The following is a 44,048-nucleotide window of genomic DNA, read 5'->3' as shown; positions in this document are numbered from 1 at the left end:
TCAAAGTGGGCGATGAGGGGTTCGAACCCCCGACCCCCTCGGTGTAAACGAGGTGCTCTGAACCAGCTGAGCTAATCGCCCTATTTTACTAGGTTGCTATCGTTTGTGATTGCGAGTGCAAATATACGCTAGTTTTTGAGTTCTGCAAAGAAAATGGAATAAAAAATAGAACTTTTTTTAAAATAAATTATATCTGGCTGTTTATGAATTTGTTATTAAATTGATTTTTTTTAAGTTTTTTTATTCCATCAGGCTTTGTTTATCCTAAAGGCAATTCGGCAACAACAAAAGTGCTTCCGCCAACATAGATAAAGTCATTTTTTGAGGCATTTTTCTTCGCAGCGGCAAAAGCATGTGCTACGGACTCATAATTGTCTCCCAATAAATCGTACTTTTTAGCAGCCTCATTTAAAATTTCAGTGCTCAGACCTCTGGAGGAATTTGGGCTGCAGAAATAATAGTTTGCGTTTTTAGGAAAAAGAGGGAGGATCGAATCGAGGTCTTTGTCGTTTACAACTCCCAAAACGATATGCAAATTTTCAAAAATTTCTTTCTGAATCTGTTTCATTACAACCGCTAATCCATGTTTGTTGTGTGCTGTATCGCAGATGATTTTTGGATTTTCTCCCAATTGCTGCCATCTTCCCTGTAAACCGGTATTTTTTACCACTTGTAACAAGCCCTTTTTTAGGTTTTCATCCGAGACCTTAAATTCGTTTTGAGTATTTAAAATGGCAATGGTCTGCTGCACTGTTTTTTTATTGTGAAACTGATAATCGCCAATTAGATCAGAAGGAAAGACTTCTGTAACTAAATCGGAAGCAAAATAAATTGGAGCTTCATTTTCTTTGGCTTTGCTCACAAATACAGGCTGAGTTTCGGAGGTATATTCTCCAATGATAACCGGAACATGAGGTTTTATGATACCTGCTTTTTCGCCGGCAATTGCAGCAGGCGTATTTCCTAAAAACTGAGTATGATCTAAATCGATGTTTGTAATAACCGATAGCAGGGGTGTAATGATGTTGGTCGCATCAAGCCTTCCGCCAAGGCCAACTTCGATAATAGCAATATCTGTTTTTTCTGAGGCAAAATAATCGAAGGCCAATCCAACAGACATTTCAAAGAAACTCATATCATTGGCTTCAAAAAAGCTTTTGTGTTTGGCTACAAATTCGCAAACAAAATCTTCGGAAATTTCCTGACCGTTAATCTTAATTCGTTCTCTAAAATCTTTAAGATGTGGAGAAGTGTATAGTCCTACTTTGTATCCTGCCTCCTGTAAAACCGAAGCCAGCATGTGTGAGGTTGATCCTTTACCATTGGTTCCGGCAACGTGAATGCATTTTAGCTGATCTTGGGGATTGTCTAGATGTGCCGCCAGCAACTTAATATTGGTCAGATCTTCTTTGTATGCCGAAGCGCCCTGAAGCTGATACATTGGGAGTTGATTAAACATCCAGTTTGTGGTTTCCTGATAGTTCATTGAATTGAGATAAAATAGTTGCGAATTGAAATAATTTTCGTTTTTTTTAGTTTTATAAGAGAGCGAAAATTATCTTTATTGCAAATTTCAAATATTTTTTAGAATTAATTATTAAAAACAAGAATTAATATATGTTTAGTTTCATTCAATTACAAACAGATACCATTGCAAACGCATCTAACGTAGTTATCGAAAAAATCGCACCCAATACCGAAATCTCTGTTTTAGGATTTATCTTAAAAGGAGGTTTTTTTCTAATTCCAATTGCCATCTTATTGTTTTATACTTTTTATATCATAATAGAACGTTATTTATACATTAGCAAAGCTTCCAGAATCGATAGCCGTTTAATACAGGATGTTGGGGATAAACTAAACGCAGGTAATATCGAATTGGCCAGAACAATTGTGGAAAGAAGTGATACTGCAGCCGGAAATATTTTGAAAGAAGGTGTTTTGGTGATTGGAAGACCAATTGCTGAAATCGAATCTAATATGGACCGTGCGGCCGATATTGAAATTGGTGAAATGGAAAGACGTTTAGGACACCTGGGACTTATTGCCGGGATCGCTCCAACGCTTGGTTTTATTGGGACTATTTCGGGAGTAATTAAAATTTTCTATAGCATTTCGGTTACCGAAAACATTAGTATCGGAAATATTTCAGGAGGTTTATATGAGAAAATGATCAGTTCGGGTTCGGGATTAATTGTGGGGATTATCGCGTATAGTGCCTATCATTTGCTGAATGGGAAAATTGATGATTTTGCTTTAAAAATTCAGAAACAAATATTAGAATTTGTCAATATAATTCAAAGAGCATAAGCTATGTCTATTAAGCGAAAAAGAAGATTTCATGCCGAGGTGGCAACTTCATCATTAAGTGATATTATGTTTTTCCTGCTGTTGTTTTTTCTTATTATTTCAACGCTTGCAAATCCGAATGTTATTAAAATGACACTGCCGAAAGCGAAAGCAAATGAAAAAACAAACAAACAGCTCATCAGCTTGTCTGTTACCGAAGATAAAAAATTTTACATCGATAAAGTGCCGGTTGAATTTGATGCTTTGGAGACGACTTTAATGTCAAAAATGGGAGCAGACAAACAGCAAACTGTTGTAGTTCGAATTCCGTTTAATCTTCAGGTTCAGGATTTAGTCGATGTACTGCAGATTGGAGTGAAGAACAATTTGAAATTTGTAATTGCTACAAGCCCAAAGTAAGAGTATCAATTAGGGCGTGACCACAATAAAAAAATGGGCGATTCAGCATAACGTTGATGCGCCCATTTTTTTATTGCGGTCGGGCTATCCGCGCTACTTCGGTAGCTTGCTGCTATCCCTCACGCAAAAAAAGGAATACCATAATTTTGCCATTTCGGGATACAAAACCATCACATTAATAAAAAAAGAAAAGGAGGCCTTTTGTCATTTCGACCGAAGGGAGAAATCACACTAGTTGATCGACAAAGATTGGCTTTTGTTTGCGGAGTTTCTTGTGTGATTTCTCCCTTCGGTCGAAATGACAACTTTGTGACAAACCTTTGTCAGGCTGAGCGAAGTCGAAGCTCCGCTCCAATTGGCAAAGCCTTCGACTTCGCTCAAGCTGATAATCACTTTTAGTTAAAGCTAAGATCACATTTCACATTTTAAATTATCCATTTCACATCTTACATTTCACAACTAAATTCTTTGCGGAGTTTCTTGTGTGATTTCTCCCTTCGGTCGAAATGACAAACCAAGCGCAAAAATTAAATAAGCACAAAAAAAGGCTTTCTGAAAATAATCAGAAAGCCTTTTTTAATTCGTGTAAATCCGTGCAATTCGTATTTTAATTCAAACTAAAATTATAGATAATTTTTCCGTTTTGTTTTGCGGGTGCGTCGCTGTCAGCGTCCCATTTTGTATTCATTGCTGCAATTTTAGCCTGATCTAACAAACATCTTGCGGTATTGGTTGTTCCTTTAATTCCCGGAGTTGCGCTGATTGTTTTTCCGTTTTGATCCACTGTAATTTCAACAACAACTTTTCCTTCTTCATTACAAGTATATTTTGGTGCAGGTTTCGACAATGCTTTTCGGGTTCCTAAAGAGTAACCTGATCCGCCACCAGAGCCACCGCCGCTTCCCGGACCATAACCGCTTCCGGTGCCAATGCCATGTCCGGTTCCGTTGCCACCGCCAGTTCCTCCTCCGGAACCACCTGTTCCATAATAGCCATTAGAACTTAAACTCCCGTTTGCTTTTCCTTTGTTTCCTGCTGCTTTGTCATCGCCATCACCACCTTTGTTCGATCCCTTTAAAATACTGGACAAAGCATCGTTTGTCGAATTGGAAACTTTTGGTTTTTCAGGAATCGGTTTAGCTTCAGGTTTTACAACGGGGGTTGGTTTTTTAGATTTTTCTTTGGTTGGAATCACAACACTCTCGTCGGTTGTTGCGTTTTCCTGAGTTAGAATTGCTTCGTCAGGTGTTGCTTTTGCCGGAGTTTGTCTGGCTTCGTTTTTTACATGTAAAACTTCACTTTTATAATTGGCTCCCGAGCCTAAATCGCTGTCTCCAAAGTTTACCATAACGCCACCTCCGCCTCCACCACTGGCAAGTGCTACGTTGTTTTCGGGATTGTAAGGAGGCCAGAAACGTATGAAAAATAAAAGCAAAAGTAAAACAGCATAAATAGCTGTAGATATTAGTAGCGATTTCTTTTTATCTGAAGAACTCGTAAAATTCATTTTGATTCCGGGTTTTGTAATTGTATTAAATAAAAACGTTTAAAAGTACTAAAAATTGTTTACAATGAAAATGTGGTATAGAATTTAACCGAAAGGTTTACAAAGTTCGAAAAGCTGTTTTTTAATCTCGCAAAGTCGCAGAGTCGCAAAGAAAAAATTTAAAAAGCAAAACTTTGCGACTCTGCGACTTTGTGTAAAACCTTAGCGGTTGAACAAAAAAAAACGAGCCAAATAATTTAGCTCGTTTAGAATAAAAGTATAAAGAAAATTATACTAACTGTTTCAATGCAATTTCAAAAGCGGTTGCACTGATGTTTGTTTTGGATGAATTTAAAGTATGAGCTTTAACAATCGCATTTTTTATAATTTCTGAAGTATCGTTAAAGATATTCTCATCTGTCATTTGAACTTTTTTCTCCATGAAATAAGCAAAAACTCTTGCCATTCCACAGTTTGAAATGAAATCAGGAATCAAACTTACTTTGCGATCTACTTCTTCCATAATAGATCCGAAGAAAATTTCCTTGTCGGCAAAAGGAACGTTTGCTCCACACGAAATAACTTCTAATCCGTTTGCGATAAGGCTGTCGATTTGAGCTTGTGTTACCAGTCTTGAAGCGGCACAAGGTGTGAAAATTTCGGCACCGATAGTCCAGATTTTGGTATTGATTTCTTCAAATGGAATCATGTTGTCGGCAACCAATTTGTTTCCGTCTTTGTTTAAAAACAAAGTTCTGATTTCTTCAAATGAAAAACCTTCTTCTTTGATTAATCCTCCGTCACGGTCAATAATTCCGATTACTTTTGCGCCCATTTCAGCCAGATAGAAAGCGGCAGCCGAACCTACATTTCCAAATCCCTGTACAATTGCTTTTTTACCTTTGATGTCTCCACCGTAAATAGCATAAAAATGACGAGCTGCTTCGGCAACACCATAACCAGTGATCATGTCAGCCACGGTATATTTGCGGGTTACATCAGGAGAAAACTTAGGGTTTTCGATTACTTTAATTACACCTTGGCGCAATTGCCCGATTCTGTTAATTTTATCTGCTTCGGTTGGTTTGAAATGTCCGTTAAAAACACCTTCTTGCGGGTGCCATACCCCACATTCTTCAGTCATTGGAATTACTTCGTGAATTTCATCTACATTTAAATCTCCACCAGTTCCGTAGTAACTTTTTAATAAAGGAGAAACGGCTTTGTACCAACGTTGTAAAACGCCTTTTTTGCGTGGATCGTTCGGGTCAAAATTTATTCCGGATTTGGCACCTCCTATGGCAGGTCCCGAAACTGAAAATTTAACCTCCATGGTTTTAGCCAGGGATAAAACTTCATTCATATCTAAGCCTTTTCTCATTCTTGTTCCTCCACCCGCAGCTCCACCGCGTAGCGAATTGATAACAGTCCATCCTTCGGCTTCTGTTTCGGAATCTTTCCAGTTAAAAACAATTTCAGGTGCTTTATTTTCAAATTGCTGTAATAAATCTTTCATTTTGTTGAGATATGTTTAGTTTGCGTAAAAGTATAAAATAGAATAATGCGAATAATGTATCTCGCGTCAAATTTTATCAAACAAAAAAAAAGAAGGCCGAAAACAATGCGTTTCCAGCCTTCTAATTTTATAAATTTCACAAATTATATTCCTAACAAGTGTTTTTTCAGTGTTTCGTCAACAGGTTTGTCTGAAAGCCAGATTCCGAATAAAGCTTTTTTGAAATCAAATCCTGAGATTTTTCCTTTCAGATTTTCATTTTTGTAGACGTTGATGGTTTGATCAAGCGGATTGTAAGCCAAAACAAATACATCCTTTTCGGTGATCATATCACTTAAGTACGTTTTGAATTGTTCAATTCGAGGTCGCAATTCAGCAAGATTGCTTCCTGCCGATTTTTCAAATCCGGCATTCATCGCCTTGGTCAGTTTACCTGAAGAAACCATCGAAGAGGTAATTTCAATTCGGATCGCCATTTCGGTATCGCTGTCAATAATAAATTGAGGATCCTGACTTAGCTGCGATAAATATAAGGCCTGAACATAAACTTCCAACCACATTTTTGATCTGCCTCCAGCACCGTTAAGTTGTAAAGTTTTGCCTTGAAATTCAATTTTTCTTGGAACTGTAACGCCATTCACATCAAGCTGAGTCTGGGCAGAAACTGTCGAGAATTGTATACTAAAAAGGAATGTAAGTAAAAGTAAAATCTTTTTCATGTTCTATCGATATTATAATTTTTAGGCAAAAATAATGTTAATTTATCAATTATTAGGCGTTATTAAATATGTTTTTTTCGTTGTTATTTGGTTTTTTTCGTCCGTATGGGATTAGTAATCAAATTAGTAAGAGTTATTTTACGCGATTTAACAAATTTTAAGGATTGTTTAATCTTTTTAGAGCTAAAGTTTTACTAAAATTTTAGAAAAATGCTTTTTGAATGGGGACTTTTATTCTTGATTTTTAAAGAAATCATTGCAAAGTTGATGCGTGTTGCGCTAAATTTTTAAGATTATAACGAAAACGTTATCGTAATTGTTGTCGATCTATTAAATTTATATGCATGCATTGTTAAACTCGTATTTAAAAATTATCTTTGGAAGCCTTTTTACAGAAAAAAGGAATTCAAAAAAACAAAACAAAAAAATAACCATTGTCTTAATCTGATATCTTACATTGACTTAAGACGAGAAAAATAAAACAGAATAACTATGGATTTTAATCTTACCGAAGAACACTTAATGATTCAACAAGCTGCAAGAGATTTTGCTCAAAACGAATTGCTGCCAGGTGTTATCGAACGTGACGAAAAACAAATTTTTCCGACAGAGCAAATTAAAAAAATGGGGCAATTAGGATTCATGGGAATGATGGTTGATCCTAAATATGGCGGAAGCGGATTGGATGCGGTTTCTTATGTACTTGCTATGGAAGAGATTTCAAAAATTGATGCATCGGCTTCTGTAGTTATGTCTGTAAACAACTCACTAGTTTGTTGGGGACTGCAAGAATTTGGAACTGAAGAACAAAAACAAAAATATTTACCAGGTTTAGCATCAGGAGAGATTCACGGAGCGTTTTGCTTAAGTGAGCCTGAAGCGGGTAGTGATGCTACTTCGCAAAAAACAACTGCGATCGATATGGGAGACCATTATTTGGTAAACGGAACAAAAAACTGGATTACAAACGGTAATACAGCTTCTGTTTATTTGGTGATTGCACAAACTGATCCTGAGAAAAGACACAAGGGAATCAATGCTTTGATCATGACCAAAGATATGCCGGGCTTCTCTATTGGACCAAAAGAACAAAAAATGGGAATCCGTGGTTCTGATACACACTCTTTGATGTTTAGTGATGTAAAAGTTCCTAAAGAAAACAGAATTGGTGAAGATGGTTTCGGATTTAAATTTGCAATGAAAACACTTGCAGGTGGTCGTATCGGAATTGCTTCTCAGGCTCTAGGAATTGCTTCAGGAGCTTATGAACTGGCTTTGAAATATTCTAAAGAGCGTAAAGCTTTTGGAACTGAAATTTGCAACCATCAGGCAATTGCTTTTAAATTGGCAGATATGGCGGTTAATATCGAAGCAGCTCGTCATTTGTGTATGAAAGCGGCCTGGGATAAAGACCAACATAAAAATTATGACATTAGTGGTGCAATGGCAAAATTGTTTGCTTCACAAGTGGCGATGGATACAGCTGTTGAGGCGGTTCAGATTCATGGAGGTAATGGTTACGTAAAAGAGTACCATGTAGAGCGTTTGATGCGTGATGCAAAAATTACCCAGATTTACGAAGGAACTTCAGAAATTCAGAAAATTGTAATTTCGAGAGCTGTTATTGCAGGATAAATCTCTTAGAAGTATAGATATTAAAAAACCTTTCAGACTGCCCAATGTCTGGAAGGTTTTTTTGTTTGGATTTTAATTTCGTTATCTTTACAGAAACAAAGCTTTTTATGTACGAAGATTTAAAATATTGGTATTTACGCGATCATAAATTGTTTAGAACGTTGAGTTATTCGCAAATTAAACAATTGTGTATTATCACCGGTTTTAAAAAAGCATCCAAAGGAGAAATCATTTATTTTTCTACTTCCGATTTGCCGCGTATCTTTTTACTTAAAAAAGGAAATATTAAAATTGTGTCGATTGATGAAGAGGGCAACGAAACCATAAAAGATATCATTCAGAAGGGAGATTTGTTTGGAGAACTGACTTTGGAAACAGATGCGAAGAATGAAGAATATGCCAAAGTGCTTTCAGATGATGTTGCTATTTGTAGTTTTCTAATGTCAGATTTTGAAGATTTATTGTTACGAAATCCAACACTGGCACTTTCGTATACCAAATTTGTGGGGCTGAAAATGAAACGCATTAAAAACAGTTACGCCAATTTAATTTCTAAAGACGCAAAAACCAGATTGTACCAGTTTCTTAAAGACTGGGCAGAAAAGGAAGGAACTGCACAAGGAAATTCCGTAACGATCGAAAACTATTTAACACAAAATGATATTGCCCAAATCATTTGTACTTCAAGACAAACCGCAACGCAGTTGTTGAACGAAATGGAAACCAATAAGTTGTTGCAATACAATAGAAAAGAGATTGTCATTCTGGATATTACCAAAATCTAATTATTTTCGGCTAAGTGTAAATTAGCCGACATTTGCCTTTTTCATACTACCGTAATTTTACATTATTGAATTAAGATGTAAAATTAAAAATTATGAAAAAACTATTTTTTGTTGTTTTAGTAGCCTTAAGTACGGCTGCTACTGCGCAAAGTTCGCTTCCTACAATGGCGACTGATATTGCTCCTTTATTAATAGGAGAGAAAATCCCAAATACTACTTTAAAATCCTCAGAAGATGCAACGGTAAAAATTTCTGATTTACTTGGAAAGAAAAAGACAGTTTTGGTTTTCTATCGTGGCGGCTGGTGTCCTTATTGCAATATGCATTTGCAGGCATTGGCGGAGGCCGAGAAACAAATTCTCGATCTTGGATACCAAATTATTGCTATAAGCCCTGATGCCCCTGAGAATTTAAAAATTACGGAAGAAAAGGACAAAGTGAAATATACTTTGCTTTCAGATGCTGCAGGAGAATTTACCAAAGCAGTTGGAATTGCTTATGCAGCTCCTGAAAACTATAAATCAGTAATTAACGTACATTCTAAAGGGATCAATACGAGCTTCTTACCTGTTCCGTCTGTTTTTATTGTAAATCCGGATAGTGAGATTTTGTTCGAATATATTGCTCCTGATTTTAAGCATCGAATCTCGACTGAGCTACTTGTTTCAGTATTAAAAAACTTAAAATAATACAAGATGAAAAAACTACTATTTTTTGTATTGATTTTGTTTTCAGGTTTTTCATTTGCTCAGAATGATGCCAAAAGAATTAGTCAGTACAATTTAGAAAACAAAGTGGCCATTCAGGGTTACGATCCTGTGGGATATTTTAATCAGGGAAAAGCAATTAAGGGGAAGAAGGAGCTATCAGCTTCTTATCAGGGAGTAATTTATAAATTTTCTTCCAACGAGAACAAGCAGGAATTTTTAAAAAATCCATCAAAGTATGAACCACAATACGGGGGCTGGTGTGCCTATGCTTTAGGAAGTTCGGGAGAAAAGGTCGAAATAAACCCTGAAACGTTTAAAATTATTGATGGAAAACTCTATTTGTTTTACAATGCTTTTTTTAACAACACCCTGAAAAGCTGGAATAAAAATCAGACCAATTTGAAGGCGCAGGCAGATGATAACTGGAAAAAAATAAACAAGTAGAGTGATGACAAAATCAGAAAGAATAGCCTGGATTTTAAGAATTGTTGCAGCCGGGATTTTACTGCAAACCTTATTTTTTAAATTCAGCGGAGCAAAGGAAAGTATTTATATTTTTTCGACTTTAGGAATAGAACCTTATGGAAGAATTGGCTCAGGAATAGCCGAATTGGTTGTTGCCATTTTAATTTTAATTCCAAAAACAACATGGATCGGAGCTTTGGGTGGATGCGGGGTGATGGCCGGAGCTGTTTTTTCTCACTTATTTGTTTTAGGAATTGTAGTTCAGAATGATGGAGGTTTTCTCTTCTTGCTGGCGATTATTACATTATTATGTTGTTTAGGATTGCTTTATTTCAATAAAAACAAATTGTTTAATCTTCTAAATTTAAAATAGCCATGTTACTAAAATCAATACGACACAGTTTAGATGAACTCAATGATTTATTGAGTCAATTATCGGATACCGATTATGCAAAACCTTGTCCTGCTTTAAACAATTCAACAATTGGCGAGCACATACGACATATATTGGAGATGTTTAAAGGTCTGGAAAAGGGTTACGATTCAGGGATTATCAATTACGATAACCGCGAACGAAATATCCGAATTCAAACCGAAACCCAGTATGCACAAGAACTGATAGCGGAGATCAAAACACAACTGAAAAGCGAGAACAAAATTATCTATCTCGAACAGGTAATTGATGGGCTCTCGCTTAGAATTCAGAGTAATTATTACAGAGAGTTGCTTTATAATCTGGAGCATTGCATTCACCATCAGGCTTTGATTAAAGTGGCTGTTTTGCCGTTTAAAAATATTTTGATCGATGAGAATTTTGGGGTAGCGCGTTCCACTATTGAATACAGAAAACAATGTGTACAGTAAGTTTTGTCAATACTAACGGGGTTGTAATTATTACTTCCAATCGGGATGAAAAAGTAATTCGTCCCGAAGCCATCGTGCCAAAAAATTATTGTCAGAATGGGAAAACCATACTGTATCCAAAAGACCCAAAAGCAGGAGGAACCTGGTTTGCGGTGGATAAAAACGGAAGTATACTGGTTCTTTTGAATGGAGGAACCGAGAAACATCGCGTTTTATTTCCCTATCGAAAAAGCAGGGGACTGGTTGCTCTGGATATTATTTCCAGTGCATCGCCTAAGGATTTCTGGAATGAAATTAATCTGGAAGATATCGAGCCTTTTACGTTGGTTTTGTATCAGGGTGGAGCATTGTATGAATTAATTTGGGATGGTCTTGTCAAAATAAAGACTACATTAGAATCTTCTAAAAACCATATCTGGTCATCGGTTACCTTGTATCCTGAAGAAATTAGAAAGAGACGTTCCAACTGGTTTTTTGATTTTTTGAAAGACAAAGAGGAAATCTCTGCTGCGGATATGTTAGATTTTCATCGAAACACTCAAAATGATGATTCTGAAAACGGTTTGGTCATTAACAGAGAAAATGTTCTGAAAACGCTGAGTGTAACTCAGGTTGTAATTAAGCAGAACAAAGGTGCTATGAGGTATTATGATTTAATTAGAGCAGAAGACTTTTCGACTTCTTTTATAAGTATTTAAACCAGTAAAGATGAAATTATTTTTTCATAGAATAAGCAATTGGGAATATTGGCCTTTTAAGGTGCTTTACGTTCCTATTTATTTTCTTTGGGCCTATTATGCTTTCAAAGCCAGATCGGTATTTTTCTTTAATGCGTCCAATCCGAAGATAAAAAACGGTGGGTTTATAATGGAAAGTAAAAAACAAATATATGATCTGCTTCCTAAAGAATGTTATCCCAATACTATTTTGATCAGGGAGAGCACTGCTTTAGAAAAGATTGTCGATGCGATAATAGAAGGAAGAATGTATTTTCCATTAATCGCTAAACCTGATATTGGCTTGCGTGGCTCCGGTGTGAAAAAAATCAAGAATGTTTTTGAGTTGAGTGAATATGCCCGAAAAGCAAATTTTGACTTTTTATTGCAGGATCTCATTCCGTTTAAAAACGAAGTCGGGATTTTTTATGTACGTCATCCGCATCAAAAAGAGGGGAGAATTACAGGAATCGTTTCGAAAGAATTTTTAATTGTTACCGGTGACGGCGTTTCGACTATCGAAGATTTGATATGTAAAACACCAAGATTTCAATTGCAGCTTGAAGTTTTAAAGGAGGAATATGGCAAACAATTGCAGAAGATTTTACCACAGGGTGAAAGTATAAATTTAGTGCCTTTTGGAAATCACGCACGAGGGGCAAAATTCCTGGACGGAAGCGATTGGATTACACCACAACTGACGACGACGATTGATAAAATTGCTAAAAAGGTTCCCGAGTTTTATTTCGGACGTTTTGATATCATGTACAATACTTTTGAAGAACTAGAGCGCGGAGAGCAATTTCAGGTCGTAGAACTAAACGGAGCGGCAAGTGAGCCCACACACATTTACGATCCGAAACATTCGGTTTGGTTTGCCTGGAAAGAACTGGCGAGACACATTACGTATATGTACGAAATCAGTGCCGAGAACCATAAAAAAGGAGTTCCATATCTCGATTATAAAGTGGGCATTCGCGAATACAGACTGCATTTGGCGCAAAACAGTAAGATCGTAAATTTTTAAAAATGAAAAGAGTAAAAAATATCGCAATAGGGTTTTTGGTGAGTTTCATCGGATCAATTCCATTGGGGTATTTGAATGTAGTAGGTTTGGAGATTTACTCAAAATCGGGGCTCAATAATCTGGTTCTTTTTTTGTTTGGAGTCATTTTTGTCGAGACTTTTGTGATTTATTTCACTCTAATTTTTGCCAGACAACTCATTCGCAATAAAAAATTGATGAAGATGATTGATTTTTTTGCGATTGGATTTATGTTTGTCCTCGCTTTTCTATTCTATTCCGGTTTTCATAATCAGACCGCAGAATCTAATGATGTTTTACAGGAGTATTTAATGTACTCGCCATTTGTGATTGGAGTTGTTTTAAATTGTTTTAATTTTTTACAGCTGCCTTTCTGGACCAGTTGGAATCTATATTTGCTTAACGGGGAGTACATTACAATAGAAAGAAAGTTAAAATATTATTATATTGCAGGAACTTTGATTGGTATTTTTTTCGGGATGTTGAGTCTGATTGTAATTTTACAGGCTTTTTTTGTAAAAAACAATCCATTGTCAAAGTATGTAATGCCTGTATTTATTCCTTTTTTTTTCATAGTGTTGGGAAGTGTTCAGGTGTTTAAAGTGTATAAAAAATATTTTAAATCAACTGTTTTAGAAGTTTAATTGCTAAAGCACATTTAAATCATCCTTTATGAAAAAACGTTACTTTCTGCTGCTTCCGTTTGTTTTTTTAGCCTGTAAATCGAATCCTTCCGTAGCTACTACTGCTCCGGCAACCGATTCAAAACCTATTGAAGTTACTTATAAAGTCAAGGAATCTGAGGTTTCTGATTTCCTGAAAAAACTGTCTTCAGATGAGATGGAGGGCCGTGAAACCGGAACAAAAGGAATCGAGAAAGCAGCCGTTTTTTTAGAAGACTTCTTCAAACAAAACAAAGTGAAACCTTATTTTGTTTCCTACAGAGATACCCTCACCAATTTTAAAACACCGGCCTATAATATTGTTGGCGTTATAGAAGGAACAGATCCGGTGCTGAAAAAAGAATTCGTGGTTTTAAGTGCGCATTACGATCATATCGGACTGGAGAAAAAACAACAGCCGGATGTCGTTTTTAATGGTGCTAATGATGATGCGTCGGGAGTAACGGCAGTTGCAGAGTTGGCGAAGTATTTTAGCGAAACAAAATCGAACAAACGCAGTATTCTTTTTGTGTTTTTTGCAGGAGAAGAAAAAGGATTGTTAGGGTCTAAAAGTTTGGTGCAAAAACTTAAAAAGCAAAATTTTAATTTGTATACCCAATTGAATATCGAAATGATTGGTGTGCCAATGAAACGGGATTATCTGGCCTATATTACCGGTTTTGATAAAAGTAATATGGCCCAAAAAATAAACGAATATGCCGGTAAAAAAACAATCGGGTTCTTGCCTAAAGAAGCCGAATATAAATTGTTTTACAGATCGGATAACTTTTCTTTTTATGAGGCATTTAAAAAACCATGTCAGTCCATAAGTACTTTTGATTTTGAAAATTTTGACTTTTATCACCATGTTTCAGATGAATTTAAGGTAATGGATATTCCGCATATGACTTCTTTTATTCAGGAATTTTTGCCGGCAGTTACTAAAATTACCATTACACCAACGGAAGAAATTACAATGAATAATTAATCTGTCGTTTTATTCGATTTGCTTATTTTTGCTTTATGAAAAATATTATTGTTACCGGAACCAGTCGTGGAATTGGTTACGAATTAGCATTGCAGTTTGCCAATGCAGGTCATCAGGTTCTGGCGATTTCCAGAAAAATACCTACTACACTTTTAGAACATCAAAATATTAGCTGTCTGTCTGTTGATTTGGCAGATGAAACGGCTTTGGCAGAAGTAGATCAGTTTCTTTCTTCTTCCTGGAAAAGGGTCGATGCAGTGGTACATAATGCCGGTGCGTTGTTGTTAAAACCTTTTGCCGAAACCACCCAGGCTGATTTTGAAAGTATTTACAAAGTGAATGTTTTTGCTGTTGCTAACTTAACGCGTATTTGTCTTCCTTATCTTCAAAGCGGTAGCCATGTGGTAACCATTAGTTCTATTGGAGGGGTAAGAGGAAGTCTGAAATTTGCAGGTCTGGCAGCTTATAGTTCCAGTAAAGGAGCTGTAATTACTTTGACTGAATTATTGGCGGAAGAATACAAAGAAAGAGGGATTTCATTTAATGTACTGGCTCTGGGTTCTGTTCAGACAGAAATGTTAAACGAAGCTTTCCCGGGTTATCAGGCGCCAATTTCTGCCGAAGGAATGGCAACCTACATCAATGATTTTACACTCAACGGAAATAAATATTTCAACGGGAAGGTACTGGAAGTTTCATCGACCAATCCGTAATTTTAAATTCCAAATTAAAGAAAACTTCTAACTTTTTACAAATAACATTTAACTTAAAGTGAGCGAAACTTTAGCTAAATACATACCGGAGCATGCCGTAAAGCCTGTTTTTGATTTGATTGTTGCCAATCAGGTTCATCTGAAAATCGTCAATGAGCGTCAGACGCGTCATGGTGATTACAGAAGAGGGCCAAGCGGTAAGCATGAAATTACGGTGAATGCGAGTTTGAACAAATATCGCTTTTTGATTACGCTCATTCATGAGATTTCGCATTTGGTTGCCTTTGAGAAATTTGGAAGAAATATAAAACCGCATGGGAATGAATGGAAGTTCACTTTTCAAAGGATGATGGTTCCTTTTATTCGTCCCGAAATTTTCCCGGGTTCATTATTGCCTCTGTTAGCAAGGCATTTTAAAAACCCTTCGGCAAGTAGTGATACCGATACCACTTTGTCTTTGGCCTTAAAACAATACGATGCCGCTAACGATAAGAGCTATATTTTCGAAATTCCCTACGGAAGTGTATTCAGGATTAAAAACGGTAAAGTATTCAAGAAATTGGCCGTTAGAACCAAGCGTTTTGAATGTATTGAAATTAGCTCGGGAAAAACCTATCTGTTTAATCCAAATGCAGAAGTGGAGTTAATGCATTAAAAAGGAAATTCCAAATTTCAAATTCCAAACTCCAATTTCTCTGGGAAACTCGATAAAAAAATTCCAAATTCCAACTGCATCAGTATTGGAATTTGGAATTTATTTTTTTTGGAATTTTAAAGTCTTATCCTTTCAAATAAGCCTCTCTTACTTTTTTAAACAGATTTGAAGAGTAAACAAATTTTACAATCGCTTCGTTATCGGTTCTGAAGATTTCTTCTTTGGTCCCTTGCCAGGCTTTTAAGCCCTTTTTTAGGAATACGATATTTTCACCAATTTCCATTACCGAGTTCATATCGTGGGTGTTGATTACCGTAGTAATGTTGTATTCTTCGGTGATTTCTTTAATCAGATTATCAATCAGAGTAGAGGTATTCGGATCTAAACCTGAATTGGGTTCGTCACAAAATAAATACTTTGGATTGTTTACAATCGCGCGGGCAATTGCCACACGCTTTTGCATTCCTCCCGAAATTTCAGAAGGTAATTTTTTATGCGCATCAATTAAGTTTACTCTTTCCAGTACAAAATCAACACGTTCTTTGATTTTAGCCTTATTGTCGTTGGTAAACATTTTTAACGGGAACGCAACATTCTCTTCAACGGTCATCGAATCAAACAAAGCACTTCCCTGAAAAACCATTCCGATTTCCGTTCTTAACTCTCTTTTTTCATCCGGATCCAGTTCTGAATACACACGGCCATCAAAGGAAATAGTTCCTTTATCGGGAGTGTGAATTCCTAACAGACTTTTTAATAAAACGGTCTTTCCGGATCCACTTTGCCCAATAATCAGGTTGGTTTTTCCAGTTTCAAAAACTGTCGAAACACCTTTCAGAACCTTGCTGTCGCCAAATGATTTTTCTAAATTTTTTACTTCTATCATGATCCTAGTAACAATTGTGTTAGTATATAATTAAAAAGAATGATTGAAACCGAAGTCCAAACAAACGATACTGTACTGGCTTTACCTACTTCAAGAGCCCCGCCTTTCATGTAATAACCGTGAAAAGAAGGTATGGTAGCCAACAGCATGGCAAATATTAAAGTTTTAATAAATGCATAAGTGATGTGAAAAGGAATGAATTCCATTTGCGCACCAATGATAAAGTCATTACTGGTGGTAAAACCTCCGTAAACACCTGCAAGCCATCCTCCAAAAATTCCTAAAAACATACTGATTCCAATAACAAAAGGATACAATAGTAAAGCAATAATTTTAGGGAAAACCAGATAGTTAAGAGAGTTTACACCCATAACTTCCAGCGCATCGATTTGTTCTGTAACACGCATAGTACCGATACTTGAGGTAATAAACGATCCCATTTTTCCAGCCATAATTACCGAAATAAAAGTAGGAGCAAACTCCAGAATCACGGATTGACGTGTAGCAAAACCAATTAAATATTTTGGGATTAACGGATTAGTTAAGTTTAAAGCGGTTTGAATCGCGACAACACCTCCAACAAAGAAAGAGATAAAGCAAACGATACCTAAAGAGTCAATAATTAAATCATCAATTTCTTTAAAAATTAATTGTCGCATAACAGGCCATTTGGTCTGTTTATTGAAAATCTCTTTCAGCATTAAAAAATATCTCCCAATTTGGGATAAGTAACGAATTAGCATCATAGTTTTACAAATATTGGCTAAGGTAAAAAGAAGTTATGAGTTTTGGGGTATGAGTTAAGTCTTTTCGGTTGTTTTCCGGATCAAATTAACTTTTCTTTCATTTTTTGAAAGCGATAATTTCTAATAAATTTAGCTTGTTCAGGGGTAACCAGTAGTGGCGTTTTGGCTTTTTTTGCTTTCCAGAATCCTCGGATATAATCGAAAAAGAGGAACGGTTTTTTCTTCATCAGGGCCAGTTTAGCCGATGCAATTGCCGTAATCCAAAAGCCGTATCCTAAAGTAAAAAAAGCTTCACCTTGTTTGTATCGGGCAGTTTTGTTGTAATTTGCTCCGGTTGGTTTAAGATGTTTTACATGTAAAGAAGCGTCGGTAACAATCTTCCATCCGTAATATTTACAAAGTAATTCGTCTACAGTATCCCAGCCCATAGCAGGTTTTAGACCTCCAATTTGCTCAAAAGCAGCTTTGCGATACGCCTTTAATGCGCCGCGAATATGATCTTTGTCGGTAAGATTTTCGAGAACCCAGTCACCATTTTTTTCAATGTAACAAAAACCTCCTGCCATTCCAATTTTTGAATCCGATTGAAAATGGGCGATAATTGTTTCGAAGTAATTGACAGGAAAAATGAGATCACCATCTATTTTTACCATAATATCATATTCGGAATCCAAAGTTTCAAAACCCTTTTGAAAAGCCTGAATCACTTTGCTTCCGGGCATATGAATCGCATCTGACGTTTTATTTACAATAGAAATAAAAGGATGGTCTTTTGCAAAACCCAATACAATTTCTTCTGTCCTATCCGTTGAGTTGTCATTTACCACTACAATTTTTGAAGGTAAAACAGTTTGTGAAACCAAAGACTGTAAGGTCAGGCCAATTAAATCTTGTTCGTTGTGAGCCGGAATGACGATATAATACTTCATAATTTTCAATTTAAATTCCAAATTCCAATCAAAACTGTTTAATTGGAATTTGGAATTTTTTTATTGGAATTTGACTTTAGGCTTTTATTTTTTCCGCTACAACAATATAATATCTTGGCGTAAAATATCTTAGTAAAGGTCTGAATCCAAACTTTTTTACCGGATGTGTAAATTTTTGACGGTCGGTTATTTTCCAGCCTGTTTTTTCTAAAAGCCAGTCCAGTTGCCAGTCTTCAAATTCATGGTAATGTCTGTCCCACATATCGGTCTTAGAACGATATGCCGATGAAAACCATAAACGCAACGGGATTGATATTAACAACTTGTCACATTTTACGTTTTGTAAAATCGTGTAAGGATTTAGTAAGTGTTCGAAGATTTCAAATGCGGTAAAAACAGAATATTCTTCCGTTTGTAAAGCCGTTTGATCGTTGTCTAAATCTTCGCCTTTTGTATTTTTTACAGTATAACCATTTTCTTCCATTATCTTAGAGAATGGATTTGATACACCAAAATCAAAAATGGTTTCTGATGTTTTAACGTGTTTTTGTAAAAACTCTAAAGTAAGTTTGAATCTTTTATTCGGAAACGTTTTTTCGTACATAGTCGCTGCGAGGAACGAAACAATCTCTCGTTCTTGATTTATAATTAGGGCACAAATATACTAAAAAAGTCCGCATCTTATAATGCGGACTTTTTTAGTATGCAGTCTCAGTCTCAGTATTCGGTCTCAGTGTTCAGTTGACTGTGAACTGCGACTAATATCTAATATCTAATATCTGTAAACAAATGCATTGATGTTCATTCCTGCTCCGACAGAGGCAAAAATAACAACATCTCCTTTGTTTATTTCATGGTTTTCCAGTTTACCCTGAATCAATAAGTCGTAAAGGGTCGGTACTGTAGCAACACTGGAGTTTCCTAAGTCATGAATGCACATTGGCATAACGTTTTCAGGAGGTGTTTTGTCGTATAGTTTATAGAATCGGGCAATAATGGCCTCGTCCATTTTTTCATTGGCCTGGTGAATCAGGATTTTTTTGACTTCGTCAATAGCGATTCCGCTTTTGTCTAAACAGCTTTTCATAGCGCATGGCACCTGACTTAAAGCGAATTCGTAAATTTTACGCCCGTACATTTTGATGTATTTAATGTCCGGATCTAAATCTGGGTTGTATGATTTTCCAAAGTACAGATAGTTGGCTTCATCATTGGCAAAAGTGGCACTCTCGTACGATAGTAACCCGGCTTCATCCTCAGAAGCTTCTAAAATTGAAGCACCTGCACCATCAGAGTAAATCATCGAGTCGCGATCGTGATCGTCAACCACTCTCGAAAGGGTTTCGGCACCAATGACTAAAACTCTTTTTGCCATACCCGATTTTATAAAAGCGTTTGCCTGCAGCACACCTTCAATCCATCCCGGGCACCCAAAAAGAATATCGTAGGCTACACATTTCGGGTTTTTAATGCCTAATTTGTTTTTGACACGTGTCGCTAAACTCGGTAAAATATCCGTTTGGTGTGTTCCAGATTTTACATCACCAAAGTTATGCGCAAAAATAATGTAATCTAAAGTTTCACGATCGATCTTAGCATTTTCAAGCGCTCTTTCGGCAGCAAAAAAAGCAAGATCTGATGAGGTATGATGGTCTTCGGCGTAGCGGCGATTTTCGATTCCGGTAATGCCTTTAAATTTTTTTATTACAACTTCGTTAGGGTAACCAAAAGGAGTTCCGTCTTCATTTAAAAAAACATGATCGCCAAAGTCAGTATTGCTTACTTCTTTATTAGGAATGTAACTTCCTATACCTATTATTTTTATTTTCATTATTCCTTTATTGTCCGGTAAATTTATTGCTAAAGTATAAATAAAATCATGATAACTATCATAAAAAATACTATGCACGCATATAATTGTGGAATAATAATTTTTTGTGACATATATTGTTTATTTTCTAATGATTATTTAATTTTTCCGAGATTTCAAACGATTGAAATAAAAGCAGGGAAAAAGTTTTTTTAGTTTCAGGTTTCAAGTTTTCGTTGGGATGTAAGACTTTAAATATGAAACCAAAATAAAACCCGACAGGTTCTTAAAACCTGTCGGGCTTGAATATTTAAAAGAAAACTTAATTTTTAGTTTTCCATGTATGCTTCAATAGGAGCACAGCTACACACTAAGTTTCTGTCACCGTATGCATCGTCTACACGACGAACTGATGGCCAGAATTTATTGTCAGCGATATATTCTAATGGGTAAGCTGCTTTTTCTCTTGAATAAGGGAAATCCCAAGCGTCATTAGTTAACATTGCTAATGTATGAGGTGCATTTTTTAATACATTGTTTTTGTCCTCTGCTGTTGAAGCTTCGATCTCTTTTCTGATTGAGATAAGCGCATCACAAAAACGATCTAACTCTGCTAAATCTTCAGATTCTGTAGGCTCAATCATTAAAGTTCCGGCAACCGGGAAAGAAACGGTAGGAGCGTGGAAACCATAATCCATTAAACGCTTCGCGATATCACCTACTTCAATTCCGTTTTCTTTAAACGAACGGCAATCTAAGATCATTTCGTGAGCAGCTCTTCCGCATTCTCCTGTATAAAGAATTGGGTAGTGTCCTTCGAAACGTGTTTTCATGTAGTTCGCGTTCAGAATAGCATGCTCTGTAGCACTTTTTAATCCTTCAGCCCCCATCATTGTGATGTAACCGTAAGAAATTAAACATACTAAAGCTGATCCGTAAGGTGCAGATGAAATGGCTGTAATAGCTTGTTCACCACCTACTTTAAGGATTGGGTTTGTTGGTAAAAATGGAACTAGTTTTTCGTTCACACAAATTGGTCCAACTCCAGGTCCACCACCACCGTGAGGAATAGCGAATGTTTTGTGTAAGTTTAAGTGACAAACGTCAGCACCAATTGTAGCCGGGTTAGTTAAACCTACCTGAGCATTCATATTAGCACCATCCATATATACTAATCCGCCATTGTCGTGGATTAATTTAGTAATTTCAATGATTGAAGATTCGAAAACTCCGTGAGTAGAAGGATACGTTACCATTAAACAAGAAAGATCATCTTTGTGCTCAATCGCTTTTTCTCTTAAATCTTCTACATCAATATTTCCTTCCGGAGTAGTTTTGGTCACAATGATTTTCATTCCGGCCATAGCTGCAGAAGCAGGATTGGTTCCGTGAGCTGATGAAGGAATCAAACATACATTACGGTGACTATCACCTCTTGATAAATGGTAAGCACGGATAGCCATTAAACCGGCATATTCTCCCTGAGCTCCTGAATTAGGCTGCAATGTTGTTCCGGCAAATCCGGTAATTACATTTAATTGCTGCTCTAATTTTTTAAGCATGGTGATATAACCTTCCGCTTGTTCTACTGGTGCAAAAGGGTGGATGCTGTTCCAGTTTGGCATTGACAACGGTAACATTTCTGAAGCAGCGTTTAATTTCATGGTACAAGAACCTAATGAAATCATAGAATGATTTAAGGATAAATCTTTACGCTCTAACTTTTTGATGTAACGCATTAACTGACTTTCTGAATGATGATTGTTGAATACATCATGTGTTAAGAAAGGTGATGTTCTTTCTAATGAAGCCGGTAATTGACTAGCTTCAGTTAATTCAGAAACAGTAAAAGTTTCTTTTCCTAAAGCTTCAGCAAAAATGGCAATAATTTGGTTGATGTCAGCAATTGAAGTTGTTTCGTTTAACGAAATAGAAATCGTGTCGGCATCAACATAGAAGAAGTTTACTTCGTTTTTCTCCGCTACAGCTTTTACTTTTTGAGCGTCGGCTTTTACCGAAATCGTATCAAAGTAAGCGGTGTTGGTTTGGAAAACTCCTAATTTATTTAAAGCTTCAGCAGTAGTAACCGCCGATGCGTGAACTTTGTTTGCAATGTATTGTAATCCTTTTGGTCCGTGGTAAACAGCATACATTCCGGCCATAACTGCTAATAAAACCTGAGCGGTACAAATATTAGAAGTCGCTTTTTCACGTTTAATGTGCTGCTCGCGAGTTCCTAAAGCCATACGCAAAGCACGGTTTCCGTTTACATCAATAGATACTCCGATGATACGACCCGGCATAGATCGTTTGTATTCTTCTTTAGTTGCGAAAAAAGCAGCGTGAGGACCACCATAACCCATTGGTACACCAAAACGTTGTGAAGTTCCAACTACTACAGCTGCACCCATTTCTCCCGGAGAAGTAAGGGCTGCTAATGATAAAATATCAGCAGCAAAGGCCACTTTGATTTCGTTTTCTTTTGCTTTAGCAACAAAAGCACTGTAGTCGTTTACCTGACCATATTTTCCAGGGTATTGTAAAATAGCTCCGAAGAATTCATTTGAGAAATCAAATGTTTCGTGGTTTCCAACTACTAATTCAATTCCGATAGGAGTTGAACGCGTTTGCAGGATAGATAAAGTTTGTGGTAAAATTTCTTCAGAAACGAAGAATTTGTTTGTATTGTTTTTCTTCTGGTCGCGTGTACGAACGTCAAATAATAACGCCATAGCTTCTGCGGCAGCAGTTCCTTCGTCTAATAAAGAAGCATTTGCGATTTCCATTCCGGTTAATTCAATAACGGTAGTCTGGAAATTTAAAATGGCTTCTAAACGGCCCTGAGCAATCTCAGCCTGATAAGGAGTATAAGCAGTGTACCATCCTGGATTCTCAAAAATATTTCTTTGAATTGGAGCCGGAACGATAGTTGGGTGATAACCCAAACCGATATAAGATTTGAATACCTTATTTTTCTTTCCTAATTGCTGAATATGGTTTGCGAATTCGTACTCCGTCATCGCAGGATCTAAGTTTAAGGGTGCTTTTAGACGAATGTCATCCGGAAGGGTTTCATAAACAAGTTGTTCGATCGATTCAACTCCAATAGTCTGTAACATGTGTTGAAGATCTGTTTCTCTTGGACCAATGTGTCTTAAAGCAAAAGCATCTGTTTTCATATAGTAGTAAAAGTGTTGTTTTTTAGTCGCGCAAAATTAAGTATTAATAATAATTTATTGCACATTTTTAACTTCATTTTTTATGAAATTTTCAACCAAAGAGTTGATTTGTTAATAAATGATTAGATTTGAAGTATGAAATTTTTGAAACTCATATTAGATTTCTACCTGAACAGCAGTATTCATGTGGCTTTGTCGTGTTATGCGCTGGTACAAATCACGTTTCATGTGTTTCATATTCAGTACGATAACGCAATGGCAATGTTTGCTTTTTTTGGAACAATTGTGGGATATAATTTTGTTAAATACGACGCATTGGTTCGTGTTAAAAGAAAATTGATCGGGAATCAACTGAAAATTATTGCTGTTTTGAGTTTTATTTCACTGTTTTTAGTGGGCTATTATTTTTTTCATCTGAAACGAATTACTCAAATTGTTTCGGTAGTGATTTTTTTTATTACAGCGCTTTATACACTTCCGTTTTTTCCGAATCGAAGAAATGCGCGAAACTGGGCAGGAGTTAAAATTTATATAGTAGCAATTTGCTGGGTAGGTACCACATTGGTTTTGCCTTTAATAAATGCCGGGATTCCTTTTAGCAGTGATTTTTTTATAAAATGCATTCAGCGGTTTGTTTTGGTTTTTGTTCTGGTACTGGTTTTTGAAATTATTGATTTAGCCAATGACGATCCGCATTTACAGACTGTTCCGCAAACGATCGGGGTAAAGCGAACCAAAGTTTTAGGACTTTTATTACTGATTCCGTTTTGGGTTCTGGAAGTTTTTGTTTCTACTTTTAATTATCATGATGTTTTAATCAATCTGATCATGGTGCTCATGCTCATGTTGTTTATTGCGTTTGCAAATCCGACGCGCTCTAAATATTATACTTCTTTTTGGGTCGAAAGCGTTCCGGTTTTTTGGTGGCTGATGATACTGTTGTTTTAAAAGTAGTTTCTTATAAAATAAAAAAACCGATGCGTAAACATCAGTTTCTTTAGAAGCGAAATAAAATATTACTTCGTTTTTTGTTCTGCGAGGGCCTTATTTAAGTCGGCTTTGGCTTCGGCTAGTTTCTTTCTTTTTTTCTCAATTTTTTCTTTGCTTTCCTGCTCTTTTATGGCTTTGTTGAGGTCTTCAGTTCTTTCTTTTACCTTTTGCTGCTTTTCTTTGACTTTTTTGTCAAGGTCATTGTTGACTGTTTTTACCGTGCAGTTTTTTTTGGTTTTAGAGATGGCATCTTCAATTCCCTTTATTTGATTTTGATTGCCGGCTTTTTTGGCAGCAACTAATTTTGTGTTTAATTCACATAGTTTTCGCTCACAGCCTTTTAATGTTGTACAATTACTTTGTGAAAATCCAATGAAAGAAATAGCAAAAAAAGCGACGGATAGTATTTTTGTTTTTAAAGTCATACGTTTAGTTTTAGATTGTTTACGGATTTTAGAAAATCGTGTTAGACTATAAAAGTAAGAAATTTAAAGTTGTTTTTCAGAAACTATTTTCAGCGTTTTATTTCTTTCCAATAGGAAATTGGTAAGATGTTTTTTCAAAAAGAAATAATCAAACAGTTTTCCGAACAGTCCAAAAGGAGTTTCATATTGTAGTTTATCTGTCATAATGGTGAAGTCATTTTCTTTTTCAAAAAGATGTTCGTGTTTGAAAGATTTAAACTTTCCTTCCTCCATTTCATCAACAAAGTAATCGTAGAATTGCATCTCAGTTATTCTGCTTTTATGGGTAAGGTAAAAACCAAAATGTTTGCCACGCCAGGTAACCGTTTCGTTTAAATTGATTAATCCGGTGGTAACGCCGGCAATTGCTTTTTCTTTTGATGGACTTGCAGACTGTTGATGGATATCAATATTTCGTGCAGCATCAAAAACTGTTTTTTGTGGTGCTTTTATTCGGGTTGTAAGGTTTAGGGTTGTCATTTGTTGTATCAATTGTTTAGTCCCTACGGGACATTTTTTTGGTCGGATATGGTAAGTTACCGATATGTAATCTCTCCGAGATTAGCTGATTCGTAAAGTCTCTGCGAGACTTTTTTTAGGTTGCTACACTGTGTCAGCACTATATTGCTCCTAAAAAAGTAGCTTCACGGATTTAAGTTTGACGATTAGTTTCCCTTTTTTTAGAATGTAATTGTATGAGCTAATTAATCTCGGAGAGATTACATATTGGTAAAAAGATGTCTACCTCGTAGGAGTGTCCCGTAGGGACTATACCTTTAACATAAAGTGTTTGTCATAGCTTTTCCCGGTTTCGGCATGTGAATATTTACGATAAAAGATTTTGAAAAGCGGTATCAATATTTTCAAACTTAAACGTAAAACCTTTTTCTAAAAGTCGTTTCGGGACTACATTTCGGCTCTTTAAAACCAATTCGGTTTCTGTTCGAATAATAAACGATCCAATTTCCAGAAAGAAGGTATTGAGTGGAATTCCAAAAGGAAAACCAACTGCTTTTTGTAGCTTCTTCATAAAATCAATATTGGGTATAGGACTTGGCGATACAATATTTATGACGCCGGCTATTTCTTTTTCAATTATGAAATCAATTGCATTCGCAAAATCATCTTCGTGAATCCAGCTTACAAATTGGTTTCCTTTTCCTTGTTTTCCTCCAAAACCAATTTTCGCCAAAGCTTTTAGCGGAATAAAAGCACCGCCTTTTTTGCCTAGAACGATTGACGTTCTTAAAGCTGTTTTTATCGTATTTGGAGTTTCAGTTTTAAAAAAGGCTTTCTCCCAGGAAAGAGCGACATTTATCGAAAAATTATTTCCTATTTCGCCCTCTTCTTCGTCCATTTGTTTGTCCAGAGAAAATCGGTAAATGGTCGCAGTAGAGGAGTTCAGCCAGTGTTTCGGAGGATTTTTGCATTTTAAAACAGCTTCGTTTAAAATTCTGGTGCTTTCGATTCGGGATAGTAAAATCTCTTTTTTATTTTTTTGAGTATAACGACAATCAACAGATTTTCCGGCAAGATTGATTAATACCGTTGCCTGTTCCAGTTCATTTTCCCAGCCCGAAAAAGTTTTGGCATCCCAGTTTACATATTTGATTCCATCGATGATTTGAGATTTTCCGCGGGTTAGGATAACGATTTCTTCAAATTTGTTTTTGAAATGACGGACTAAAACCTGACCCAGAAATCCTGTTCCGGCTGCAATTATGAGTTTATTCATGGTTTTGTTTTTTTAGTGGCGAACTACACGAATTATTCTTTGCGAAAAGAATCAGCTGAAAAACAATTCGTAAAAATTCAGGAAACGTACAGATTAGTTCAAAATTAATAATAAGGCAATTATTCGATACAATATCCAGGTGAGGCAGAGATATTTTGGAAGTTTTAAAATTTTAATTCTTCTGAAATGCTCTTTAAACATGATAAAAACGGTTATGCCAAACCAAGCCATTACGATAAGCTCAGGAACATTTATAAACTGATTTGCAATTAAAATGGGTAACAAAATGAGAGACCCCATTAAAGAAACGGTCATTAAATTGCCTGCATAATTGAGCATCGTCTTTTGGTCTGATTTTAGCATAAAGATACTTTGAAATACAATTTGTCCGAAGGCTAAAACGAACTCTCTCCAGATAGAGGTTTGCGGCAGAACTGAAATCAAACTGGAATAACTAAACAATACGAATGTTGTTACGGTTAAGGCAAATCCGATAAAGAGAAAACGATATTTGTAATTGTAATCGGGGGTGCATTGTAATTTGTTTTCTTCCTTTATTTCTCCCGGAATTATCACTTTTCTGTTGTAGGAAACAAAAGAATAGAGTTTTCTCAGTATGAAATGAACAGGTTTTGTTTTTCCTATTTTTTCAATCCACGGAAATGAATATCCTATAACCTTCAGTAAACTGTCGACACCGTAAAGTACTGTTTTGGTTGTATTATCAATTAACGCAATTTCATTTGGTGCACGTTCGAGATCTACAAAATTTTGTTCTTCTTCCGATAACTGACAATATGATTTTCTTCCGTTTTGATCTAACATACCGCTTTTTACAAAGCCGGTAGTATACAAGCTGCAAAGGGGACAATCTTCGTCGTAAAGCAGGGTTTGGTTTTCCAGCGTTTTCATAATTATAGTTTGTTTTAAACTTTCAGAAAAAAATGAAAGTTTTGATTAAATTTTTTTGTTTGAAGGTTACTTCATAATTTTTAGGACTAGTCGCCCTAACCAGTTTTCATTGAATTCCGTCATTTTGTCTAACATATTATCTGCTTTTAAAACAAAATCATACAACTTAGTGGTTTGATCTACAAAGTGTTTTTCTTCTGCAGACTCATTTGCATCGATTGTCGAAACTTCTTTTAAAATTTTAAGAGCAGGTTTGATTTCTCTTTTGCTTCTTTCTCTCGAAATTTTAACGGCTAGTTCGTCCAGATCTTTTTCTGCAGTAAAAAATTCTCTTCTTTCTCCGGCTTTGTATTCTTTGTAAACAATTCCCCAATCCATTAAAGCTCTTAGGTTCATGCTTGCATTTCCTCGTGAAATTTGCAATTCGTCCATGATGTCTTCCATAGAAACAGCTTCGTTCGAAACCATTAATAAAGCATGGATTTGTGCCATGGTTTTATTAATTCCCCATTGAGAGCCTAATGCTCCCCAGGTTTGTACAAACTTATTTTTTGCTTCTTTGAATTCCATGAAACAAATGTAAGTAAAAGTTTTTAAACTTTCAAAAATAAATGAAAGTTTGTTTGATGAGGTTTTTTTAAGAATAATCTTATGTCTGATTTTTTGGTGTTTTATGACAGAGAATTCTCATTTTATAACATTTTTTCGCTCCCATCTTCATATCTAAAATAGATTTGATATAGAAAATTAATGAAAAAATATTTTCTAAGTCATTCATTATCAGCTGATGAATTGAATTTGTAACGGTGGAGCAGAACCCACTTAAAAAACGAACTGTTTCGCACAGTTAAAACGCGAAGGCGGATCTGAAAAGCCTTATGAGTAGGACAAAAACTATTATTATGCAAGCAATACCTGTAAAAGTAAAAAATGTGAAAGTCTACCCTTACATTGATTGGAATGGTGGAGGGATTGGACCTGTTATTCTTCCTGTTATCGAAGGAGCCAGCGGAACTTACGCGGTTGGAACACTTGGAAGATCTGTATTCTACAATCTTGATTTAGCCCCTGAAAAATCTAGTATTGGTATACATCAGAGATATTTAGCAACTGGAGAGACTGAAGATGGTACTCCATTTACAACTCCATGGATGTATAGCACAAGCACAACTGGTGACATAGAGTTCGGAAGAACAATAACAATAGGGGTAAGAGAATCTGAAGCTATTAACGTTGGAAGTATACCTCCTTATATTGTATTAGGACCACTTACAAACATTACAGTAACTCAGATACTTCCTTCTCCAGCAATTGGAGAGAGAATATTAATTGAAAATGGTTCAGGTAATATTATTGCGACCAGAACTGGTACTCCACATGAAATGGGAGTTGATGTAATCGAAGGTAACCGTTTAGGAAGATTAAGAGCAGGATTGAAAAACATCATGATTACCGGAAAAAACAAAGATGGTCAAACCGTGACTATTGGACATCTGACTTGTTTGGATCCAAATGAACCGGCTCTTTTTTTACAACAATTTGGACCTAGTGAGCATTAAAAAAAATTAATCCTCAAACGAAACAAATAACAACTAAAAAACAACAGCTATGGGAGTAATCATGCCTTACGGTGTCGCCATTAGAGAAGCTTTAGTCTCTAATGATCTGGCCAAGATGGAAGCTATTGCCAAACAAGCGAAGCAAACAATAAAAGATCAGGGTGATCTGACTGTTGCTTTACTGGACTTGTTAGACGCGATAGATTCTTTAAAGAAGAAGAAATAACCTGACTTGTACAGAAAAACAAGGGTGGAGCTGAAAAACCTAAAGAGTAGGAACAACTATAAAACAAAATATTATGGCAACAGTACTTTACGGAGTAGGAATCAGAGAAGCGATTGCTTCGAATGATTTGGAAAAAATGGTTGCGGTAGCTGAACAAGCTAAGAAAACCATAAGAGACCAAAAAGATTTACATGTAGCATTGGTAGAATTGCTTGATGCAATTGATGCTCTGAAAAAGAAAAGGTAATCTAAAAAAGACGGTTTATCAAGTTTTACTTCTTAAACCGTCTTTTTAAATAATTGTTAAACTGTAAATAAAACTAATACCGATTGTATATTCAATATAGTCCAATTGCATTGCACTATTTTCATATTACATCGGCATTATATCAGAAAGCATTGAACTAAAAATATAAGTAAAATTGATATAAGATGGATACGATTAAGACTTCAACACGATACAGAGTAAGAGATGATTATGAAACAGCTACTCCGGTTCATGTAGTATGGGAAATTACTTTAGCATGTAATTTGAAATGCTCGCATTGCGGATCAAGAGCTGGAAAAGTAAGACCGGGCGAATTAACTACGGAACAATGTTTTGGTGTTATTGATAGTCTTAAACGTCTTGGTACAAGAGAAATTTCCATTATAGGCGGGGAAGCTTTTTTAAGAAAAGACTGGATTGAGATCATCGAAAGAATCCATCAAAGCGGAATCGAGTGTTCGATGCAGTCGGGCGCCTATAACCTAAACGAAGAAAGAATCATTAGTGCTAAAAAAGCAGGAATAAATAATATTGGTGTTTCCATTGATGGAATGCCGGATACTCATAATAAAATAAGAGGAAGAAGAGATTCTTTTGAACATGCCGTTAATTGCCTGGCACTCCTTAAAAAACACAATATCACTTCGAGTGTCAATACCGTAATTACAAAGAGAAGCAAAAATGAGATGAATGAGCTTTTGGATGTTTTGATTGAAAATAATGTAAAAAACTGGCAGATCCAACTTGCTGTTGCTATGGGGAATGCCGTAGATCATTCAGAAGAATTGATTGTTCAGCCTTATGAATTAATTGATTTTTACGACGACCTCATCGTCATCTACAGAAAAGCCTTGGCACATAATATTTTAATACAGGCCGGAAATAACATTGGTTATTTTGGACCGTATGAACACATCTGGAGACAGGGCAATGAAAAATATTATACAGGATGTTCGGCTGGACATACAGGAATAGGGATTGAGGCAGACGGTAAAATAAAAGGCTGCCCATCATTACCAACAAGTGCCTATACGGGAGGAAATGTAAAAGATATGGCGCTGGAAGACATCTGGAAATATAGCGAAGAAATGGTTTTCTCCAGATATAGAAATAAAGAAGAATTATGGGGTGGCTGTAAAGGCTGCTATTATGAATCTTCCTGTCTGGCAGGCTGCACCTGGACAAGCCATGTACTGTTTGGCAAGAGAGGAAACAATCCTTTTTGCCATCATCGTGCTTTAGAATTAAAGAAGAAAGGCCTTAAAGAACGAATAAGAAAAATACAGGAAGCACCAGGCGAATCTTTCGATATGGGACTTTTTGAAATTATAGTGGAAGACGAAAACGGAGTAATCGTAGAAATACAATCCCCAACTAGTGAAGCTCCGATTCAGGTAACTGGTCCTATTGCCAGAGTACCAAGAATTCCGAAAGCACTGAAATTATGCAATGGATGTGATAATTATGTTTATGAAGAAGAAGAGGTATGCAGTTTTTGCAATAGTGATGTGAAAAAAGTAAACGAGGAATATGCCGCCAAAATGGAAGCCGCAAAACGCTCGCTGGAAAAACTGGAATTCCTAATGATGAAATAAAATGGAACAGTTAAAAAATATTCAATCCGAAATTGAGCAGTACTCGTATCCTATTGAAGAAGGTTTAAGTCTGTCGGAAATTACCATTAAGTACGGTTTTAATTCGTACCGGTACGGATCATCCAGTTTTTTAGAGGACCTTTTTGATCCCATCTCCATCACAGACAAAACCGTATTTTATGATTTAGGTTCTGGTTACGGGAATATTATTTTATACGGTGCGATACAATATCCAAATGTTCAATTTAAAGGAATAGAAATTCTTGAAGAGCGAAATAAAGTTTGTGTTGATTTAATCAAAAAAGAAGGAATCACCAATGCTACGGCCATTTCCGGCGATCTCTTAAAGGCTGATATTTCTGATGGGAATGTTTTTTATCTGTACAATCCTCTTCATGATTTTCAATACGCCGAATTATTAGACAAACTCTATCAGATTTCTTTGAAGAAAGACATTGTCGTAATTGCAGAATCCCATTGTAGATCTTTTGACGAAGCCGATTGGCTGGAACAATATCACCTTAAAGATATTGATGTCATCAGAAAAATTAAATATTACCGCTCTAAACCTGCTTATTAAAACCCACCAAACTATAATAGAAATCAAATCAATTACTAATTTAAATCAAAAGTGTTATGGCTAGTTTAAGTTCAATTATTCTTCCGGTTCTTGAAGGGATGGAGGAATCACATTTAAAAGATCAATTATTAAAATTTCTGCCAAATCAGGAGGAATCATTTTCAAAAATTGAAAAAAGTTTTAATCAGCTGACTTCAAAAGTTCAGGATAAAGATCGTTTACAGCGTTTTTTTCACAGCTGGAGCCAAACCAATAACAGCGCAATGACCGTTGCCGGAATTAGCAACCGTATGACCATGCTGGTTCATAAAAATCAACCTATTGGAGACGAAAAAGCATTATTGCAGTCGATCACCAGTTTAAACCGAATTGTTGATGAAGACCTGGCCGTTGTGGGCAGAATTTTGCATTCGCAAATGTTTTACACCATGGCCACTACAATTTGTACTGATGATGACTGGCTTTCACGCCGTTATTTAAATGAAAGTGCCAGTGATTTTAAAAAATGGAAAGATCAAAACTCCTTGCGAAACAAAGACATCATGATTGCTTTGCTGACTACTTTGATCCATGAAATTTATACACACGGAGAAGTAGAATTGATCTTGCCAAAATTCCAATCCTGGCTGATTAATGATTACGGATACACCGAAGAAGAATGCGATAAAACACTGGCATGGATAAGTGTACATTGCGGACCAACGGAGAAAAATCATTTCTTTTTTGCGGTTAGTTCTATTTTTTACTACGCCAAAGCAATGAACATTAATCTGGAATCGTATGATCTCGAAACAATTTTTAACGACTATTTAGCTAAAAAGTCGGCAGTGATGGAAGATCTGATGGAAGTTGAAGAATTGAGTTTTTAAAAATCCACGTCCCAATACTACTTATTACAAAAAAATAAACTTCAACGCCGTATGTCAAAAATTAAGCTGCAACAAAATCAGGCTGATAAACAGGAAAAATGGAATCAGTTGTTTTTTGAATATTTTCAAAAAGGGAACATTTTACACAGAGATTCATTTGCCAATTCCTCGGTAGTCCTTCATCCGGAATACAATGGAGAAATGGATCGCTTGTGTGCTGTTTTAAGCAAAGCCTCTAAAGCAATTGTTTTAAATTATTTTGAAGACAGCCGAGTTCGGAATTATTATCAACTGGATAATGACCTTGAAGGGATATTGAAAAAAAGTAATAGCCAGACCTATAATCAGGGCTTTTATCGCCCTGATTTTTTATATGATACAAACGATCAGCCTAAGATTTGTGAAATAGGGGCGCGGTATCCGCTAAACGGCTGGATGATTAGTTATTATTCGCAATTGATACACAATCGTACCAATTCGCATCATGAAAAAGCACATACCAGCGGTACCGATTTAGAAAATCTTATCGACGATCTTTCCCAGCAGTTTGCTCCCCATCGAAAAGTAGCGCTCATTCACGATGATGAAAAAGGCAGTGATATTTTTAATGCCCAAAGAGAATTAGCGAAATTGGACATTGAACTAATTTCTGCAAAACCTCAGGACCTCATCATTTCAAACAATTCAATAACGGTAAACGGAGTAGCAGTTTCACAATTTATACTGGAAATGGATCGGGAAGAACTAAAAAAAATCAGTCCCGACGTACTGGATAAATTAATCGAAGAAAACAGTTATTTCAACGACATTCGAACTTTAATTCTAATTCATGACAAAAGAGTTCTGGCCGTAATGTACGATGCCCAGATCATGCAGGATTATTTGAGTGAGGAAGACTACAGCTTTTTGAAAAATTACCTCATCCCGAGTTTTGTGATTACAGATCCTGCCGGCTGTGATGCCTTTACAGACACAGAGCAAAACCTGATTTTAAAACTAAATAGCGGAGGAAGAGGAATTGGAGCTTATGTGAAAAGCGACTGTACCCACGAAAACTGGAATACAATTGTTCGCGAAAATTGGGACAAATACCTGATTCAGCATTTTGTAGATCAGAAAGAATTTAACGATACCGAAAACAATCGCCAGATCTATTTAGTAGGGATGTTGTTGTGTAAAGACGACAAAACTTACGGGTCCGGCATTTTTAGAGGATCTGATGAATCGGTTGTGAATGTACATCAGGGAAGAGCCTTAATTTATCCAATCGCTCAGTAGTAAAAGTATGAAACATACAGTTGTTATACCGCTTTACAATAAAGAGGCGTATGTCTATGATACGATTCGCTCTCTGGCTTTTCAGGATAAAAAAGCAGCGCAGGTTATCATAGTCGATGATTTTAGTACCGACCAGAGTCTTGTTAATCTCAAAGAAGCACTCTCCTTTTTTGCACCACAATTTTTGCAGACAAAGGTTCAGATCATTGAATTAAAAGAGAACAAAGGTCCCGGAAACGCAAGAAATATGGGAATCGAACTGGCAACAGGAGACCTGATTAGTTTTTTGGATGCCGATGATTGTTATGTTTCTTCCTGTTTAAGCGATGTCAGTGCGATTATGGAGAAGGAGAATATAGATGTTTTGGTTCTTGGAATTTTACTTGTTCCTTCTAATTATTATATGCCAAACATTAAATCCTTTGAAAAAGAATTGATTTCCCTTTCGAATGATTTGTTTGTAATGCCTGATCCCTTGCATACCGTGAGTTCTCCTGACTTTATTATGGGTGTGGGCAGCAACGTAGTAGTTCGAAAAAAACGGCTGACGAACATCCGTTACGAGGTTGATGTTTCTTTAAATGAAGGAATCGATTTTTGGTATCGCGTTTTAAAAAATACGCCTGCAGCTTCACGTGTTGGTTTATTGAATAAAACCTGTATCGAAGTACGAGAGGTCGACGGCAGTTTGTCCAGGATTAGTTATTTGACCTGGAAAGAATTAGAGATTCCCGTTTCAATACGACGGTTTCGGGAAAGTACCAATCGATACGATCAGCAATTAATGGGAATGCTGTCACAGCGCTGGTTGTCACATGCCATGAAACGGTTACCCTCCTGGAAAGAAAAAGGCTTGTTTCTCTTTCATCACGGCAGACTTCTGATAAAGAACAGCTATTATTTAAAAAAACGAACTAAATAAAAATGCCTCATGATGTCCCCAGTTTGTATTCCTGCCCAAATTGACCATGCTGTATTTCAAAATTATTTTGAATTGGCCAAACAGAATCCTTTATATATTGAATTCTATAAAGGAAACGACTTTGCAGCGGGAGCTCCCCTGTTAAGTAAAAAAGAGTTAATGCCGATTTTGAATACCAAATTTAATTTACAGGATGAAAAAACAGGCGTATATCTTGTTCGTTCAGGCGGAAGTACTCAAAAGCCTTTGGTTTTTCCGGTGGATATACAGGAAAATCACAATCAGCGTCTTGCATTGGCAGCAGCACTCACCAAAAACAACTTTTTTACGGCTGAAACAATTGCCCTGAACATTTTTGGTTATTCCGACATGTACCGCACCGCCGCTATTATGGACGATATTTTAGAGAAATGTCAGGCAACCACTTTAGCCTTAAGTGCACACGCCAGTTACGAAGACATGGAACAGGCGGCGCATCATTTTAAACCAAATTTTATATTTGGAACCCCTTCAAAACTATTGTGTTTTGCTCAGTTTTTACAGGAGAACAACAGAAAAATAGAAATCGAAAACTTATTTTATGCGGGGGAGTTTTTAAGACCTAACACACAAAAGTTTTTACAGGAGCAACTCGGATTTCAACAAGTTTATTCGATGTATGGCTCTGCCGAAACCGGAATTTGGGCCTGGTCGCATTGTACCAAAACTCCCTCTTTATTTTCGGTTATTAAAGGTATAATAGTTGAAATTATAAATCCCGATGAAAACGGATACGGCACACTTGCGATTACCAATACTTTCCGCAAAAGATTTCCGGTTTTCCGATATGCAATTGGCGACTTAGGCCGATGGGTGGAGCTGAAGGGAAAATCTTTTCTCGAACTGAAATCCAGAGAGGCCAAATCATTTATAGTTTGTGAGCAGCATTACGATTTAGACGAATTTCTTTTATTGACAACGGAGACGGATGCTTTTCAAATTCAACTGTCAACGAATGCCTTTTTTAAGGAAGTAGTTCGGATGTTAATCGTGCAAAATGTCTCGGAAGATAACAGACAGAATTTTGTCAGTGAAAAATGTGCCGCATTAAAAAAACTACTCAATTATGAGGAATCTTATATGGAAGTTGAAGTTCTACTGGTTACTGCAGCAGATTTGTACATCGATCCCAATACAACTAAAACACCTGTACTCTTAGATTTGAGATAATTTTTTAGGAATCACTTTCTTTCATTGGCTTCTAAAAAACAGTTCTATTCCATTGATTACGTGCTTTATGGATAAAAAAACCAGTCTCATGACATTTTTTTATTTAAGACTTGATAAGCATTGTAATTTTATTCGGCAAAATAAAAAAGGATGATTTTAGGAAGCTATTTACAACACAATCAGTAAGATACAATCGCTTTTGAAAAATCGGACTAAAGCAAAGAATAAAACAACAACAACCCCAAAAACTAATTACCATGAAAGATTTATCCTCTTCCACGTCAACCTGCGTGGACCCGATCCCAGATTCGAGATACCCGGTTTTGGAGCCTTTTTCAGGCCAGAAACCCAGACTTCCACAATTTTGGAAATGTACCTGTGTACTTCACCCTTTTAGCCCCATACAAAGTAACAGCACCCCTGCGGACCAAGCGAGTCCATTTTTTGAAATTTGTACAGCCACTGTTTATTACGCAGAAGGCCTTGGATTAAATGCTTTGCTGGTAGGCAGTTCCGGAAGAAGATGGTGGTACAGAGTTACCCCAACTCAAACGGAAGTATCTACAGACGGAGTTCGTTATAGTCCTATAAATCTGGGTTGGAGAATTCCAACTACAGATTGGTTTGGAAATGCAACCGATAAAGCTAAATGTTCAGGAACCAGCTACCTGAACTGGATGAAAGCACAGAAAGTAGACTGGTGGAAAATTCCGGTGGGCAATAGTAATCCGTCTCCTGCTACCTGGATGTGGTTTGACCATGGCACCAATTTACCGGTACGTCTTATGTTTGGACAAGGACCTGTTGCAAGGCCTGGTCTGGGAGATGTTAATCAACTGGCACTTTTTCAAATGTTTTCATTCACCTACTTTTCCAATTTTGACCGCTTACCAAGCAATCCGTTAAACAACCCTTTGGTACTTCCGGCGGTAGAAGGTTTTGCTTTTGGTAATCCGAACCGATACAACCTGTTTACCTGGAATACCAATTTTGGAATGAGCGTTTTTATGACACCAGTCAACTCAGCATTCAATCCGCTGCCTACAAGAGTTTTATACAATTGGAGAGATGCGGCACAATATAAGGTTTCATCCGACAGAAGTCAGAGTACATTGATGAAATATACGTACAATACTACCAACCCATTTACTGCCCAGCAAGCCCTTCTTACAGGACCTACCCCAGCTGGAATAACACCACCGCCAAACAGTGGTAACGGTTTTTTGATTAATTATGTTGGAAACAAAATAACAGAAGCTATTGGTTTTGCAAGATTTCCATTTCCGCAACAGCCGCCAAACTGGGTTCAGATTCCGGCAGTAAAAGGTAGCATTCAGGCGACTATTACTAGTAATCCTGTACTTTGTCCAAATAATAGAGTGACGGTTGTAGGAGTATTATTTCCGCCTTCAGGAAATAACTACCCAGATTCTACCTATCTGTGGACCTGGTACAGCCCCTTAGATTCAACCGGAAACAGCAGCCGTCCGATAACCTTTATGCAATCACAATCAGGTGTGGGTTTAGGAACCAGTCTTGCTCTGGCAGATTACTTTGATTATGAGGAATTTAAAACACCAATTCCGCCTTGCAATTTTGCAGTGCCGCCAGTCGATTTTACAGTAAAAGCAAAACCTGTTTCAGGTACAGACTCTTATCCGTGGCTTAACACAGGTGTTCGACTGAATGAGAAGAGAGTGGCAACTATCAAGTATGTGGATGGTCTGTGGACGGCAAATCCAAATATCAACAACGGTCAGTTATACAATTCAGCTGGAAACCCAACTTTTATTGAGGCCAAACCCGGGTATGCGCTTCCAGGTAAAAACGAAGGTGCTCTTGTAGGTAAAGTAGGAGATACCGTTTTCTTAATCGGACTGGGAGCAAGCACGCCACCCGGAGTTGTTGGAACATTGGAATTGTGCATCAACGATGATTTAAAAGGACTGTATGGCGCTGGTCTGACAGACAATAAAGGAGAGGTAAATGTGAAAATAAGCGTTGAAGCTCCGGGAACAAAAATAAAGTTGAATAAAAGTGGAGCAGAACCCACTAAAAAAAACGAGGCGGTCTCTGAAAAGCCATAAGAGTAAGAAAAATCTAAATCAAAAAGTTATGTCAAATTTATTAGCAGGTGCTTATTTAGCAAAAGGCACAATCGGAAATGTTGGAACACCAGGTGCTCCAGTTGCATCATTTAGTTTAGTTGTTGTACCGTCACAACATTCAGTTACAGGTACAGTAGTAATTACTCAGGCGGTAGCCGGTCCTGACAGCCATATCGTGGTTCAGGTAAAAGGTAAAATTTACCCAACAGGATTTGGTGAAGTGACTCAGGTAGTGAGTTTACAAGGACAATATGTTCAGTCTTTCCCTCCTCCGGCAATTGGAGCTTTTTTAGCTGATTTTGATGCTCATTTAGCTATAGATAATGCATGGAACGGAACAGGTGGATTCTCTTACTACGAGCACACTGTTACAAAAGCTCCGGTAAAAGCAGCAAAGAATCTGAAAGAGGAATTGGCTTAGGAATAAAATTTTCCCCAAACAATTCTATACAGGAATATTGAAAATCTGCAAAAAAAATTCCTGTCCTAACTAGATATAAGAGATCGCCTGCCTTAGGCGATCTTTTTTATTCCTTCAAAAGAGCTGCTTTTTTGAATAACCATACAAACCAAAAACAAAACAAAACAATGAAAAAAAAACAGATTATTATTGCCCTGCTGCTTGTTGCAATTGCAGCCAGTCTTGGGTTGTTTTTCTACTACAAGAACAACGACAAAGCGATGGATGGAGTTTATTCTACTAATGCAGCGCCTGATTCTTGTGAGTGTGAGACCAGCTGGTTTCCTCACGAGCAAACTCCTGCGCCAAAAGAAGGTGACGGCAGTCCATTTGATTCAGACAATACTACCAATTGTGATTTTCACCAATGGTCCTGGCAGAAATTTTTGTGGCTAACCAAGCCGTTGCCAAGCGGGAATCCTTTTTTCATAGATTCATTGGATATTGTAAGTCCGTTTATGGAGGATGTTGCACCAGAGCTGGGAATAAAACTAACCTTGAGTTCCATTAATCAGGCAGGTTTCAAAGGGGTACTGCTTTCCAATCCTAAATTTAATAAAGTTGCTGATACGGTATATTATTCGATTCACGTGAATAAACTGCTTAAAGACAAAATAATTTCGGCAGCCTCTTTAATCAACAATGGAAAATTGCCAGTTTCAAATTCAGAGACCTTTCCGGTTGGGGCTTTAGAACTAAAAGTTTCCTGGATCAGTATCGATGCCATTGTAAAAGAACAGCAAAAAGATTATTTTACAACTACTGCCGCCGTTAAAAACAGCAAAGGACAATACGTTAAAAAAACGATGGCCTTGTTAGGGATGCATGTGGTTGGTATTGTAAAAAATCATCCTGAATTTATTTGGGCCACTTTCGAACATAAGGATATGGCTCCTGTTTACGATAAGAAAAACAATTCGGTAACCTCAGCAACTGAAAAGTTATTTTATGAAAAAGGTACAGAAAAAGATATCAACGGCATCCGATGGTTACGAGGGGCCACTTCGCCGGTTCTTCCTAACAAAGCATTTATTCTTTATGAATATGGAGTGCCTAAGGATTTAAACACAGGCGACTTTATGGCAACAAGTCAAAAGGAGCCTGCTAATTTTAATAATATCGAGAATATCAATAAATGTGTGGACTCTAAATTGAAAGATGTTTTTAGAAATTATTTTTACAATGGTTCTATATGGCTTGATTTTGACGGAGTTTCTCCTGAAGATCAGGTAAAAATACTTGTAACAAAAAACATTTCAACCGCAACTCCGGGTGCATTAGCCAGAGGTTCTGTAAATCTGGCCAACATTACGATGGAAACGTATACGCAGACTTTTCAGGATGACATACATAAGATTAATAACAGTAATGTAATAAGCTGTTTTTATTGTCATCAGGCTGTCATTACCAAAATACGACCGGGCAAATCACCTTTGTTTTTAAGTCATTTGTTTCTAGATTATTTAGAAATTACAAAACCTACAGGTACTGCTAAGAATGCAAATGTTCTGGGTATCTCACGTGAGAGACGTATTCAGGAGATCGATGCAGCAAAAATGGATCAGCTTGAAGAATTTATTAAAGCTACGAAGTAATAGCTGATTTTATAGTAAAAAAAAGAGGAGGTTTCACCATTGTGAAATTTCCTCTTTTTGCTTTTAAGGAATAAAATAATAAACAGTGACTGAACCATACGAAAAGGAATGTTTTACTTTTCATAGAGATTGTTTGGTGTTAGTAGTGTAAAAAGTAATTCAAAAGTGTTTCTGCAAAGCAGCCTTAATTTTTTGTGGCAGAAAAAATCTCCTTTTTAGACAGTGAGTATTACGGTATGTGTATTTTTTGTTACACGAAACGACCATTTATTACATTTTAAAAGATGATTGTGTTAGTTGATTGTAATTTTGTCAAAAAAAAGTATGAAACGACACTACGATTTGCTGCTTTTTGCGGTCCTATTTCCAATCTTATTATTTTCCCAGCCCAATCATAACAAAAAAATAGTGGGCTATTATGCACAATGGGCTATTTATGGCAGAGATTTCAATGTCTCTAAGATAGACGCGAGTAAGTTGACCCATTTAAACTATTCTTTTTATGGTACAAGTTATGATCCTGCCCACCCGGAGAATACCAAATTGCAATGTTTGGATACCTATGCTGATTTTGAGCATATGGAAGGTGGAATTCCGTGGGATGCCCCGGTAAAAGGGAACTTTTATGACTTGAAGAAGTTAAAAGAAAAGTATCCTCATTTGAAAATTTTAATCTCTGTGGGAGGATGGACCAAAGGTCAGGATCTTTCTCCAATTGCAGCAAGTCCTGTGGCAAGAGCTGCTTTGGCTGCCGATATGGTAAAATTTATGACCACTTATCCGTTTATTGATGGATTTGATATTGACTGGGAATATCCGCTTTCCGGTGGTACAGATGGTACCGAGATTTTGAATGGTGCCACGGTTCCTCCTCAAAAATACCATCCTGACGACAACAAAAATTTAGTTTATTTATTAAAGGCAATGCGTCAGGCGATGCCCAATAAATTAATTACAATTGCGGCCGGGAACAACGTTCGAAATGTATCTAAACAATATCTTGGACCAAATAACAGAGCGCAATACGGAATGACAGAAGACATTTCGACCTATTGCGATTATATCACTTTTTTTGGTTATGATTTTGGAGGAAACTGGTTTGATAAAACCTGTTACAATGCGCCATTGTATGCTAGTGGCAACACAAACGATCCGCTTTATGGTGCAACACAGTCAGAATCATTAGATGAATTAACCACGCAATATTTGAACGTAGTTGGTATTCCTGCCAATAAATTAATCATGGGAATACCTTTTTACGGAAAAAAATTTGATCATGTAGCCAATGACGGAACCAATCCTAATTTACCCGGATTATTCGTTGACGCACCAAGAGATGTGCTTTCCGCCTGTAAAAATGCACAGCCTCCCCTCGGAACCTGGGATACAGGTGCACCATGTGAAAATTCAGGAAGTATTGAAATCTGCGATTTGGTAGGGAATGCCGTAACCACTCCGCATCCTTATCTTGATCCTAATACCATGATGGTTACGCCTACTGCAGCAGCTGCGGGCTGGGTGCGCTATTTTGATAACACCACCAAAGTTCCTTATTTATACAACTCAAAACTAAAACAGTTTATCTCTTATGAAGACAAACAGTCGATCGATTTGAAAGCCAAATATATCGCGTCTAAAAATTTAGCAGGAGGTATGGTTTGGGAATTGTCTCAGGATACCAGAGGAGCTGTTCCTAATGCATTACTGAGTCAGATAAATAATTCGTTTAATGTTGCTGTTGAAGGAACTCTGACCCTTAGTGGAGCTATAAAAATGGGTACAATTTTGGTTTCGGATGTCACCGTTCAGCTAAAAGATGATAATGATGCCGTTATTCAAACCGTTAAATCTTCCGATGGAAATTTTACTTTTAACAAAGTAGTTTCGGGAGCCAATTATTCGGTTACCGCTTTAAAAGTTTCCTATACTTTTACGCCGGTAAAACTAACAAATGTTATTGCAAACCAAACAGGTATTGTAGTACAAGGTACACAACCTCTTTATACTATTACCGGAACGGTACTAAATGGTACTACGGCAGTTTCCGGAGTAACCGTTACTGCAGCTTCGGCAACAGCTAATGTTACTGCGGTTTCAGATTCAAAAGGAGCTTATAGCATAAACAGTTTAACAGCAGGAGCAGATTATACCATTACGGCTGCCAAAACCGGAATGACATTTTCACCGGCTTCTACTTTATACAGTGTGTTAAGTGAAAATAAAGTTTTAAACTTTACTCAAAATGCCACTCCAACTAATAAAATATGCGGAACGGTTAAAAATGGTTCCGTGCCGGTTGCCGGCGCAAAAATTGAACTAAGTCTTCCCTGGACAGATAGTACACATCCTTATGCTACTTTTGTTGCTGTAACAGATGCCTCCGGGAAATATAGTTTTGATAATGCCATATTTTCGGGTTATACAACCATTGTAAGTTTAAAAATGAATGCCTGGGATAACAACTCCGTTGTTTATTACCCTACAGATCTGGCCAATTTGCCAATTCCGGCTTCGTCAAAAGAATATCACTTTAATTCAAGTGGTGTTGCTCCACAAGTGACCATTACGAGCCCTACTGCTGCAAATCTTGCAATAGTTCCGGGAGCAGCTGTGCAGCTTAAGGCCAATGCGAGTATGACTTTTGAGGATGGAAAAACTACATTGTCAACGGTTGTATTTAATGTAAATGGTATAAATATTACAGGAACGCCAACAACAGGTACAGAGTATGCGGCAACGTGGACACCGGCAACAGCTGATTTTAATAAAAATTACACTCTAAAAGCTACAGCTACAGCCTCTAATAGTACCACAGCCGAGAATAGTTTTCCGTTTTATTTGCAATGTTCAGGTACAGTATGTCCAAATGTATTGCCGGAAATTACCTGGATCACACCTGCATCTAATACCATCAATCAGGCTTCCGGTTTTCAGCCTGTTTTAATAAGTGTAAATGTTACCGATAGAGATGGAACAATTTCAAGTGTTGCCGTAAATGTAAACGGAACTTATTTTCCTATGATAAAAGGTTCCGGAGATACTTACAGCTATACTTTTACTCCTAACAGCTATAAAGAATATCCAATAATTATAAAAGCAGTTGACAATAAAGGCGACGAAAAATTATTGAATCAGTCTATTACTATTGTGAATTCAAAGTTTAATCCGCTGCCATCCAAAGTTATTTTAGGTTATGCGCAGGAGTGGGAAAATACAAGTGCACCATTTTTGTATTTTAGACAAATGGTAGACAAGAAGTATAATGTTGTTGTTTATTCGTTTATAGAAACGGTTAACAGAGATGGATATACTCCGTTTTTCGTCGTAAATGAACCTCGATATTATACAAACGGAGTATTTGATCCGCAATTGTTAAAAAATGATATCAAAACCCTGAGAGATAAAGGTATTCCGGTAATCGTTTCAATTGGCGGACAAAATGGTCATGTTGAACTAAAAACCGTTGCTCAGAAAAATATATTTGTAAATGGTATAAAAGCGATTATCGATCAATATAATTTTGATGGAGTGGATATCGATTTTGAAGGCGGCTCTATGAATTTTGGAGCAGGAGCACTAAAGGATTTTTCTTATTCTGCCATTTCGGCCTACCCAAAACTTAAAAACGTAATTGATGCTTTCAAGGAATTAAAGGCCTATTATGGAACAGGTTTTATTTTAACTGCTGCTCCGGAAACCTATTATGTACAGGTTGGATATTCGGTTTATGGAGATGGAGCCGGTTCTTTCTTACCTGTAATTCATAATCTGCGTGATGAATTAGATCTTTTAATGGTACAATTGTACAACACCGGATCTGTAAATGCTTTAGATGGTAAAGCATATTCTCAGGCTACTCCAGATTTTTTGGTGGCGATGTCTGACATGATGATGAAAGGATTTAATGTAGCGGCTACAGGATTTTATTTCCCACCATTACCAGCTTCTAAAATAGTTATTGCAATTCCGAGCTGCCCTGATGCTGCGCCGGCCGGAGGATATTTAACACCCGAAAAAGGCATTAATGCTTTTGACTATATACGATTTGGAACTACATTTT

43 protein-coding genes and 1 tRNA gene (1 of these 44 running past the window's edge) are annotated in these 44,048 nt (G+C 36.7%); 28 read left to right on the top strand and 16 right to left on the bottom strand.

Translation table 11 applies throughout. The features are described 5' to 3' along the window. Positions 1-6 precede the first annotated feature (6 nt). Positions 7-81, bottom strand: a tRNA-Val gene (locus tag ACN1CN_RS09225). 178 nt (positions 82-259) lie between these two features. Beyond that, complete coding sequence (locus ACN1CN_RS09220; RefSeq protein WP_419135431.1) at positions 260-1,486, bottom strand: bifunctional folylpolyglutamate synthase/dihydrofolate synthase; 1,227 nt, start codon at positions 1,484-1,486, stop codon at positions 260-262. A gap of 131 nt (positions 1,487-1,617) precedes the next feature. On the opposite strand from ACN1CN_RS09220, the gene ACN1CN_RS09215 reads away from it, so the two are divergent. Further along, positions 1,618-2,310: a MotA/TolQ/ExbB proton channel family protein gene (locus ACN1CN_RS09215; protein WP_264525413.1), complete on the top strand. Its 693-nt coding sequence runs from the start codon at positions 1,618-1,620 to the stop codon at positions 2,308-2,310. A gap of 3 nt (positions 2,311-2,313) precedes the next feature. Further along, on the top strand, positions 2,314-2,709 hold the full coding sequence (locus ACN1CN_RS09210) for an ExbD/TolR family protein (protein WP_291287507.1): 396 nt from the start codon (positions 2,314-2,316) through the stop codon (positions 2,707-2,709). Positions 2,710-3,316: 607 nt separating this feature from the next. On the opposite strand, the gene ACN1CN_RS09205 is transcribed toward ACN1CN_RS09210, so the two are convergent. The 3 genes from ACN1CN_RS09205 to ACN1CN_RS09195 all read right to left on the bottom strand — a co-directional run bounded on the left by ACN1CN_RS09205 (position 3,317) and on the right by ACN1CN_RS09195 (position 6,430). Then, positions 3,317-4,216 (bottom strand): energy transducer TonB, encoded by a 900-nt coding sequence (locus tag ACN1CN_RS09205; protein WP_419135430.1) that lies wholly within the window; start codon positions 4,214-4,216, stop codon positions 3,317-3,319. A gap of 268 nt (positions 4,217-4,484) precedes the next feature. Beyond that, positions 4,485-5,711 carry a Glu/Leu/Phe/Val dehydrogenase dimerization domain-containing protein gene (locus tag ACN1CN_RS09200; RefSeq protein WP_264525409.1) on the bottom strand — a complete coding sequence of 409 codons (1,227 nt, stop codon included), beginning with the start codon at positions 5,709-5,711 and terminating at the stop codon, positions 4,485-4,487. 143 nt (positions 5,712-5,854) lie between these two features. After that, positions 5,855-6,430, bottom strand: coding sequence for a chalcone isomerase family protein (locus tag ACN1CN_RS09195; RefSeq protein ID WP_264525408.1), 576 nt, complete (start codon positions 6,428-6,430; stop codon positions 5,855-5,857). 492 nt (positions 6,431-6,922) lie between these two features. On the opposite strand from ACN1CN_RS09195, the gene ACN1CN_RS09190 reads away from it, so the two are divergent. The 12 genes from ACN1CN_RS09190 to ACN1CN_RS09135 all read left to right on the top strand — a co-directional run bounded on the left by ACN1CN_RS09190 (position 6,923) and on the right by ACN1CN_RS09135 (position 15,668). After that, positions 6,923-8,065 (top strand): acyl-CoA dehydrogenase, encoded by a 1,143-nt coding sequence (locus ACN1CN_RS09190; RefSeq protein ID WP_264525407.1) that lies wholly within the window; start codon positions 6,923-6,925, stop codon positions 8,063-8,065. A gap of 107 nt (positions 8,066-8,172) precedes the next feature. After that, positions 8,173-8,850 carry a Crp/Fnr family transcriptional regulator gene (locus ACN1CN_RS09185; protein WP_264525406.1) on the top strand — a complete coding sequence of 226 codons (678 nt, stop codon included), beginning with the start codon at positions 8,173-8,175 and terminating at the stop codon, positions 8,848-8,850. Positions 8,851-8,942: 92 nt separating this feature from the next. Beyond that, a complete protein-coding gene (locus ACN1CN_RS09180) occupies positions 8,943-9,539 on the top strand; it encodes a peroxiredoxin-like family protein (RefSeq protein WP_419135429.1) in 597 nt (198 codons plus the stop codon). A 6-nt stretch (positions 9,540-9,545) separates the two neighbouring features. Beyond that, positions 9,546-10,004 (top strand): YHS domain-containing (seleno)protein, encoded by a 459-nt coding sequence (locus tag ACN1CN_RS09175; RefSeq protein WP_419135428.1) that lies wholly within the window; start codon positions 9,546-9,548, stop codon positions 10,002-10,004. 4 nt (positions 10,005-10,008) lie between these two features. Continuing rightward, positions 10,009-10,398 (top strand): DoxX family membrane protein, encoded by a 390-nt coding sequence (locus ACN1CN_RS09170; RefSeq protein WP_264525403.1) that lies wholly within the window; start codon positions 10,009-10,011, stop codon positions 10,396-10,398. Positions 10,399-10,400: 2 nt separating this feature from the next. Next, entirely contained in the window at positions 10,401-10,889 is a 489-nt protein-coding gene (locus ACN1CN_RS09165) for a DinB family protein (protein WP_419135427.1), read from the top strand. Then, positions 10,877-11,587: an NRDE family protein gene (locus tag ACN1CN_RS09160; RefSeq protein WP_264525401.1), complete on the top strand. Its 711-nt coding sequence runs from the start codon at positions 10,877-10,879 to the stop codon at positions 11,585-11,587. Before ACN1CN_RS09165 ends, ACN1CN_RS09160 begins: the two co-directional genes overlap by 13 nt. A 10-nt stretch (positions 11,588-11,597) precedes the next feature. Further along, positions 11,598-12,632, top strand: a complete 1,035-nt coding sequence (locus tag ACN1CN_RS09155; protein ID WP_419135426.1) for a D-alanine--D-alanine ligase — start codon at positions 11,598-11,600, stop codon at positions 12,630-12,632. Positions 12,633-12,634: 2 nt separating this feature from the next. Continuing rightward, entirely contained in the window at positions 12,635-13,294 is a 660-nt protein-coding gene (locus ACN1CN_RS09150) for a hypothetical protein (RefSeq protein WP_419135425.1), read from the top strand. Positions 13,295-13,322: 28 nt separating this feature from the next. Next, positions 13,323-14,300: a M20/M25/M40 family metallo-hydrolase gene (locus ACN1CN_RS09145; RefSeq protein ID WP_419135424.1), complete on the top strand. Its 978-nt coding sequence runs from the start codon at positions 13,323-13,325 to the stop codon at positions 14,298-14,300. Between the two features lie 35 nt (positions 14,301-14,335). Beyond that, positions 14,336-15,013 carry an SDR family NAD(P)-dependent oxidoreductase gene (locus ACN1CN_RS09140; protein ID WP_419135422.1) on the top strand — a complete coding sequence of 226 codons (678 nt, stop codon included), beginning with the start codon at positions 14,336-14,338 and terminating at the stop codon, positions 15,011-15,013. A 58-nt stretch (positions 15,014-15,071) separates the two neighbouring features. After that, positions 15,072-15,668 (top strand): SprT-like domain-containing protein, encoded by a 597-nt coding sequence (locus ACN1CN_RS09135; protein ID WP_173967183.1) that lies wholly within the window; start codon positions 15,072-15,074, stop codon positions 15,666-15,668. Positions 15,669-15,792: 124 nt separating this feature from the next. Here the strand turns inward: ACN1CN_RS09135 and ACN1CN_RS09130 are convergent, their stop codons facing one another. The 6 genes from ACN1CN_RS09130 to gcvP all read right to left on the bottom strand — a co-directional run bounded on the left by ACN1CN_RS09130 (position 15,793) and on the right by gcvP (position 23,218). Further along, positions 15,793-16,554: an ABC transporter ATP-binding protein gene (locus ACN1CN_RS09130; protein WP_264525395.1), complete on the bottom strand. Its 762-nt coding sequence runs from the start codon at positions 16,552-16,554 to the stop codon at positions 15,793-15,795. Continuing rightward, a complete protein-coding gene (locus tag ACN1CN_RS09125) occupies positions 16,551-17,300 on the bottom strand; it encodes an MlaE family ABC transporter permease (RefSeq protein ID WP_173967185.1) in 750 nt (249 codons plus the stop codon). The genes ACN1CN_RS09130 and ACN1CN_RS09125 overlap by 4 nt, the downstream gene beginning before the upstream one ends. An 80-nt stretch (positions 17,301-17,380) precedes the next feature. Next, positions 17,381-18,229 (bottom strand): glycosyltransferase, encoded by an 849-nt coding sequence (locus ACN1CN_RS09120; protein WP_419135421.1) that lies wholly within the window; start codon positions 18,227-18,229, stop codon positions 17,381-17,383. Positions 18,230-18,305: 76 nt separating this feature from the next. Beyond that, positions 18,306-18,833: a methyltransferase gene (locus ACN1CN_RS09115; protein ID WP_419135420.1), complete on the bottom strand. Its 528-nt coding sequence runs from the start codon at positions 18,831-18,833 to the stop codon at positions 18,306-18,308. A 168-nt stretch (positions 18,834-19,001) separates the two neighbouring features. Next, positions 19,002-20,060 carry a 3-oxoacyl-ACP synthase III family protein gene (locus tag ACN1CN_RS09110; RefSeq protein WP_264525393.1) on the bottom strand — a complete coding sequence of 353 codons (1,059 nt, stop codon included), beginning with the start codon at positions 20,058-20,060 and terminating at the stop codon, positions 19,002-19,004. Between the two features lie 308 nt (positions 20,061-20,368). Then, entirely contained in the window at positions 20,369-23,218 is a 2,850-nt protein-coding gene (gene gcvP, locus ACN1CN_RS09105; protein ID WP_264525392.1) for an aminomethyl-transferring glycine dehydrogenase, read from the bottom strand. Positions 23,219-23,353: 135 nt separating this feature from the next. On the opposite strand from gcvP, the gene ACN1CN_RS09100 reads away from it, so the two are divergent. Further along, positions 23,354-24,166 (top strand): hypothetical protein, encoded by an 813-nt coding sequence (locus ACN1CN_RS09100; RefSeq protein WP_419135417.1) that lies wholly within the window; start codon positions 23,354-23,356, stop codon positions 24,164-24,166. Between the two features lie 68 nt (positions 24,167-24,234). Here ACN1CN_RS09100 and ACN1CN_RS09095 read toward each other — a convergent pair whose 3' ends face one another. From ACN1CN_RS09095 to ACN1CN_RS09075, 5 genes are all read right to left on the bottom strand, one after another. Then, a complete protein-coding gene (locus tag ACN1CN_RS09095; RefSeq protein WP_419135416.1) occupies positions 24,235-24,633 on the bottom strand; it encodes a DUF1090 family protein in 399 nt (132 codons plus the stop codon). A gap of 63 nt (positions 24,634-24,696) precedes the next feature. Then, positions 24,697-25,152, bottom strand: coding sequence for an SRPBCC family protein (locus ACN1CN_RS09090; protein ID WP_419135415.1), 456 nt, complete (start codon positions 25,150-25,152; stop codon positions 24,697-24,699). Between the two features lie 346 nt (positions 25,153-25,498). Continuing rightward, positions 25,499-26,407, bottom strand: coding sequence for a TIGR01777 family oxidoreductase (locus tag ACN1CN_RS09085; RefSeq protein WP_419135414.1), 909 nt, complete (start codon positions 26,405-26,407; stop codon positions 25,499-25,501). A 93-nt stretch (positions 26,408-26,500) separates the two neighbouring features. Continuing rightward, the gene (locus ACN1CN_RS09080; protein ID WP_419135413.1) at positions 26,501-27,319 is read right to left on the bottom strand and encodes a hypothetical protein; all 819 of its coding nucleotides are present in this window, start codon (positions 27,317-27,319) and stop codon (positions 26,501-26,503) included. A gap of 66 nt (positions 27,320-27,385) precedes the next feature. Further along, entirely contained in the window at positions 27,386-27,889 is a 504-nt protein-coding gene (locus ACN1CN_RS09075; RefSeq protein ID WP_264525386.1) for a GbsR/MarR family transcriptional regulator, read from the bottom strand. A 332-nt stretch (positions 27,890-28,221) separates the two neighbouring features. On the opposite strand from ACN1CN_RS09075, the gene ACN1CN_RS09070 reads away from it, so the two are divergent. From ACN1CN_RS09070 to ACN1CN_RS09010, 13 genes are all read left to right on the top strand, one after another. Next, positions 28,222-28,878 (top strand): hypothetical protein, encoded by a 657-nt coding sequence (locus tag ACN1CN_RS09070; RefSeq protein WP_419135411.1) that lies wholly within the window; start codon positions 28,222-28,224, stop codon positions 28,876-28,878. A 49-nt stretch (positions 28,879-28,927) separates the two neighbouring features. Then, positions 28,928-29,104 (top strand): DUF1843 domain-containing protein, encoded by a 177-nt coding sequence (locus tag ACN1CN_RS09065; RefSeq protein WP_173967198.1) that lies wholly within the window; start codon positions 28,928-28,930, stop codon positions 29,102-29,104. Positions 29,105-29,177: 73 nt separating this feature from the next. Then, complete coding sequence (locus ACN1CN_RS09060; RefSeq protein WP_264525384.1) at positions 29,178-29,351, top strand: DUF1843 domain-containing protein; 174 nt, start codon at positions 29,178-29,180, stop codon at positions 29,349-29,351. Positions 29,352-29,536: 185 nt separating this feature from the next. Further along, a complete protein-coding gene (locus ACN1CN_RS09055; protein WP_264525383.1) occupies positions 29,537-30,967 on the top strand; it encodes a radical SAM/SPASM domain-containing protein in 1,431 nt (476 codons plus the stop codon). A gap of 1 nt (position 30,968) precedes the next feature. Continuing rightward, complete coding sequence (locus ACN1CN_RS09050; RefSeq protein WP_419135410.1) at positions 30,969-31,547, top strand: hypothetical protein; 579 nt, start codon at positions 30,969-30,971, stop codon at positions 31,545-31,547. Between the two features lie 56 nt (positions 31,548-31,603). After that, entirely contained in the window at positions 31,604-32,416 is an 813-nt protein-coding gene (locus ACN1CN_RS09045; protein WP_419135409.1) for a hypothetical protein, read from the top strand. A gap of 51 nt (positions 32,417-32,467) precedes the next feature. Beyond that, positions 32,468-33,694: a hypothetical protein gene (locus ACN1CN_RS09040; protein WP_419135408.1), complete on the top strand. Its 1,227-nt coding sequence runs from the start codon at positions 32,468-32,470 to the stop codon at positions 33,692-33,694. Positions 33,695-33,701: 7 nt separating this feature from the next. Further along, complete coding sequence (locus ACN1CN_RS09035; protein WP_419135407.1) at positions 33,702-34,616, top strand: glycosyltransferase family 2 protein; 915 nt, start codon at positions 33,702-33,704, stop codon at positions 34,614-34,616. Positions 34,617-34,625: 9 nt separating this feature from the next. Continuing rightward, positions 34,626-35,825 (top strand): hypothetical protein, encoded by a 1,200-nt coding sequence (locus ACN1CN_RS09030; RefSeq protein WP_419135406.1) that lies wholly within the window; start codon positions 34,626-34,628, stop codon positions 35,823-35,825. Positions 35,826-36,082: 257 nt separating this feature from the next. Continuing rightward, positions 36,083-37,912 carry a hypothetical protein gene (locus tag ACN1CN_RS09025; RefSeq protein ID WP_419135405.1) on the top strand — a complete coding sequence of 610 codons (1,830 nt, stop codon included), beginning with the start codon at positions 36,083-36,085 and terminating at the stop codon, positions 37,910-37,912. 28 nt (positions 37,913-37,940) lie between these two features. Further along, entirely contained in the window at positions 37,941-38,354 is a 414-nt protein-coding gene (locus tag ACN1CN_RS09020; RefSeq protein ID WP_263361983.1) for a DUF1842 domain-containing protein, read from the top strand. A 167-nt stretch (positions 38,355-38,521) separates the two neighbouring features. Further along, positions 38,522-39,988, top strand: coding sequence for a hypothetical protein (locus tag ACN1CN_RS09015; protein ID WP_419135404.1), 1,467 nt, complete (start codon positions 38,522-38,524; stop codon positions 39,986-39,988). 324 nt (positions 39,989-40,312) lie between these two features. Beyond that, positions 40,313-44,048: the 5' portion of a glycosyl hydrolase family 18 protein gene (locus ACN1CN_RS09010; protein ID WP_419135403.1), read on the top strand. Its footprint extends 413 nt past the window's final position; 3,736 of the gene's 4,149 nt are visible here — the first part of the coding sequence; the start codon lies at positions 40,313-40,315; the stop codon falls past the right edge of the window.

Source organism: Flavobacterium sp. T12S277 (genome assembly GCF_048514875.1).
Taxonomy (GTDB): Bacteria; Bacteroidota; Bacteroidia; order Flavobacteriales; family Flavobacteriaceae; genus Flavobacterium.
Note: the sequence above shows the minus strand (reverse complement) of the source record. Positions and strands in the feature narration are given on the sequence as shown.

Excerpts from the sequence above, each read along its gene's own strand:
- ACN1CN_RS09125 (WP_173967185.1), bottom strand. The coding sequence starts at position 17,300 with ATGATGCTAATTCGTTACTTATCCCAAATTGGGAGATATTTTTTAATG.
- ACN1CN_RS09065 (WP_173967198.1), top strand. The coding sequence starts at position 28,928 with ATGGGAGTAATCATGCCTTACGGTGTCGCCATTAGAGAAGCTTTAGTC.
- ACN1CN_RS09085 (WP_419135414.1), bottom strand. The coding sequence starts at position 26,407 with ATGAATAAACTCATAATTGCAGCCGGAACAGGATTTCTGGGTCAGGTT.
- ACN1CN_RS09095 (WP_419135416.1), bottom strand. The coding sequence starts at position 24,633 with ATGACTTTAAAAACAAAAATACTATCCGTCGCTTTTTTTGCTATTTCT.
- ACN1CN_RS09040 (WP_419135408.1), top strand. The coding sequence starts at position 32,468 with ATGTCAAAAATTAAGCTGCAACAAAATCAGGCTGATAAACAGGAAAAA.
- ACN1CN_RS09120 (WP_419135421.1), bottom strand. The coding sequence starts at position 18,229 with ATGAAGTATTATATCGTCATTCCGGCTCACAACGAACAAGATTTAATT.
- ACN1CN_RS09220 (WP_419135431.1), bottom strand. The coding sequence starts at position 1,486 with ATGAACTATCAGGAAACCACAAACTGGATGTTTAATCAACTCCCAATG.
- ACN1CN_RS09110 (WP_264525393.1), bottom strand. The coding sequence starts at position 20,060 with ATGAAAATAAAAATAATAGGTATAGGAAGTTACATTCCTAATAAAGAA.
- ACN1CN_RS09130 (WP_264525395.1), bottom strand. The coding sequence starts at position 16,554 with ATGATAGAAGTAAAAAATTTAGAAAAATCATTTGGCGACAGCAAGGTT.
- ACN1CN_RS09200 (WP_264525409.1), bottom strand. The coding sequence starts at position 5,711 with ATGAAAGATTTATTACAGCAATTTGAAAATAAAGCACCTGAAATTGTT.
- ACN1CN_RS09045 (WP_419135409.1), top strand. The coding sequence starts at position 31,604 with ATGGCTAGTTTAAGTTCAATTATTCTTCCGGTTCTTGAAGGGATGGAG.
- ACN1CN_RS09060 (WP_264525384.1), top strand. The coding sequence starts at position 29,178 with ATGGCAACAGTACTTTACGGAGTAGGAATCAGAGAAGCGATTGCTTCG.
- ACN1CN_RS09215 (WP_264525413.1), top strand. The coding sequence starts at position 1,618 with ATGTTTAGTTTCATTCAATTACAAACAGATACCATTGCAAACGCATCT.
- ACN1CN_RS09140 (WP_419135422.1), top strand. The coding sequence starts at position 14,336 with ATGAAAAATATTATTGTTACCGGAACCAGTCGTGGAATTGGTTACGAA.
- ACN1CN_RS09185 (WP_264525406.1), top strand. The coding sequence starts at position 8,173 with ATGTACGAAGATTTAAAATATTGGTATTTACGCGATCATAAATTGTTT.
- ACN1CN_RS09170 (WP_264525403.1), top strand. The coding sequence starts at position 10,009 with ATGACAAAATCAGAAAGAATAGCCTGGATTTTAAGAATTGTTGCAGCC.
- ACN1CN_RS09020 (WP_263361983.1), top strand. The coding sequence starts at position 37,941 with ATGTCAAATTTATTAGCAGGTGCTTATTTAGCAAAAGGCACAATCGGA.
- ACN1CN_RS09075 (WP_264525386.1), bottom strand. The coding sequence starts at position 27,889 with ATGGAATTCAAAGAAGCAAAAAATAAGTTTGTACAAACCTGGGGAGCA.
- ACN1CN_RS09090 (WP_419135415.1), bottom strand. The coding sequence starts at position 25,152 with ATGACAACCCTAAACCTTACAACCCGAATAAAAGCACCACAAAAAACA.
- ACN1CN_RS09150 (WP_419135425.1), top strand. The coding sequence starts at position 12,635 with ATGAAAAGAGTAAAAAATATCGCAATAGGGTTTTTGGTGAGTTTCATC.
- ACN1CN_RS09035 (WP_419135407.1), top strand. The coding sequence starts at position 33,702 with ATGAAACATACAGTTGTTATACCGCTTTACAATAAAGAGGCGTATGTC.
- ACN1CN_RS09160 (WP_264525401.1), top strand. The coding sequence starts at position 10,877 with ATGTGTACAGTAAGTTTTGTCAATACTAACGGGGTTGTAATTATTACT.
- ACN1CN_RS09175 (WP_419135428.1), top strand. The coding sequence starts at position 9,546 with ATGAAAAAACTACTATTTTTTGTATTGATTTTGTTTTCAGGTTTTTCA.
- gcvP (WP_264525392.1), bottom strand. The coding sequence starts at position 23,218 with ATGAAAACAGATGCTTTTGCTTTAAGACACATTGGTCCAAGAGAAACA.
- ACN1CN_RS09050 (WP_419135410.1), top strand. The coding sequence starts at position 30,969 with ATGGAACAGTTAAAAAATATTCAATCCGAAATTGAGCAGTACTCGTAT.
- ACN1CN_RS09180 (WP_419135429.1), top strand. The coding sequence starts at position 8,943 with ATGAAAAAACTATTTTTTGTTGTTTTAGTAGCCTTAAGTACGGCTGCT.
- ACN1CN_RS09070 (WP_419135411.1), top strand. The coding sequence starts at position 28,222 with ATGCAAGCAATACCTGTAAAAGTAAAAAATGTGAAAGTCTACCCTTAC.
- ACN1CN_RS09080 (WP_419135413.1), bottom strand. The coding sequence starts at position 27,319 with ATGAAAACGCTGGAAAACCAAACCCTGCTTTACGACGAAGATTGTCCC.
- ACN1CN_RS09190 (WP_264525407.1), top strand. The coding sequence starts at position 6,923 with ATGGATTTTAATCTTACCGAAGAACACTTAATGATTCAACAAGCTGCA.
- ACN1CN_RS09205 (WP_419135430.1), bottom strand. The coding sequence starts at position 4,216 with ATGAATTTTACGAGTTCTTCAGATAAAAAGAAATCGCTACTAATATCT.
- ACN1CN_RS09195 (WP_264525408.1), bottom strand. The coding sequence starts at position 6,430 with ATGAAAAAGATTTTACTTTTACTTACATTCCTTTTTAGTATACAATTC.
- ACN1CN_RS09100 (WP_419135417.1), top strand. The coding sequence starts at position 23,354 with ATGAAATTTTTGAAACTCATATTAGATTTCTACCTGAACAGCAGTATT.
- ACN1CN_RS09030 (WP_419135406.1), top strand. The coding sequence starts at position 34,626 with ATGATGTCCCCAGTTTGTATTCCTGCCCAAATTGACCATGCTGTATTT.
- ACN1CN_RS09115 (WP_419135420.1), bottom strand. The coding sequence starts at position 18,833 with ATGTACGAAAAAACGTTTCCGAATAAAAGATTCAAACTTACTTTAGAG.
- ACN1CN_RS09055 (WP_264525383.1), top strand. The coding sequence starts at position 29,537 with ATGGATACGATTAAGACTTCAACACGATACAGAGTAAGAGATGATTAT.
- ACN1CN_RS09210 (WP_291287507.1), top strand. The coding sequence starts at position 2,314 with ATGTCTATTAAGCGAAAAAGAAGATTTCATGCCGAGGTGGCAACTTCA.
- ACN1CN_RS09015 (WP_419135404.1), top strand. The coding sequence starts at position 38,522 with ATGAAAAAAAAACAGATTATTATTGCCCTGCTGCTTGTTGCAATTGCA.
- ACN1CN_RS09165 (WP_419135427.1), top strand. The coding sequence starts at position 10,401 with ATGTTACTAAAATCAATACGACACAGTTTAGATGAACTCAATGATTTA.
- ACN1CN_RS09025 (WP_419135405.1), top strand. The coding sequence starts at position 36,083 with ATGAAAGATTTATCCTCTTCCACGTCAACCTGCGTGGACCCGATCCCA.
- ACN1CN_RS09145 (WP_419135424.1), top strand. The coding sequence starts at position 13,323 with ATGAAAAAACGTTACTTTCTGCTGCTTCCGTTTGTTTTTTTAGCCTGT.
- ACN1CN_RS09155 (WP_419135426.1), top strand. The coding sequence starts at position 11,598 with ATGAAATTATTTTTTCATAGAATAAGCAATTGGGAATATTGGCCTTTT.